This window comes from Rhabdonatronobacter sediminivivens (genome assembly GCF_013415485.1).
In the GTDB taxonomy this organism is placed as follows: Bacteria; Pseudomonadota; Alphaproteobacteria; order Rhodobacterales; family Rhodobacteraceae; genus Rhabdonatronobacter; species Rhabdonatronobacter sediminivivens.
Genome location: NZ_JACBXS010000012.1, coordinates 1 through 57,671, shown reverse-complemented (window position 1 = coordinate 57,671; position 57,671 = coordinate 1). Strand labels below are relative to the sequence as shown.

45 protein-coding genes (1 of these 45 running past the window's edge) are annotated in these 57,671 nt (G+C 67.2%); 17 read left to right on the top strand and 28 right to left on the bottom strand.

Annotated elements, in window-relative coordinates; all coding sequences use genetic code 11:
* The 3 genes from HUK65_RS07700 to HUK65_RS07690 all read left to right on the top strand — a co-directional run.
* Nucleotides 1-1,407, top strand: partial view of a Mur ligase family protein gene (locus tag HUK65_RS07700; protein WP_179905577.1) — the 3' portion only. 150 nt of this gene lie to the left of the window's left edge; the window shows 1,407 of its 1,557 coding nt (coding positions 151-1,557); its start codon lies beyond the left edge, outside the window; it ends in the stop codon at nucleotides 1,405-1,407.
* The gene (locus HUK65_RS19105) at nucleotides 1,404-2,564 is read left to right on the top strand and encodes a D-alanine--D-alanine ligase (protein ID WP_179905576.1); all 1,161 of its coding nucleotides are present in this window, start codon (nucleotides 1,404-1,406) and stop codon (nucleotides 2,562-2,564) included. The genes HUK65_RS07700 and HUK65_RS19105 overlap by 4 nt, the downstream gene beginning before the upstream one ends.
* 329 nt (nucleotides 2,565-2,893) lie before the next feature.
* The gene (locus HUK65_RS07690; protein WP_179905575.1) at nucleotides 2,894-3,553 is read left to right on the top strand and encodes an outer membrane protein; all 660 of its coding nucleotides are present in this window, start codon (nucleotides 2,894-2,896) and stop codon (nucleotides 3,551-3,553) included.
* A 97-nt stretch (nucleotides 3,554-3,650) separates the two neighbouring features.
* On the opposite strand, the gene HUK65_RS07685 is transcribed toward HUK65_RS07690, so the two are convergent.
* From HUK65_RS07685 to HUK65_RS07670, 4 genes are all read right to left on the bottom strand, one after another.
* Nucleotides 3,651-4,253 (bottom strand): outer membrane beta-barrel protein, encoded by a 603-nt coding sequence (locus HUK65_RS07685; protein WP_179905574.1) that lies wholly within the window; start codon nucleotides 4,251-4,253, stop codon nucleotides 3,651-3,653.
* A 348-nt stretch (nucleotides 4,254-4,601) separates the two neighbouring features.
* Entirely contained in the window at nucleotides 4,602-4,835 is a 234-nt protein-coding gene (locus HUK65_RS07680) for a sulfurtransferase TusA family protein (RefSeq protein ID WP_179905573.1), read from the bottom strand.
* 142 nt (nucleotides 4,836-4,977) lie between these two features.
* Nucleotides 4,978-5,961, bottom strand: a complete 984-nt coding sequence (locus tag HUK65_RS07675; RefSeq protein ID WP_179905572.1) for a cytochrome-c peroxidase — start codon at nucleotides 5,959-5,961, stop codon at nucleotides 4,978-4,980.
* Nucleotides 5,962-6,116: 155 nt separating this feature from the next.
* Nucleotides 6,117-6,644 carry an acyl-CoA thioesterase gene (locus HUK65_RS07670; protein WP_179905571.1) on the bottom strand — a complete coding sequence of 176 codons (528 nt, stop codon included), beginning with the start codon at nucleotides 6,642-6,644 and terminating at the stop codon, nucleotides 6,117-6,119.
* 428 nt (nucleotides 6,645-7,072) lie between these two features.
* Between HUK65_RS07670 and HUK65_RS07665 the strand changes: the two genes are divergently transcribed.
* The 6 genes from HUK65_RS07665 to pstB all read left to right on the top strand — a co-directional run bounded on the left by HUK65_RS07665 (nucleotide 7,073) and on the right by pstB (nucleotide 16,612).
* Complete coding sequence (locus HUK65_RS07665; RefSeq protein ID WP_179905570.1) at nucleotides 7,073-8,863, top strand: ABC transporter transmembrane domain-containing protein; 1,791 nt, start codon at nucleotides 7,073-7,075, stop codon at nucleotides 8,861-8,863.
* 272 nt (nucleotides 8,864-9,135) lie between these two features.
* Nucleotides 9,136-9,876 carry a transferrin-binding protein-like solute binding protein gene (locus HUK65_RS07660; protein ID WP_179905569.1) on the top strand — a complete coding sequence of 247 codons (741 nt, stop codon included), beginning with the start codon at nucleotides 9,136-9,138 and terminating at the stop codon, nucleotides 9,874-9,876.
* Nucleotides 9,877-10,308: 432 nt separating this feature from the next.
* Nucleotides 10,309-11,271, top strand: coding sequence for a PstS family phosphate ABC transporter substrate-binding protein (locus HUK65_RS07655; RefSeq protein WP_179905568.1), 963 nt, complete (start codon nucleotides 10,309-10,311; stop codon nucleotides 11,269-11,271).
* Between the two features lie 83 nt (nucleotides 11,272-11,354).
* Nucleotides 11,355-13,988: an ABC transporter permease subunit gene (locus HUK65_RS07650; protein ID WP_179905567.1), complete on the top strand. Its 2,634-nt coding sequence runs from the start codon at nucleotides 11,355-11,357 to the stop codon at nucleotides 13,986-13,988.
* A gap of 18 nt (nucleotides 13,989-14,006) precedes the next feature.
* Nucleotides 14,007-15,770, top strand: coding sequence for a phosphate ABC transporter permease PstA (pstA, locus tag HUK65_RS07645; protein ID WP_179905566.1), 1,764 nt, complete (start codon nucleotides 14,007-14,009; stop codon nucleotides 15,768-15,770).
* A gap of 11 nt (nucleotides 15,771-15,781) precedes the next feature.
* Nucleotides 15,782-16,612, top strand: a complete 831-nt coding sequence (gene pstB / locus HUK65_RS07640) for a phosphate ABC transporter ATP-binding protein PstB (RefSeq protein WP_179905565.1) — start codon at nucleotides 15,782-15,784, stop codon at nucleotides 16,610-16,612.
* A gap of 120 nt (nucleotides 16,613-16,732) precedes the next feature.
* Here pstB and HUK65_RS07635 read toward each other — a convergent pair whose 3' ends face one another.
* The 5 genes from HUK65_RS07635 to HUK65_RS07615 form a co-directional block, all read right to left on the bottom strand.
* Nucleotides 16,733-17,038, bottom strand: a complete 306-nt coding sequence (locus tag HUK65_RS07635) for a thiosulfate oxidation carrier complex protein SoxZ (protein ID WP_179905564.1) — start codon at nucleotides 17,036-17,038, stop codon at nucleotides 16,733-16,735.
* Nucleotides 17,039-17,051: 13 nt separating this feature from the next.
* On the bottom strand, nucleotides 17,052-17,504 hold the full coding sequence (locus HUK65_RS07630) for a thiosulfate oxidation carrier protein SoxY (protein WP_179905563.1): 453 nt from the start codon (nucleotides 17,502-17,504) through the stop codon (nucleotides 17,052-17,054).
* Between the two features lie 22 nt (nucleotides 17,505-17,526).
* The gene (locus tag HUK65_RS07625; RefSeq protein WP_179905562.1) at nucleotides 17,527-18,819 is read right to left on the bottom strand and encodes an NAD(P)/FAD-dependent oxidoreductase; all 1,293 of its coding nucleotides are present in this window, start codon (nucleotides 18,817-18,819) and stop codon (nucleotides 17,527-17,529) included.
* Nucleotides 18,820-18,831: 12 nt separating this feature from the next.
* Nucleotides 18,832-19,128 (bottom strand): c-type cytochrome, encoded by a 297-nt coding sequence (locus HUK65_RS07620; RefSeq protein ID WP_179905561.1) that lies wholly within the window; start codon nucleotides 19,126-19,128, stop codon nucleotides 18,832-18,834.
* 113 nt (nucleotides 19,129-19,241) lie between these two features.
* Nucleotides 19,242-20,417, bottom strand: a complete 1,176-nt coding sequence (locus HUK65_RS07615) for a YeeE/YedE family protein (protein ID WP_179905560.1) — start codon at nucleotides 20,415-20,417, stop codon at nucleotides 19,242-19,244.
* Nucleotides 20,418-20,816: 399 nt separating this feature from the next.
* On the opposite strand from HUK65_RS07615, the gene HUK65_RS19100 reads away from it, so the two are divergent.
* The 3 genes from HUK65_RS19100 (at nucleotide 20,817) to HUK65_RS07600 (ending at nucleotide 23,456) form a co-directional block, all read left to right on the top strand.
* On the top strand, nucleotides 20,817-22,556 hold the full coding sequence (locus HUK65_RS19100; protein WP_179905559.1) for a sensor histidine kinase: 1,740 nt from the start codon (nucleotides 20,817-20,819) through the stop codon (nucleotides 22,554-22,556).
* A 220-nt stretch (nucleotides 22,557-22,776) separates the two neighbouring features.
* On the top strand, nucleotides 22,777-22,959 hold the full coding sequence (locus HUK65_RS07605; protein WP_179905558.1) for a hypothetical protein: 183 nt from the start codon (nucleotides 22,777-22,779) through the stop codon (nucleotides 22,957-22,959).
* Nucleotides 22,960-22,982: 23 nt separating this feature from the next.
* Nucleotides 22,983-23,456, top strand: coding sequence for a hypothetical protein (locus HUK65_RS07600; RefSeq protein WP_179905557.1), 474 nt, complete (start codon nucleotides 22,983-22,985; stop codon nucleotides 23,454-23,456).
* A 9-nt stretch (nucleotides 23,457-23,465) separates the two neighbouring features.
* Here HUK65_RS07600 and HUK65_RS07595 read toward each other — a convergent pair whose 3' ends face one another.
* From HUK65_RS07595 to hemE, 12 genes are all read right to left on the bottom strand, one after another.
* Nucleotides 23,466-24,266, bottom strand: a complete 801-nt coding sequence (locus HUK65_RS07595) for a WecB/TagA/CpsF family glycosyltransferase (RefSeq protein WP_407692419.1) — start codon at nucleotides 24,264-24,266, stop codon at nucleotides 23,466-23,468.
* The gene (locus HUK65_RS07590; protein ID WP_179905556.1) at nucleotides 24,263-24,934 is read right to left on the bottom strand and encodes a 4'-phosphopantetheinyl transferase family protein; all 672 of its coding nucleotides are present in this window, start codon (nucleotides 24,932-24,934) and stop codon (nucleotides 24,263-24,265) included. The genes HUK65_RS07595 and HUK65_RS07590 overlap by 4 nt, the downstream gene beginning before the upstream one ends.
* Entirely contained in the window at nucleotides 24,931-29,607 is a 4,677-nt protein-coding gene (locus HUK65_RS07585; RefSeq protein ID WP_179905555.1) for a MupA/Atu3671 family FMN-dependent luciferase-like monooxygenase, read from the bottom strand. Before HUK65_RS07585 ends, HUK65_RS07590 begins: the two co-directional genes overlap by 4 nt.
* Entirely contained in the window at nucleotides 29,604-30,626 is a 1,023-nt protein-coding gene (locus HUK65_RS07580; RefSeq protein WP_407692418.1) for a glycosyltransferase family 2 protein, read from the bottom strand. Before HUK65_RS07580 ends, HUK65_RS07585 begins: the two co-directional genes overlap by 4 nt.
* Nucleotides 30,626-36,979: a type I polyketide synthase gene (locus HUK65_RS07575; protein ID WP_179905553.1), complete on the bottom strand. Its 6,354-nt coding sequence runs from the start codon at nucleotides 36,977-36,979 to the stop codon at nucleotides 30,626-30,628. The genes HUK65_RS07580 and HUK65_RS07575 overlap by 1 nt, the downstream gene beginning before the upstream one ends.
* The gene (locus tag HUK65_RS07570) at nucleotides 36,976-38,541 is read right to left on the bottom strand and encodes a hypothetical protein (RefSeq protein WP_179905552.1); all 1,566 of its coding nucleotides are present in this window, start codon (nucleotides 38,539-38,541) and stop codon (nucleotides 36,976-36,978) included. Before HUK65_RS07570 ends, HUK65_RS07575 begins: the two co-directional genes overlap by 4 nt.
* Nucleotides 38,542-38,560: 19 nt before the next feature.
* On the bottom strand, nucleotides 38,561-39,844 hold the full coding sequence (locus HUK65_RS07565) for a Wzz/FepE/Etk N-terminal domain-containing protein (RefSeq protein WP_179905551.1): 1,284 nt from the start codon (nucleotides 39,842-39,844) through the stop codon (nucleotides 38,561-38,563).
* A 61-nt stretch (nucleotides 39,845-39,905) separates the two neighbouring features.
* Nucleotides 39,906-40,766, bottom strand: coding sequence for a P-loop NTPase family protein (locus HUK65_RS07560; protein WP_179905550.1), 861 nt, complete (start codon nucleotides 40,764-40,766; stop codon nucleotides 39,906-39,908).
* A gap of 146 nt (nucleotides 40,767-40,912) precedes the next feature.
* A complete protein-coding gene (locus HUK65_RS07555; protein ID WP_235441831.1) occupies nucleotides 40,913-42,220 on the bottom strand; it encodes an oligosaccharide flippase family protein in 1,308 nt (435 codons plus the stop codon).
* A 159-nt stretch (nucleotides 42,221-42,379) separates the two neighbouring features.
* Nucleotides 42,380-43,378, bottom strand: coding sequence for a nickel/cobalt transporter (locus HUK65_RS07550; RefSeq protein WP_179905548.1), 999 nt, complete (start codon nucleotides 43,376-43,378; stop codon nucleotides 42,380-42,382).
* Nucleotides 43,360-43,998, bottom strand: a complete 639-nt coding sequence (locus HUK65_RS07545) for a DUF1007 family protein (RefSeq protein WP_179905547.1) — start codon at nucleotides 43,996-43,998, stop codon at nucleotides 43,360-43,362. Before HUK65_RS07545 ends, HUK65_RS07550 begins: the two co-directional genes overlap by 19 nt.
* Nucleotides 43,999-44,128: 130 nt before the next feature.
* Nucleotides 44,129-45,172 carry a uroporphyrinogen decarboxylase gene (gene hemE, locus HUK65_RS07540; RefSeq protein ID WP_179905618.1) on the bottom strand — a complete coding sequence of 348 codons (1,044 nt, stop codon included), beginning with the start codon at nucleotides 45,170-45,172 and terminating at the stop codon, nucleotides 44,129-44,131.
* A gap of 99 nt (nucleotides 45,173-45,271) precedes the next feature.
* On the opposite strand from hemE, the gene hemC reads away from it, so the two are divergent.
* Nucleotides 45,272-46,231, top strand: coding sequence for a hydroxymethylbilane synthase (gene hemC, locus HUK65_RS07535; protein WP_179905546.1), 960 nt, complete (start codon nucleotides 45,272-45,274; stop codon nucleotides 46,229-46,231).
* A gap of 106 nt (nucleotides 46,232-46,337) precedes the next feature.
* Here hemC and HUK65_RS07530 read toward each other — a convergent pair whose 3' ends face one another.
* From HUK65_RS07530 to HUK65_RS07515, 4 genes are all read right to left on the bottom strand, one after another.
* Nucleotides 46,338-47,093: an endonuclease/exonuclease/phosphatase family protein gene (locus HUK65_RS07530; RefSeq protein WP_235441830.1), complete on the bottom strand. Its 756-nt coding sequence runs from the start codon at nucleotides 47,091-47,093 to the stop codon at nucleotides 46,338-46,340.
* A 144-nt stretch (nucleotides 47,094-47,237) separates the two neighbouring features.
* Nucleotides 47,238-48,332, bottom strand: a complete 1,095-nt coding sequence (locus tag HUK65_RS07525) for an AI-2E family transporter (RefSeq protein ID WP_179905545.1) — start codon at nucleotides 48,330-48,332, stop codon at nucleotides 47,238-47,240.
* Between the two features lie 73 nt (nucleotides 48,333-48,405).
* Nucleotides 48,406-49,611 (bottom strand): glycosyltransferase, encoded by a 1,206-nt coding sequence (locus tag HUK65_RS07520; RefSeq protein ID WP_179905544.1) that lies wholly within the window; start codon nucleotides 49,609-49,611, stop codon nucleotides 48,406-48,408.
* A gap of 88 nt (nucleotides 49,612-49,699) precedes the next feature.
* Nucleotides 49,700-50,185 (bottom strand): PaaI family thioesterase, encoded by a 486-nt coding sequence (locus HUK65_RS07515; RefSeq protein ID WP_179905543.1) that lies wholly within the window; start codon nucleotides 50,183-50,185, stop codon nucleotides 49,700-49,702.
* A 384-nt stretch (nucleotides 50,186-50,569) separates the two neighbouring features.
* On the opposite strand from HUK65_RS07515, the gene HUK65_RS07510 reads away from it, so the two are divergent.
* The 3 genes from HUK65_RS07510 (at nucleotide 50,570) to HUK65_RS07500 (ending at nucleotide 53,236) form a co-directional block, all read left to right on the top strand.
* On the top strand, nucleotides 50,570-51,292 hold the full coding sequence (locus HUK65_RS07510) for a L,D-transpeptidase (RefSeq protein ID WP_179905542.1): 723 nt from the start codon (nucleotides 50,570-50,572) through the stop codon (nucleotides 51,290-51,292).
* Between the two features lie 418 nt (nucleotides 51,293-51,710).
* A complete protein-coding gene (locus tag HUK65_RS07505; protein WP_179905541.1) occupies nucleotides 51,711-51,917 on the top strand; it encodes a cold-shock protein in 207 nt (68 codons plus the stop codon).
* Nucleotides 51,918-52,183: 266 nt separating this feature from the next.
* On the top strand, nucleotides 52,184-53,236 hold the full coding sequence (locus HUK65_RS07500) for a ketopantoate reductase family protein (protein WP_179905540.1): 1,053 nt from the start codon (nucleotides 52,184-52,186) through the stop codon (nucleotides 53,234-53,236).
* Between the two features lie 391 nt (nucleotides 53,237-53,627).
* Here the strand turns inward: HUK65_RS07500 and HUK65_RS07495 are convergent, their stop codons facing one another.
* A complete protein-coding gene (locus tag HUK65_RS07495; protein WP_179905539.1) occupies nucleotides 53,628-54,194 on the bottom strand; it encodes a GNAT family N-acetyltransferase in 567 nt (188 codons plus the stop codon).
* Entirely contained in the window at nucleotides 54,191-55,045 is an 855-nt protein-coding gene (sseA, locus tag HUK65_RS07490; RefSeq protein ID WP_179905538.1) for a 3-mercaptopyruvate sulfurtransferase, read from the bottom strand. The genes HUK65_RS07495 and sseA overlap by 4 nt, the downstream gene beginning before the upstream one ends.
* 155 nt (nucleotides 55,046-55,200) lie before the next feature.
* Here sseA and zapE point away from each other — a divergent pair, with 155 nt between their 5' ends.
* Entirely contained in the window at nucleotides 55,201-56,280 is a 1,080-nt protein-coding gene (gene zapE, locus HUK65_RS07485; RefSeq protein ID WP_179905537.1) for a cell division protein ZapE, read from the top strand.
* Nucleotides 56,281-56,393: 113 nt separating this feature from the next.
* Here the strand turns inward: zapE and queG are convergent, their stop codons facing one another.
* Nucleotides 56,394-57,452 carry a tRNA epoxyqueuosine(34) reductase QueG gene (queG, locus tag HUK65_RS07480; RefSeq protein ID WP_179905616.1) on the bottom strand — a complete coding sequence of 353 codons (1,059 nt, stop codon included), beginning with the start codon at nucleotides 57,450-57,452 and terminating at the stop codon, nucleotides 56,394-56,396.
* Between the last annotated feature and the right edge of the window lie 219 nt (nucleotides 57,453-57,671).

The following is a 57,671-nucleotide window of genomic DNA, read 5'->3' as shown; positions in this document are numbered from 1 at the left end:
ACTGGCGTCGTTGCGGTTGCGCTGGTTCTGGGGCTGGCCACGGGGCTGTGGGCGGTGCTGCTGCTGCTGGCGGCGGCGGCGCTGGCGGGCATTGCGTGGGACGAGGCGCGCTACAAGTGGAAGAAGCCGCTGGTCATGACCGACCGGGCCTGGCGCATCCAGGCGCTGGCCCGGCTGATGTCGCTGCCGGTCCTGGCGCTGGCGCTGGTGCATCCGCTTCTGGCCGTGGTTATGCTGCACCTGCTGCCGCTGCAGTTGATCGCCGCCAACGCCCTGCTGAACCCGTATCAGACGCGGATCAACCGCCGCTATGTCGCCGCGGCGCGTGCGAAGCTGGAACGGCTGGACCCGGTGCGAATCGGCATCACCGGGTCGTTCGGCAAGACCACGGTGAAGCATATCCTGGCCGAGTTGCTGGAGCTTTCGGGCCCGGTCTTCTACAGCCGCGGGTCCATCAACACCGAACTGGGCCTGACCCGCCACATCCGCCAGCGGCTGCAACCCGCCCACCGCTATTTCGTGGCCGAGATGGGGGCCTACGGCATCGGCTCGGTCCGCCGTCTGTGCGATTTCGTGCGCCCGCGCTACGGGATCGTCACTGCCGTGGGCGCGGCGCATATGGAGCGGTTCGGCTCGCTGGAAGCTGTGGCGCAGGCCAAGTCCGAACTGGTCGAGGCTGTTTGCGCATCGGGCGGGCTGGCGGTCATCAACGCCGAGCTGCTGGCCCATGACCCCTTTGCCAAGCTGAAAGCCGCCCACCCGGACCATGTCCTGACCGTAGGCGAAGGCGGCGACGTGGCGGTGGCGGCGGAACTGCAGGGCAGCGACTGGCAGATCACGCTCTCGGGCGGGGGGCTGGACATCGCCTACGCCCTGCCGCTGCTGGGCGAGCACAACATCCTGAATTCCGCGCTGGCGGTGGCGCTGGCCGCGCGGCTTGATCCATCGGTCATCGAACGCCTGCCGCTGGTCACGCGGGTGGTGGAGCAGGTGCCCCACCGGTTGCAGAAGCGCGAAGCCCCGGGCCAGCCGCTGGTGCTGGATGATGCGTTCAACTCCAACGAAACCGGCTTTGCCAATGCGCTGCGGGTGCTGCGGCAGGTGGCCGACCAGCGCGGCGGGCGGGCGATCCTGGTCACGCCGGGGATCGTGGAGCTGGGGCTGGAGCATGAGCGCGTCCACGCGCGTCTGGGCGCGCTGGCGGCGGACTGCTGCGACGAGATTCACGCGGTCAACCCCGGGCGGATCGCCAGTTTCGTGCAGGCGGCCAAGGCGGGGGGCGCAACGGTTCATGGCGCGGATACGCTCGGCAGCGCGCGCGCGGCGCTCAAAGGTGCCGCGCCCGAGGATGTGATCCTCTATGAAAACGATCTGCCCGACATTCTGGAAGAAAGGCGGCTGCTGTGATCGGGGCGGAAGCAGGGCGCGACGGGCGGCGCAACGTTGCGGTGATCTTTGGCGGCGCCAGCCAGGAGCATGACGTCAGCGTGGTCAGTGCGCAGCAGTTGATGGATGCGGCTGACGCGCGGGCGATCAACGTCATCCCCGTCTATATGGATTTCGAAAACCGGCTGTTCACCGGCCCGCGCCTGCGTGACGTCTCGGCGTTCCGCCCGCGCCCCGGTGGTCTGCGCGAAGTGCGGTTCAACTGGGGCGATGAGGGGCCGGAATTGCTGGGCAAGGGGCTGCGCCTGCCCGTGGATTGTGCGCTGCCCGTTTTCCACGGCCCCTTTGGCGAAGACGGGCGCATTCATGGGATGCTGGAACTGATCGGCGTGCCGGTGACGGGGTTTTCGGCCTCGGGCTCGGCCATCGCCATGCGCAAGGATGCCACCAAGACGCTGGTGAAATCCGTCGGTGTGAATGTGCTGGACAGTGTCGCCGTCAACCGCCACCAGCGCGGGAACATGGGCGCGGTTCTGGACGAGGTTGAGGCGAAGCTGGGCCTGCCGGTGGTGGTGAAGCCCGCGAATCTGGGATCGTCCATCGGGGTGGGGCTGGCAAAGACCCGGGCAGATATCCCGGCACTGCTGGAATATGTGCTGCGCCAGGATGACCTTGCGCTGATCGAACCGCAGGTGCCCAATCTGGTGGAATACAACATCGCCATGATGTGGCGCGGCGGCGAGGTGGTGTTTTCCGCCATCGAACAACCCAAATCCGGCGCCGAACTGCTGGATTTCCGTGAGAAATACCTGTCCTCGGGCGGGACCAAGGGGGCGCTGCCCTCCGAGGGGATGCTCTCGCTCACGCGTGAGATCAACCCCGACCTGCCCGCCGATCTGAAGGCGCGGATCCTGGACTATTCCCGCCGCGCCTTTCTGATCCTGGGCGCGCGCGGGGCGCCGCGCATCGATTTCATGTGCAACCGCGCCACCGGAGAGCTGTGGTTCAACGAGATCAACCCCATCCCCGGCTCCTATGGCTTCTTCCTGTGGGAAGCGGCCGAGGTGCCGCTGTTGTACCCCGAACTGATCGCCCATCTGGTGGATGAAGCGATGGGCGCGTCCGTCAAACGATTCGACGATCCGGTGCCGCAGGGCGCCTGGCTGCTGCCACGCTGAGCGGATTGCGCCGCCGATCCCTGCCGGTTCCACGCCCGACGGGGCTTTTCCGCCTTCACCGGCGACATGTCCGGGGTTTCGGCAACGAAACGCCGACGGCCCTGGGGGTGCGCCTCCGGAAATTATGATTTTCTTTCATAAGCTTGCAGCTAGTTCGGCCCGGGGCTGATGCTCTGCCGCGATCCCTGCGCCACCGATCACGGAAATGCGTTTCGCAGGGAGGTCGGTGCGGTGTGATATTGGCAACATCTTGCGCATGGGAACAACGCGTTGGAACCCTGACCGGATGTCCCGTGTTTAGGGTTACGGTTTTGACTAAGGAGACGGTCATGAAACAGAAACACAGAATCCTGACGATTGCACTGGCATCGGGTCTGGCCGCTGCCCCGGCCCTTGCCGAAGGTCCGCTGACCCTTGAGGGCGGGGCGCTTTCCAGCGCGTCCAAGATGGGGACCGTGGCCGACCCGGTGGTCGAAGCTCCGCCGATGGCCCCGGTGCCGACGATGGTTGACTGGACCGGCGGCTACGCCGGGGTGGCGCTTGGCGTGGGCCGCGCGTCCTGGGATGATGGATCCTCGAGCGATGTGCTGGGCAACCTCTTTGCCGGCTACATGTTCGACATGGGCGACTATGTGATCGGCGCGGATCTGAACTACGCGCCGGCGTCGGTGTTCGGCGATTTCAGCACCGCAAGCGAAGAGCTGCGCGCCGCCTGGGGGCTGGTGGGCCGCGCAGGCGTCAAGTTGGGCGCCGAGGGCCGGACCCTCGCCTCGGTCGGTGTTGGTCCGAGCTGGGTGCGCACCCGTGATGCCGGTGGCGATGGCAACACCGCCGTGGGTGTCACCGCGGGCGTCGGGGTCGATTACATGATTGACGACAACTGGATGCTGCGTTCGGGGCTGAGCTATTCGCGCTTTGGCAGCGTGGGCGCCAACGACATCAGCGTGAACTCCGTGGCCGCGCATGTGGGCGCTGCGTTCCGCTTCTGAAGCGGGCCATGTGACAGTGAAAGAAGGGGCCGGGGATTACCCTGGCCCCTTTCTGGTGCGCCGATGAAACGGGTTGCCGGTGACAGGTGGCAAGGGGTCAGAAACGGAAGGCCGCGCCCACATGGGCCGAAACCGAATTTACCCTGTCGCCCCGCGCGCCAACACTGCCAAAGCGCGAATAGGTCACGCCAGACCGCAGCAACCAGCTTTCGTCCAGCAGGTAGTCCAGCCCCAGCCCGGCACTGACCCCGGCCGAGGTGCGGGTGTCGCCGGCATCATCGCGGGTGCGCACCCAACTGGGGCCAAACCCGACCGAAGCCAGGGTGCGGCCCTCGGCATCGACCTTCACGCCAAACCGGCCATAGATCGCCCAGGCGGCGCGCAGCTCTTCGTTCGCGGTGCTGAAACTGCCAAAGACCGCTGCAGGAGCGAAGGTTGCATCGGCCCCGACCACATAATCACCCATATCGGCAAGATAGACCGCAAACAGATTGCCAATGGCCGAGGTGCTGGAGCTTCGCGACCATGACGCCCGGCCAGCACCCAGTGAGGCGCCGCCATAGATGCCGGACCAGTCAGGCATCACGCCGCCGCCGCCCAGCCCGCGCGTGGCAATATCAGCTTGCGTGCTGTTGCCCGCCGTCATGCCGAGGTTGGCAGGGCCGGAAGCATCATCGGCCAGAGCCGGTGGCGCAGCCATACAAGTGACCAGAGCTGCAGTCAGAAATTTCCTGTAGATTGGCATGTCCGCTCCGATTTCCTCATGGCTTCGGGATCTGACAGATGTGCTGCAAGGTGGGTGGTGTCCGGGGTCCAACCCTTCCGGATGGCGCCGGTCCTGCGCAGCACTGTCTTTTTCCGGCCTCACTCATTCCAGTTTCAACATCTGCAGGGCCTTTGCCCGCCGACCTTGATTCGGCTCTATGGGATGTCCCGCCTCAAGATCCTGCGGCAACTCCCTGCGCAGTCTTCGAAACCATGCTGGATTTGATGCTTGCAAGTCAAGCATGGGTCGGAGGCGCAGGAGCGATCCCATGGGGTCTGTGGCTCAAATGCGGCGGATCAGATAGGCGGTGGCGTCATCCTGAAGGGGGGCGCTGCCCAGAAACTCATGCCCGGATTCGGCGCAGAAATGGGGCACATCAACCACCGCGGCCGGGTCTGTGGCCACCAGCCGCAGAACCTCGCCCTGCTCCATGGCGCGCAGACGCTTGCGCGCCTTCAGAACCGGCAGCGGGCAGAGCAGCCCGCGCGCGTCGATTTCCTGATCCCAATCAGACATGATCCTGTTCCCTTCGCCCTGAAGGGTATCTGCGGCGCGTCCGGGTCAGGGTCAAGCCCCGCGGGGCCAGCGCACGGAAAAACCGCCCCTGCGCTGTGGCAGGGGCGGTCAAGGGGTTCAGCCCGGTGTCAGGGCAACGTTGTCAGGGCAGCGCCGGGATCTCGACCCGCGGCATTTCACCGGTCAGGGCGTGCATGAAGGCGACCAGCGCATCCAGCTCATCCTCGGCGAAATCCTGGCCCAGCATCTGCTGGCCCATCAGCTGCACCGCCTCATGCAGCCCCGGGACCGAACCGTTGTTGAAATACGGATAGGTCACGGCCACATTGCGCAGGGTCGGCGTGCGGAAGGCGAACATGTCGGCCTCATCCCCGGTCACTACGAAGCGCCCTTCGTCGGTGGAGCCGGGAAGCTCGAACCGGTGGAAATTGCTGTCGGTCAGGGCAGGCCCGTTGTGGCAGGCAACACAGCCGGCATCCACGAACAGCTTCATCCCTTCAACCTGCTGGTCGGACATGGCCTGCACATCGCCGGCCAGGAAGCGATCCAGCGGCGAATTGGGCGTGTTCAGCGTCCGCTCGAAGCTGGCAATGGCATGGGCCACGTTCTGCGGGTTGATCGGATCCGGATCATCGGGGAAGGCAGCAGCAAAATGCTCCTGATAGATTGCGAATTCGTTCAGCCGGTTGATCGCTTCCTCCAGCGTGAGGTTCATCTCGATCTCGGCCTCGATCGGACCCAGGGCCTGGCCTTCAAGATCGGGTTCGCGCCCATCCCAGAACTGTGCTTCCAGAAAGCCCGAGTTCAGCACTGTGGGGGTATTGCGCTCACCCACCTGGCCGTCATGGCCGGTGGCGCGCGGAATCCGGTCGGCCCAGCCCAGCGCCGGGTTGTGGCAGGTGGCGCAGCTGATCACCCCCGAGGCCGAGATGCGCGGCTCAAAGAACAGCATCTTGCCCAGTTCGATCTTTTCCGGGGTCAGCGAATTATCCGCCGGGATTGGCGGCAGCGCCGGAAGCGGCTCGAAGAAATCCATGTAGTTTTCGATATCGGCAGTGGCGGCGCCCGCAGCGAAGGCCAGGGCCGTCGCCGATGCCAGAAGCCGGTGGACGCGGTGGATAGGCATGCAGTCACTCCTTCTTGTTGATCCGCTGTCGGCCACCGTTGCTGAACCCGCATCTGTGGCGCAGAATTATGCGAATGAAACCAGTGTGGAGCCTCATGCTGTCCACGTCATTGATCTGCGTCAAGTTTTCGTGTTGTCCCCGCGTCAACCTCTGTTCAGCCCGGTGGCCAGGGGCGCTGCGCATCGGCGTCGATCCAGGCCTGCACCCAGTCGGGCAGGGCGGGGCTCTCTGCACCGCGCCCCATGGCCGCTGCCACATCAAGCGGGGGCACAATACCATTCGCCCCGGTCACGGCGCTGCGCAACAGCATGTGGTTAAGGCATTCCTGGCCCCGCCACATGGATTGCTCCAGATAAAAGAACCGCCTGTCCCAGCCGATCACGCGTGAGCGCATCTCGACCCGCTGAAAGGTGCGCACCCTGCGCCGATACCGGACCGAAACGCCGGCGACGGCCATGCCCCAGCCCTTCTGCCGCGCAACCCCGGCCAGCCCCAGCCGCTTCGCCATGGGGATCCGCCCCAGGTCATAAAGCGTGAGCGTGCGCCCGTTGTTCAGCTCCAGCCAGGGGTCGATGTCCCAGGGCCAGCACAGATGATGCGAGACATGGGTTTCCCCGATGTCAAGCGGACCGGCATTGCGCTGCTTGATGGCTTCAAGGGTCATGCGGAAGAAAGGATACATGCGGGCGCTCCTGTGTGTTGCCCTGACCTGCCGTGCGTGGGCGCGCGGGTCAAGCCGGACGCTGCGCCAACCGGGCAGGGGGTGCTCCCGCCCCTTTCCTGCCTGCCCACGCGAAATGCGCGGGCAGGCAGGAAAGCGTTGGGCCCGGCCGCGTGGCCGATGGCCACGCGGCCGGGCCCAACGGCAGGAGGTCGCGCAAGCGGCCGATCTGCGGGCGGGAGCACCCCTTTCACCGGTTGGCGCCAGGCCAGGGGTAGGGGTGCTGAAGATGGCAGCGTCCGGGGGCTTTGGGCTGCGGTGGTGCGGGCGGTGTCTGGCGGCTGCTGCCGACCTGCGTCTTGATGGCACCCCTCTGGTCTGGCCGCTTGCGCTTGCCCGCCGCGCGTGTCTGTCCTAAACCTCGGCCCGATGCAGCAGGACGCGACCCTATGACGGACACGACCGCCAACGCCAGCGAGGAGCGTGCCAAATCCCGCCAGATCGGCGCCCTGCGCGGGTTGTGGCCGTTCATGCGGCCCTATCGGCTGTTGCTGGGTCTGGCGATTGCGGCGCTGGTGACTACGGCCATGGTGTCCCTGGCCCTGCCGCTGGCCGTGCGCCGGGTGGTGGACGGGTTCGAAGCGCGCGAGATGGCGCTGCTGAACCAGTATTTCGCCGGCGCCTTTGCCCTGGCTGCATTGCTGGCCATGGGCACCGGGCTGCGCTATTACCTGGTCACCCGGCTGGGCGAGCGTGTTGTGGCCGATATTCGCAAGGCGCTCTTTTCGCGCGTCATCGACAAGAGCCCGTCGTTCTACGAAAACCTGATGACGGGCGAGGTGCTCTCGCGCCTGACCACGGACACCACGCTGATCCAGTCGGTGATCGGCTCGTCGGTCTCGATCGCGCTGCGCAATATCCTGCTGCTGGCGGGCGGGATGATCCTGCTGGCGCTGACCTCGGCCAAGCTGATGGGCTTTGTGCTGCTGATGGTTCCGGCGGTGATTGTGCCCATCGTCATCCTGGGGCGTCGGCTGCGGCGGCTGAGCCGCGAAAACCAGGACTGGATCGCCGCCAGCTCCGGCAAGGCCTCGGAGGCGCTGCTGTCGGTGCAGACCGTGCAGGCCTATACCCATGAGGCTGCCAGCCGCGCCGAATTCGACGGTGTGACCGAGACCAGCTTCGACATTGCCCGCCGCCGGGTGCTGACCCGCGCGGTAATGACCGTGATTGTCATCTTCATGGCGTTCAGTGGTATTGTCGGCACGCTCTGGGTCGGCGCGAATGACGTGGCCACCGGCCAGATGACCCCGGGTGAACTGGTGCAATTCGTCATCTACGCGGTGATCGTTGCCGGGTCCGTTGGCGCCCTGTCCGAGATCTGGTCCGAATTGCAGCGCGCCGCCGGGGCGACCGAACGGCTGGTGGAACTGCTGGAGGCCACGGACACGGTGCAGGACCCGGCGCAACCGCTGGCGCTGCCGCGCCCCGTCCGCGGCGAGGTCGCGTTCGATGCGGTCAACTTCCACTACCCCTCGCGCCCTGGACAGCAGGCGCTCAACGGGATCAGCCTGCATGTCCGGCCCGGTGAAACCGTGGCGCTGGTGGGACCCTCCGGTGCGGGCAAGAGCACGATCTTCCAGTTGCTTCTGCGCTTCTATGACCCGGTCAGCGGCGCCCTGCGGATCGACGGGATCGACCTGCGCGACATGGCGCGGTCTGACTTCCGCCATGCCATCGCGCTGGTCCCGCAGGATCCGGTGATCTTTGCATCCTCGGCGCGCGAGAACATCCGCTTCGGGCGCCTTGACGCCAGCGATGCCGAGGTCGAGGGCGCTGCCCGCGCCGCTGCTGCCCATGACTTCCTGACCGCGCTGCCGCAGGGCTATGACACGCAACTGGGCGAACGGGGGGTGATGCTTTCGGGCGGGCAGCGCCAGCGGGTGGCCATTGCCCGCGCCATCCTGCGCGACGCGCCCATCCTGTTGCTGGACGAGGCCACCAGCGCGCTGGATGCCGAATCCGAACGCGCGGTGCAGGCGGCGGTGGACAAGCTGGCCCAGGGGCGCACCACGCTGGTGGTGGCGCACCGTCTGGCCACGGTGAAGCGCGCTGACCGGATCGTGGTGTTTGACCAGGGGCGCATCCTGGCCGAGGGCACCCATGACCAGCTTGTGGCCCAGGGCGGGCTCTATGCCCGGCTGGCGCGGTTGCAGTTCACCGAAGGCCGCGCTGCCTGAGCCTGCGCCTCGGGCAGGTCTGTTGCCCGCTCGGCACCCGGCGCGGCAAACCTTGCGCCTTGACACATCAGGCAATTGACAAGCCCCGCGCCCATGCGCTTTCATTTTTGTCAAAACAAATGACAAACACACATGAGGCGAGCATGAACGGGCAGTTTGCGGCCCCCTTGGCGGGGGCATTACTGGTATTGGCAGCATGCGGTGGCGGCAGCAGCGGTGGCGGTGGCGGGGGAGGTTCCAGCGCGCCGGAACCGGCACGGTCCCTGTCACAGTTGCACCCGGCCGATCCGGCAAATGACAGCGGCACCACCGAGGTTCAGCCCTCGGTCGCGCGGATCTATGCCAACGGGCCGGGGCAGATCCGCATGGAGATGGTCGAAGGCCCCATGGAGGGGATGGTGGTTCTGTGCGAGGATCGCACCGGCGCCAGCTGCCAGGTGAACGCGGCGCGCGGCGGCGCCACCGGCAGCGGGTCACTGGTGGCCCGGCAGAAGGGCAATTTTGCCTATGTGGGCATGTTCGCCGTCGATCATCTGAACAACGGGGTCGAATATTCCAACACCCATGTGGTGCATGACGCCGAACCCGGCATGGGCGAAACCCGTGTGACGCTGCCTTCGGGCGTGGCCCGCTATGACGGGCAATTCGTGGCCGGGGCCGGTGTGGGTGCTGACAGCGGCATGGCGCATGGCTCGGCCACGATCCTGGCCAATTTCGACAGCGGCGCCATCTCCGGCGAGATGTCCGGCAGCCTGAACGACGGTGCGGGGCCTTCGGTGCAGGTGGTCTTCAACGGTCTGGAACTGGACCGCAGGGCGCGGACCTTTGCCTCCATCGGGGAATCGCGCATCCGCTTCCAGGACATGCGCGCCACGGGTGAAATCGAGGGCGGCTTCTACGGCCCCAACGCTCAGGAGGCGGCGGGCGTCTTCAGCTTTGGCAACAGCGCCGGTGGCATGACGGGCATGTTCCTGAGTTGCAAGGACGGGGTCGCCTGCATCCGCCCCGAGTAAGCCGACGCGCCGTGTCATGAGGCATCCGCACCCCGCTTTACGCCCCTGATCACCCCTGTTCGGGGCCTGTCACTTTCACCGCCTGCGGTGGTGACAGCGCCAGAGGGGTCTGGACCGCGCCCGCGCCTATTGGCTGCGGGCGCCTGTCTGCGTGGCGTCACGGCACTGCCGGGTTTCAACAAACCTGAACCTTTGCGCGCCCTGCGAACGGCGGTCGGCGCAGCATGATCCATGGCATGCGTCCGGGACGTGATGGTTGCCGAAGCGCGGGCGGCGGCCCGGCCCGGCCCCCCGCGAAACTTCGCCGCCCGGATTTCCGGGCCGACTGTCATGCAACTGTCATGAAAGTTTTGCATAGACGTCATCGAGGGCAATTAAACGCAGCCTTACCGTCCGGCGCGGATGCCGGGCTCTGAAAACCAAGGAGTTTCCATGAAACGCTCTGCCGCCCTGATGTCCGTCGCTGCCATTGCGCTGGCAACCGCCGCGAACGCCCAGTCCGTCGACCCCAACCTGCCGACCTACGAAGCGGTGGACGGCGTTTCGGGCAACCTCGTGTCGATCGGTTCGGACACGCTCAACAACCAGATGACCCTCTGGTCCGAAGGTTTCCGCCAGCTCTACCCCAACGTGGCTGTCCAGATCCAGGGCGCCGGTTCGGGCACCGCCCCCCCGGCACTGGTCGAGGGCACCGCCCAGTTCGGCCCCATGTCGCGTCCGATGCGCGACTCCGAGATCGAGGAGTTCGAGGCCCGGTTCGGCTATGAGCCACTGGCAATGCGCGGTGCGATCGATGCCATCGGCGTGTTCGTGCACCGTGACAATCCGGTCACCTGCGTGTCCATGCAGGACATCGACGCCATCTTCTCCTCCACCCGCGCTGGCGGTGCGGACGAAGCCATCACCACCTGGGGCCAGGTCGGTGCAACCGGCGAATGGGCAGACCGGCCCGTTGCGATGTACGGCCGCAACTCGGCCTCGGGCACCTATGGCTACTTCCGCTCGGTCGCGCTGTTCGGCGGCGACTACAGCCCCGAAGTGCGCGAGCAGCCCGGTTCCTCGACCGTGATCCAGGGCGTGGCCTCGGACATCAACGGGATCGGCTATTCGGGTGTGGGCTATGCCACCGCCGATGTGCGCGCCCTGGAAATTCGTGGCGATGACGGCGAGTGCTACTCCACCGATGCTGCGCCGGATGGTCTCTATCCGATTGCGCGCTTCCTCTACATCTACATGAATGTCGACCCGAACGCCGAACTGGAACCGCTGCGGGCCGAATTCGTGCGCTATGTCTACAGCCAGCAGGGCCAGCAGGATGTGGTGCGCGCCGGCTTCTTCCCCGTCAACCAGCGGGTCGCCGAGATGGACCTGCAGGCCTTCGGTCTGATGGACTGATCTGACACCTGCCCGGGGCCGGTGCGCCGCCAGCGCGCCGGCCCTTGGCCTTTTTCGGCCCTTGCTGGACAAATGGATATCCCATGACCGATTCCGTATCGCCACCGGGTGACAGCGACGCAGCCCGCACCGAACGCCGCCGCAGGCGCAGCATGGACACCCGCCGCTCCGTGATCTGGGGCGAACGGATCGCCGGAGGGGTGATCACTGTCGGTGGCCTGATGGTGATCGTGGCCGTGTTCGGGATCATGGTGTTCCTGATCCGGGTGGTCCTGCCGCTGATGGCGGGCGGAGAGTTGCAGGGCAACGTGCGCTACCAGCTGGACACCCAGCAAGATGTCATCTGGGTGAATGGCGATGAATTTCAGACACTTGGCCTGGCCGTCGCGGCCGAGGGCCGGGTGATCACCTATCATGTGCCCACCGGCACCGAGATCTCCCGCGCGCAATTCGACTTCGGCGGCGCCGAGGTCACGGCGGTCGCCGGCACGCTGGGGCGCGACCGGGTGGCCTTTGGCTTTGACGATGGCACCGTGCGTTTTGCCGAACTGGGCTTTGACACCGAAACCACCGCGCGGCGCAACCTGCCTTCGGGGCTGCAACAGCTTGATGCGCGCGACCGTGTGCTGGACGGGCGCGTGTTCACCGAAGTCGGCACCGGCGATTTCCGCACCCTCTCCAGCGTTGTCGAACTGGGCGAGGCCGAGCAGATCTCGGATCTTCCGATCATTGCTGTTGATTACCGCGTGGGCGGAACCCGCGAACGGCCGACCATCGCCTTTGCAACGGTCGATGCGCTCAACATCGTGCGGGTCAGCCGCTCGCGCATTCAGGTCAACATGATGACCGGCGCCGAGACGGTGACCACAACCACCACCGAACTGCCGCCGCTGGCGCTGGGCGCGGGCGTGAACGTGACGTCGATCCTGCTGTCGGGGAATGCGGACCGGGCCATTGTCGGAACCGATGACGGCTTTGTGCACCGCTATGACCTGCGCAACATGGACGCACCGCAACTGGCCGAAACCCGGCGCGTGGCCGATGATGGCATCGCCGTGACCGCCATGACCTTCCTGTCGGGCGAGGAATCGCTGGTCGTCGGCGGTGAAGACGGCTCGCTGAGTGTGTTCTTCCGCCTGCAGACCGGCACCCCGGATACCACCGACGGGCGTGAGCTGATCCGGTCACGCGAACATGCCCCGATGCCTTCGGCGGTGGTCGATCTGTCCGAGGCGCAGCGGCAGAAGGAATTTGTCGCCGTCGATGCCGAAGGCAATGTGCATGTGCATCATTCGACCTCGGATCAGGTGCTGTTCGAGTTGGCCCGTTCGGGCGATGTGACCACCAGTTCGCGCGCCATGATCTTCCCGCGCTCCAACGGGGTGATGCTGGTCAGTCAGGGCGGCGAGGTCGAGGCCTGGCAATACACCCAGCGCCACCCCGAGGTCACGCTGCGCGTCCTCTTTGGCCGCATCTGGTATGAAGGCTATGCCGAGCCCACCTTCGTGTGGCAATCCACCGCCGGCACCGATCTTGCCGAACCCAAGTATTCGCTGATCCCGCTCATCTTCGGCACCATCAAGGCCGCGTCCTATGCCATGCTGTTCGCCGCGCCGATCGCGCTGATGGCGGCGGTCTATACCTCGGAATTCGTGGACCGAAGGGTGCGCGCCACCGTCAAGCCGATGATGGAGATGATGGAATCGCTGCCCACGGTGGTTCTGGGTTTTGTCGCCGCGCTGGTGCTGGCGCCCCTGGTCGAGGAATGGATCGGCGCGGTTCTGCTGGGCTTCTTTGCGCTGCCCACGGGGCTGATGCTGGGGGCGTTCCTGTGGCAGATGCTGCCGGTGCCGGTGGCGCTGAAATACGATGGCTTTCCGAAATTCGTGCTGATGGCGGCGATGATCTTCGTGTCCGCCTTCGTGGCCTACAACATGGGCACCACGCTGGAGAATTTCCTGTTCCAGGGCGATTTCAAGCGCTGGACAACGGGACAGTTCGGCACCGGCACGCCCTTCATGTTCCTGATATTGCTCCCGCTCAGCTATCTGACGGTTTCCTGGAGCTTCAAGCGCACGCTGGGCCATCACTGGCGGGCGCTGATCGGGGACAGGGACCGCGCGCAGGCCGGGCGGCTGGACATCCTGCGCTGGCTGGCGCTGCTGACAACGGCAATCGGGCTGAGCTACGCGGTGGCGTCGCTGCTGACCCTGCTGGGGTATGATCCGCGCGGCGGGTTCGTGGACAGCTATCAGCAACGCAACGCGCTGGTGGTGGGGTTTGTCATGGCCTTTGCGGTCATTCCCAACATCTACACCCTGGCCGAGGATGCACTTAACGCGGTCCCCGGGCATCTGCGCGCCGCGTCGCTCGCCTGTGGTGCAACGCCCTGGCAGACCGGGATGTGGGTGGTGCTGCCCACGGCGGCTTCGGGCGTGTTTTCTGCGATCATGATGGGCATGGGCCGCGCCGTTGGTGAAACCATGATCGTGGTCATGGCCGCAGGCAACACACCGATCATGGAATGGAACATCTTTTCCGGGTTGCGCACGCTGTCGGCCAATATCGCCATCGAACTGCCCGAGGCGGTGAAGGACGGCACCAACTATCGCGTGCTGTTCCTGGCCGCGCTGACGCTGTTCATCATGACCTTCGTGATCAACACCCTTGCCGAACTGATCCGCCAGCGCTTTCGCAAGCGCGCCTTTCAGCTGTAACGCCCGAGGATCTTCATCATGACCGTTTCCACCGAACAGGATATACCGGCCTCGGGTGCGGCCGGGCTTGCCGCGGTCGCCGCGCGTGAGGCCACGGCCGGCCGCCGCGTCCGGCGGTTTTCCTCGGACCTTTCGGCGGTGGGTGAACCGGCGCTCTGGGCCTTTGGCGGGGCGCTGGCGCTGGGGATCATCCTGGTCGCCGGGTTTCTGGCGATGATCGCCTGGAACGGGTTCACCACCTTCTGGCCGAAACCGGTTGAACAGGTAGAGCTGCGTGACGGCACCGTGCTGGCCGGGGTTGCCACCCGCGGCGGACCCTACCGTGTGGGCGAGGATGTGCTGCAGCGCCTGGACGACACCCAGCGCGCCGAGATCGAAGACAACAACGGGATCGCCAACCGCACACTTTACCAGACGGCGAATTTTGACCTCTACGGCGACGATTTCCGCTGGATTTCGGATTTCGAGGTCGCACAAAGCACCACCCCCCCGGATTACTGGTATTTCGAGCGTCAGGTCTGGGGCGTGTTCATCGGCCGGATCGCCGGGCTGACCATAGACGGGGAGTCGCGCACGCTGGACCGCGCGCTGCTGGCCCGCGAACAATCCGCCGCCCGGGACCGCTTCAACCAGATCCGGCGGCTGGAGCAGCGCGACATCGGGCGGATCAACTTTCAGATCGAACGTGAACGCCTGGCCCAGCGCCGCGCCGTCCTGCGCCATGGCGAGGACAGCCCCGAGGCGCAGGCCGCCGTGGCCGAAGGTCAGGCCCGCATCGCCGAGTGGCAGGATGAATTCCGGGTGTTGCAGGCACAGGTCAATGAGTTGCGCGAACTGGACCGCCGGTATCGCATCCAGATGCAGGAGGTCGGCGGGCGTGAGGTCGATGTCGAACTCAGCCAGATCGTCCGGCTGTTTCCCGCCAATGACCTTGGCATCTTCGACAAGATCGGCATCTACCTCAGCCGCTGGTGGGAATTCGTCTCGGCCGAACCGCGCGAGGCGAACACCCAGGGCGGCGTGCTGCCCGCGATCTTCGGCACCGTTGCGATGACCCTGCTGATGGTGGTCTTTGTCGCCCCCTTCGGCGTCATCACCGCGCTTTATCTGCGGGAATACGCCAAGCAGGGGCGCGTCACCTCTTTGGTGCGGATTTCGGTGAACAACCTCGCCGGTGTGCCCTCCATCGTCTATGGCGTGTTCGGGCTGGGCTTCTTTGCCTATACCATGGGCGGGACCATCGACCAGCTGTTCTACCCCGAGAACCTGCCGAACCCGACTTTCGGCAAGGGGGGCATCCTCTGGGCCTCGCTGACGCTGGCGCTGCTGACCGTGCCGGTGGTGATCGTGGCCACCGAAGAGGCGCTGGCAGCCGTCCCGCGTTCGATGCGCGAGGGGTCACTGGCCTGCGGGGCGTCGAAATGGCAGACCATCCGCTATGTGGTGCTGCCAAAGGCGCTTCCCGGCATCATGACCGGGCTGATCCTGGCCATGGCCCGCGGCGCGGGCGAGGTGGCGCCCCTGATGCTGGTCGGCGTGGTCAAACTGGCGCCTGCCCTGCCCATCGATGGCTTCTACCCCTTCATCCACCTGGACCGCAGCTTCATGCATCTGGGCTTTCACATCTTTGACGTGGGCTTCCAGTCGCGCAACTCCGAAGCCGGCAAGCCGATGGTGTTCGTCACCACGCTGCTGCTACTGGCCCTGATCGTGACCATGAACGCCACCGCCATCACCATCCGCAACCGGCTGAAACGCAAATACGCCGACGGCCAGTTCTGAGGACGCACCCCATGAGCGATACAACCACCCTTGCACAATCGCCCGACGATACCGCAAAGACCTCCTATCACTACAAGACCGGCAACCAGGGCGTGGCGCTGGATATCAAGGATTTCAACCTGTGGTATGGTGAAACCCAGGCGCTGTTCGACACCACATTTCCCATCCAGAAAGGGCTGGTGACAGCGCTGATCGGTCCTTCGGGCTGCGGCAAGTCCACGCTGCTGCGCAGCCTGAACCGGATGAATGACCTGGTGGACGGGCTGCGCATCAGCGGCAAGATCGAGGTTGACGGGTTTGACATCTACGGCAAGGGGGTCGATGTGATCGCCCTGCGCAAGCGCATGGGGATGGTGTTCCAGAAGCCCAACCCCTTTGCCATGTCGATCTATGACAATGTCACCTATCCGCTGCGCGTGGACGGGGTGACGAAGAAGTCGATCCTGGATGACACGGTGGAACGCTGCCTGCGTTCGGCTGCACTGTGGGATGAGGCCAAGGACCGTCTGCACGACTCCGCCCTTGGCATGTCCGGCGGGCAGCAGCAGCGCCTGTGCATCGCCCGCGGCATCGCCTCGGACCCCGAGGTTCTGCTGATGGATGAGCCCTGCTCGGCGCTGGACCCCATTGCCACGGCCAAGATCGAAAATCTGATCAGCCAGCTTGCAGGCACCTATACCATCGTCATCGTCACCCATTCGATGACCCAGGCCGCGCGCGTCTCGCACAACACGGGCTTCATGTATCTGGGGCGGCTGATCGAATATGGCGCGACCGAGACGATCTTTACCAACCCCAAGGTGCCGCGGACCAATGACTACGTGACCGGCCGCTTCGGCTGACGCATGCGCCCGGCCGGGGCAGGGCGCCAAACGGCCCGTCCCGCGGGCGCGCCGAAGTCCCACAGCCGGGGGGCCGCGCGCCACGGCAGGCCCTTGGCGCGGGCGGGCCGTGGGCCGGGGTCAGCTGACCGAGACGCTGCCATCCGCGCGGAACTCGGTGCCGTCCTCATGGGTCCAGATGAACTCGAAATCTCCGGGCGCGGCAGCGCGGACGTAGAAGGTGAATGTGGGGTTGGCCGCGCTGCCATTGCCGAAGTCATAGCGAAAGACGGTGTCGCCGTTGAGCCGGGCCTCGAACCGCTCCAGCATGTTGCGGCTGTCGGATGACGACACCCCGGTGATCATCGGGTGATCGATCAGGGTGCGGATTTCGATTTCCTCGCCCGCGCTGGCAGAGCGGGGCAGGCGAACACGGGGTGTGGACATGGAAAGCCTCCTCTCAGGTTGCGCAACCGCCGACGGAGACGGTGATCCGGGCCGCCTGGGCCAGAACCCGCCCGTCCGACAGTTCGGCCAGGACAAGGATCTCCTGCTCCTCGGCCAGACGGATGCGGGTGAACGCCTCTGCCCGGGCCAGATGCGGGGTCAGGTGGAAACTGCCGATATCCGGCGCCGGGTTGCGGGTGGCGATGACATGGATCGCGCGCACATGGTCGTCTTCGGTCATGGGGTTGTCGATGCGCACGCCCAGCGGCACCTGCGCGCCGTTTTCGGCGATATTGGGCAGGTCCAGGTCGATCCCGCCCTCGGTTGCCTCGCGCCCGTCCAGAATCCCGTCGCGCCAGTCCTCCCATTCCGTGCCCTGCGCCGCGCGCAAGGCCGAGGGGCTGACAAGGACAAGGGCGACGGATACCGCCGCCCCGCGCAGAAAATGCCGCCGATCAAGTGTCATGCAGGCTCCTTTCGCTTGCCTCTTACGAGAACATGTCCCGCGTGATGCTGTCATACCAGGCGTCCGCGTAGCGCGCCTCCAGCCGCCGGTTCTCGGCCAGTTCGGACAGCGGGCCCCGGGGCGACAGGCCGCCCGAATCCGGCGTGGCTTCGAACCCGTCATCGGTCGCGCGGAACACGGCCACCACCGAGATCCCGTAATCCTCGCCACCATGGCTGTAGCAGGTGTTGAAATAGACCGGATCGCTGGGCGCGCTACCCCCGGTCAGATCCGCCAGCGCCGCCGAGACAGCAGTTTTCGACGTCGAATTGGCGATATAGCCGGATTTCGGCATCGGCCCCGCGATGGTGGCATCGCCGATCACATGGATGTCGCGCGCGGCATCAGCCTCGAATGTGCGGGAATTGACCGGCACCCAACCCGTGTCATTGGCCAGCCCCGTGTCGCGTACGATCGCGGCCGAGGTCTGCGGCGGGATCACATTGCCGACATCGACCCGGTGCTCTTCGCCGAATTCGCTGATGAACAGCTTGTTCTGGACATCCACCGCCACGATGCGCCCATCCTGGTTGGCCGGGATCCATTCGATCATGTCGCCGTAAAGTTCGGCCCAGACGTCCTCGAACAACCCTTGCTTGGAGAAACCTTCCTTGCTGTCAAAGGCCAGGATCTTGGCCGTCGGGTTGGTCTGCTTGAGGTAATGCGCGATCATCGAAATCCGCTCATACGGCCCCGGTGGGCAGCGGAACGGGTTCTCGGGGATGGCCAGCCCGACAACGCCGCCTTCGGGCAGGGCCTCCAGTTGGGCGCGCAGGTTGGTGATCTGCGAGCCGTCCCCGCCCATCCAGGCATGGGGAAAGACCTCGGTCGCGGCCTGGTCATAGCCGTCGATGGCGCCCCAGCGCAGCCCGATCCCGGGTGAGACGATCAGCTTGTCATACTGCAGCGATGCGCCGCTCTCCAGCGCCACGGTCCTGGCATCCGGGTCAATATCGGCGGCGCGGTCCTGCACCACGTTGACGCCGCGCGCACGCAGACCGTCATAGGAATGGGTGATCTGCGGCAGCGTCCGCTTGCCGCCCAGAATCAGGTTGCCATAGGGGCAGGTGACGAATGTCGGATAGGGTTCGACCAGCGTGACATCGACATCGGGGTAGTTGATCCGCGCGAAGCGGGCGGCCGAGGCACCGCCGAAACCGCCTCCGATGATCACAAGCCGACCGGTGCTGTTTGCGCGCAACAGCCCCGGCGTTGCCAGGGTTGTGGCGGATGCGCCGATCAGGGCGCCAAAGCTGCGGCGGGTAAGGGTGGTCATGGCCATGGCTCCTTATTCGATCGACGAGAAATAATCGGCCAGGATGGCGACTTCGTCATCCGTGTAGCCGCGCGCGATGCGGTTCATGATCGTTGCCGGGCGTTCGTCATTGCGGAACTCCTCCCAGATGGCGATGAAGGCCGTGCGATCATATCCGGCGATGCGGGCAATCTCGCCCATGCCTTCGCCGGACTGGCCGTGGCAGCCCGCGCAGGACTGCGCCAGCAACGGCGTGCGATCATCTGCCTTGGCGCCAGTGGCGGCGATTCCGGCCAGCAAGCTGACCGCGAGAAGCTGTTTCCGTGTCATGTGCGTCCTCTCCTCAATCGGGACGTGTTTACAGGAAATATAGGCATTTTGGAACGGATTTCCGGTTTTGATGACTGCCATGATTGCAAGAAGAACGCCGTTCCGCCATACTGTCACTTCGAAAGATGAAATACCGGTCTGAGCTTCATTCCCAGAATATTCCCCGGCACCGCGGCCGCAATCCAGACCCAGCCATGCACACTGCCCGAGGCCACGCCCGAGAAGAAGGCGCTGATATTGCAGCCGAATGCCATGCGCGCGCCATAGCCCAGCAGCAGCCCGCCCAGCACCGCCGCCAGCAGCGGGCGCCAGCCGATCCGCCAGTCCGGGGCAAAGCGCCCCGCCCATGCCGCGGCCAGGAAGGCCCCCAGGATCAGGCCGAGGTTCATCAGATGCGTGGCATCCATCACCAGCGGGCGATGCAGCAGGTCGATGCGGGTGGGGTCCTCCCAATAGGGCCAGAAGACCGGATCGGCCAGGCCCAGCGATTCGGCGGCCCGCGCGCCCCAGGTGGCAAAGGCCTGGGTGATCCCCCAGGGCCGCCCGGCAATCACCAGCGTGGCAAAGTTCAGCCCCGCCAGCGCGAAGGCCGCCCAGGCCAGCGGCCAGGGTCCGGACAGGAAATGCGCACCGGGGCGGCGAAACAGCGGCTCCACCTGCCCGGTGCGGCGCCGTTCGCGCGCCGCCAGCGCCCAGGCGATCAGCGCAAAGGCGCCCAGGTTCAGCGCCAGCGCGGGCCACAGCCCCAGCGTCTGCGGCAGCGAGATCGGCGGCAAGGCGGGCAGCGCCGCCCAGCGGTCTATATCCCAGGCGCCCAGCGTCATCCCGGCAACAAAACAGACCAGCGTGATCCCCGTGCGCGTGTCCCCGCCCCCGGTGGTGTAGAGCGTCCCCGAGGCACAGCCCCCGCCCAGTTGCATGCCGATCCCGAAAAGGAACGCGCCCAGCGCGACCTCCCACCCGGCGGGAAAGACGAAGCCCCGCACCGGTTGGCCGAACACTGTCCCCGCCGCAAGCGCCGGAAAGAACAGCAGCACCGCCAGCCCCAGCATCAGCATCTGCGCGCGCACCGCCCCGCTGCGCCCGGTGGCGATGCAGGTCCGATACGCCCCGGTGAACCCGAACGCCGCATGATAGAGCGCAAAGCCCAGTCCGGCCCCCACCAGCCACAGCGCCGCCAGCCGCCCGGAGGCCTCCACCATCACATAGGCGAGCCCCGCGGCCAGCGCGGCAGCAGCCAGGATCACGATCAGCTTCTGTGGCTGGCTTTGGGTGGCTTGGCCGGTCATGGGCGGTATCCTGCAATGTGAAGGCATCTTTTCGCATTTCGCTGCCCCTGCATCAAGCGCATGGGGCGGCGCTGCGGCCGGCAGGTGCCGGGCCGCACTGCGGCCTGATGTGACCGAGAAGCCACAGTTCGGAGCGATCCGCGCTTTATCCATACGCAGCGGGAACCAAATCTGCCTCGGTCACGTTTCAAGGCAACGAATTGCGCCCGCGAAGGGCGCGACACCGCAGCGGATAGCGAAACACCACGTATCAACAGGGGCCTGAAGCACCCATGCGCAGTCTGAAAGACAAGGATCACCAGGGTCCTGCGGTGCGCCAGCGCGCTGGTTCCGGCATTTTTCTCGGGGCAGCAGAGGCAGCGCGCCTCCACGCGGCCCCGAACGGGCGCTGAGACGTCCGTGCCGGGGTTCCGCAACCGCCTTGCCATCCGTCTGGCCACCTTGCTGACGCTGGCGCTCGCGCCGCTTGGCTTGATCGGTATCTATTCCGAATACGAAAGCTGGCGCGCCGAACAGGAGGCCACCGAGGCCGCCCTGGTTGCCCGCACGGTCGATTCTGTCTCAGGCTCCTATGCGCTGCTGGAAAGCGCCATGGCCTCGGCCCGGCGTCTGGCTGCGGACATGGCAGCGCGCGAAGACCTGGATGACCCCGAATGCAGCGCATACCTGGCCGATCGCATCGATGCCTCGGGGCTGTTCGGCTTTGCCGGGTTTGTCGAAGCCTCGGGCGTGATACGGTGCAGCACCGTGGATGAGATCATCGATGTCTCGGACCACCCGGGGTTCATCGATGCGCTGAGCGATCCAGGCGCCCATTTCACCTATCAGTCCAGTGGGACCATCGGGCGGCGCGCGGTGGTACTGGCAAACTGGCCGGTGTTCGATGAAGACGTGCTGCTGGGGTTCATGTCGGTATCGGTCTCGCGCGATCAGCTGGACATGATCTCGGTCTCGCAAAATGGCGGCAGCCAGGAAACGGCCACCGTGCTGCTGAACCACCGTGGCGCGCCGCTGAGCCGCGCTGAACTGCCCGATGGCCCGGCCCTGCTGCCCCCGCCCGAGGTTCTGGAGATGCTGATGCAGGCCCCCCAGGCCCGGCTGCATGGTGAGAACAAGGAGGGGGAAGAGCGCGTCTTTACCATGGCCGAGCTGACACCGGGGCGGCTGTTCGTGCTGGGCAGCCGGGACCCGGGGCAACTTCCGGTGGATGATGGGTTGCCCTTCTGGCGTCTGGGCTTTCCGGTGCTGATGTGGGTGGCCTCGATCGCCGTGGTCTTGCTGGCGGTGCATTATCTGGTGGTGCGGCATCTGCGCCAGATCAACAGCCAGCTGCGCAGCTTTGCCCTGGGCCACCGCGATACCTTTCGCCGCCTGCCCGAAGAGGCCCCCCGCGAATTGCGCGAGATCGATTCCACCTTCAACAAGATGGCACTCCTGATCCGGCGTGATGAGGTCGAGCGTGAAGACGCGTTGCAAGAGAAATCCACCCTGCTGAAGGAAGTCCATCACCGGGTGAAGAACAATCTGCAGCTGATCGCCTCGATCCTCAATCTGCAGGGCCGCCGGGTCAGCGACCCTGCGGCCCGGGCCATCCTGCAGGGTGTGCAGGGCCGGGTCCGCTCCCTGGCGACGATCCACCGGTCCTTTTATGAACAGAAGCTGACCCCGGAAACCGACGCCACGGCGTTCTTTGAAACCATCCTGACCGAGACGCTTTCGATCGCCAGGTCCGGCGCAGGGGATCTGACGGTTGAAACGCACTTCGATCCGGTGGTGATCTCGCCCGACAAGATCATCCCCGCGGCCCTGCTGTTCGCCGAGGCCCTGACCAATGCGCTCAAGCATGCCGCCCCGTCGGCCCGGGGCGAACCGGCGCTGTTGCAGGTCACATGCCGCAACCATGGCGGAGAAATCGAACTGCGCGTGCGCAATTCCGTCGCCCCGCAGGAAGGCGACAGCGCCGCCGAGGGGCTGGGCCAGGAACTGATGACCGCCTTTGCCCTGCAGATCCATGCCGATCTGGAGATGGGGCGCGTGCACGATGATCAGGGTCATGGGTGGGAGACGCGGCTGCGACTGGCACAGCCGCAGGGTGCCCGGCCTGATGCTTCGGCGGGCAAGCCGGGCCGCGCGCTGTAGCGCCCATGATCCGCGCTTGACGGGCACCGGGTGCGCGGCTGGGATGCCGATGGTGCCAAGGGCGCTTTCACGCGGTTTTTCGCAGGTATCAGGCGCTTCGCAGTGCGGGGGTCTTGCGGTTCCTCATCGGCGTGCCCGATCCGCGGCAGGGCATCCGGGCGGAACCCCGGCCGCGGTTGGCGCATTGTCATGACAACCGAAGCCCGATGGAGGACTCCTCATGGATGTCTTGAACCTGATTGTTCTGCTCGCACTGTTCACGCTGCTCAGCGTCACCGTCTTTGCCCTGGTCGGCAAGAAGAGGGTCGAACAGCGGATGGACGACCCCAATGCGCCGAAATCTTCGCTGGCCAAGGACAGCCCGGGTGCGGGCGCAGTCGAACGTCTGGACCGCGTGGACTGACCCGCTTGCAAGAGGACCTGACCATGAAAACCCAAATGACCCCGATGATGACGGCGATCAGCGCAGGCCTGCTCTGGGCCGGGGGCGCCATGGCCGATACCCCTGACAGCGCCGAGATGGACTGGTTTGCAGAGCCGATGCAGGCCTGTATCGCCGCCCCTGAGGGCGATGCCTGCGAACAGGTCCGCAGCCTGGTGGAAATCTGTGCCGAGGACCCGATGTTCGAGCAATGCGGCGAGATCTTTAAGGATGCGCGCGCCATGTTCGACAGTCCAGATGATCTGGAGCGTGCCCAGGAAATCCTGGCCAGCACTGCCGAGCGCATGCCGGAGTTCGAGGCGCCTGCAACGGACGACCTGCCCGAGGATGCGCTGGAAGAGGCCCGCGACGATGCCGAACGCCAGTTGTTGCGCACCGATGAGAATCTGATGACTCATTCGACCCCACCGGTCGCTACGGGTGATGATTCGGATGCGAATGCCGACGCGGCGGATTGAGCGGCGGCTTCAGTTCCGTGCGGCGCGGCGCAGGCGCCATGCGTCCAGCATGGCAGGCGGCAGAACCATGGCGCAGCGCAGATAGCGCAGCGCCAGCCTGCGCGGGCTCAGCAGCATCCGCCACAGCCATTCCAGCGCCAGCATCCGCATCAGCCGCGGTGCGCGGCGTTGGGTCCCTGCGATGAAATCCAGCCCCGCCCCGATAGAGGCAAAGCCGCAGGCGGGTGCGATGTCGCGGCCCAGTTGGGCAAAGGCCTCCTGCTTGGGCGCGCCCATGGCCACCAGACACAGGCGCGCATCGGCGGCGTCGATCTGGCGCAGGATGTCACGCGCCTGCGCGCCTTGCGGGTCAAATCCCATGGGCGGGGCCGCGCCTAGGGCAATCTTCAGCCCCGGAAACTGCGCCTCCAGCGCTTGTGCGACCTTGTCCAGAACCGCCTCCGTGCTGCCGACCAGGGCAATGGATACGCCGGCTGCATGGGCAGCGCGGCAGAGCGGCAGCACAATATCCGATCCGGGCACCAGCGACACCGGGCGCGCGGCCAGCCGCGAGAGCCACACCACCGGATTGCCATCCGCCACCACCAGATCCTGCGCGGCATAGACCTTGCGGAATGCAGGATCGGCGCGCAGTTTCACCAGATGGTCCAGGTTGATCGTGGCCAGCGCAAAGCCCTGTCCGCTGCGGAAGCGGCGGGCAACCTCGGCCAGAAGGGCGGCGCTGTCGGGGATGTTGACGTCGATGCGGGTGGCACCAAAGCGGAACGCCATGGGGGTGGGGTCCAATTGCAGCGGGGTTTGCACCGTCACAGCGTCACCCCTGCAACAATGGCGCCGCCTGCCAGACCCAGCCGCCCGGTCAATTCGCTGCCAGTGGCAAAGCCGGGCAGAGGCTGGCACAGCCGGGCGGTGAAGCGGCTGGGGGACAGCGTGACCTCCAGCGCGTGGAAATCGGTCATGGTCCGGGTCAGGGGGTAATGCGCCTTGTAGGTAGCCTCTTTTGCGCAGAACAGCATCCGTGCCCACAGCCCGCGGTTTTCGGGGGGCTGGCGGTGCAGGTAGTCCAGCTCGGCCGGGCGGCAGATTTCGGGCCAGAGGTCCGCCGCCAGCGGGTCCATGGGTTCGATATCCAGCCCAAGCCCGCGCAGCCCCGAGGTCGCGCGCGCCACCACCGCCAGACAGGTCTGCCGGTCATGGCTGATGGAGCCCAGCACCCCGGCGGGCCAGACCGGCGCGCGGTCCGGGGCCATGGGTATGGCGACCGGGGGCAGCGAAAGCTGCGCCATGGCCATCCGTGCGGCCGTGCGCCCGGCGGCGAACTCGCGCCGCCGCTTGCGGGTGGCCCCAGCCATGGCGCGCAGCTCATCCGGGAACAGCGGCGGCGCCGGGGCGCAAGGGTCCGCCTGGCCCAGGGCCACATGGGTGTCGAACAATGTGGCCACGCTGCTCATGCGGCCCGGCCCGGTGCGTGTGGTCATGTCCGCTCCATCCGCCGCGCGCGCATGGCCCGGCGCCGTGCCATGGCATCGTGGCGCGTATCGGGCTGCGCGGGTGCGGCGGGCTGCGGCACTGCGGGTTCGGGGGCCGCCGACCGGGCGGGCGGTTGTGGGGCAGGCGGTAGCGGGGCTGCGGCTTGCGGCGGGGGCGCGGGTTGCGCGGCGGGGGTGCTGCGGCGCAGTTTGCCATCCACATGCGCCACCAGATCGCGCAGGACCGGGAAGCGGAAGATATCGGTGATCGACAGCCCCGGCAGGTCCAGCCGCGCGCGCAATGTGCGATGCGCCTGAACCGCCAGCAGCGAATGCCCCCCAAGGTTGAAGAAATTGTCCCCCCCGCCGATCCGGTCCACGCCCAACACATCCGCCCAGACCTGTGCAATCTGCGCCTGGGTGTCGGTGGCGGGCGCCGCGCTGTCCGGCGCCGGTGCGGTCGGAGCCGTTGCCGCGCGCGGGGCAGGAAGCGCCTTGCGGTCGATCTTGCGGTTGGGTGTCAGCGGAAATTCCGCCAGCGGCACAAAATGCGCGGGCACCATATGCGCGGGCAGGGCCCCGGCCAGCGCGGCGCGCAGCTCAACCCCCGGGGTGCCGGTGTAATAGGCCACCAGCCGCAGATCGCCGGGGGTATCCTCGCGCGCGGTGACGGCGGCGCGGGTGATGCCGGGAAGCGCCTCCAGCGTGGCCTCGATCTCGCCGGGTTCGACGCGGTGCCCACGGATCTTGATCTGGTGATCGGCGCGGCCCAGATAGGCGAGTCGGCCGTCAGCCTCGCGCCGGACCAGATCGCCGGTGCGATAGATGCGCCCGGGGCCGAAGGGGTTGGGGCGGAACCGCTCGGCGGTCAGGTCATCGCGCTGCCAGTAGCCGCGGGCCACGCCATCGCCGCCGATCCACAATTCGCCCGCCACGCCCGCGGGCACCGGCTGCAACGCGTCATCCAGAACGTAAAGCTGGGTGTTGGCGATGGGGGTGCCGATGGCCTCGGTTCCCGGCCCGCCCGAAGTCAGCGCGGTCGAGGACCAGATGGTGGTTTCGGTCGGTCCATACATGTTCTGCACCGGCTGGCCGGTGAGGCCCGCAACCTCGGCCGCCAATGGCCCCGGCAGGGGTTCACCACCGATCAGCACGTTGGGCACGCGGGCCAATGCGGCGCGGGCCACATCATCGGCCATGAGCATCCGCATCATCGACGGCGTGGCCTGGAAATGGGTGACCTTGTGGCGCGCGATCTGGGCGGCCAGCGAGTGGTCGGTTTCCGCCAGTTCCGCGCCAGCATTGGCGCGGCGCACCACCTCGGCCAGCGGATAGAGCGCCTCCAGCACCGTGTCGGGCGCGATGCCATAGTCGATCAGGCAGGCGACTTCGGAGACACCGATGGCTTTCAACTGCTCCACGCGGGCGAGGCAATCCTCGACCGTGCCAAAGAGACCCGAATCCTCGAAGTAGCGGTTGAAGGCGTAATCCAGGATGCCCGCGACCTCATCCTCGGAGAGCGACGAGAGGTCGATATCCATGGGGTTGCGCGCGCCCTGCGGACGCTTGAATGCCGGAAAGGCCCAGGCATATTGCTTCACCAGCCCCGCCGCCGACAGCAGATAATCCTGCATCGGCTTGCGCGCGACCTCGCGCGCGTGTTCACGGTCGCGCGCCACAAAGGTGTGCAGCATCAGCGTGACCTTGTAATCCGCCGGGTCACGCCCCGCATCGCGCAGGGCCTGGTGGTAGATGCCGATCTTCTCGGCCACCTCGTCGATGCTCTGGCCCAGCAGGTGGGTCAGGACATTGGCGCCGATCTCGCCGGCTTCGCGCCAGGTCTGGGGGTTGCCGGCGATGGTCAGCCACAGGGGCAGCTCCGGCTGGACCGGGCGCGGCAGGGTGCTGACCGGCACCGGGCCGTCGCCCTTGTCGAACTCCACGGCCTCGCCGCGCCACAGGCGGCGCAGGGCGTCGATGGTGTCGAACATGGCCTGCTTGTTATGGGGGTGGCGGTTTTCCGGGCGCAGGACGAAATCCACCGGGTGCCAGCCGCTGGCGATCCCCAGCCCCGTGCGCCCGCCGGTCAGGTTGTCGATCACGGCCCATTCCTCGGCGATCCGCACCGGATGGTGCAGGGGCGCCACGCAAGAGCCCGCGCGCACGGCGATGTTCTGCGTGACCGCTGCCACGGCAGCACCTGTCACCGCCGGGTTGGGATAGGGGCCGCCAAAGGCGTGGAAGTGACGTTCCGGCGTCCAGACGGCGCAGAAGCCGTTCGTATCGGCAAAGCGCGCGCCGTCCAGCAGCAGGCGGTACTTCTGCGGCCCCGGCCCATCGTCATTGCCCCAGTAGAAGAGCGAGAACTCCATCCCCTGATCGGACACAGGCACCGGCGCGTTCGAGGTGACCATGCGATCCTCATCGCCCATCACCACCACCTTGAACCCGCGCGCCAGCGTCCAGAACAGCTCCAGCACCGAGATGTCGAAATTCAGCGAGGTGACGGCCAGCCAGACGCCGGGCGGGTCATGGGCGATCCGGTCGTCCATGCCGACAAAGAAATTCGCCACATTGCCGTGTTCGATCATCACCCCCTTTGGCAGGCCGGTGGAGCCCGAGGTGTAGATCAGATACGCCAGATTGTCGGGGGTGACCGGCGCCTCGGGGTTTGTGTCCGGGGCGCTTGCGATCCGCGTGTCGGTGTCCAGTTGCAGCAGATCGGCGGAATGGCCGGGCAGCGCGTCCAATGCGGCATGTTCGGTGACGATCACCCGCGCCCCGCTGTCGGCCAGGTAATGCGCCAGCCGGTCGGCGGGATAGGCCGGGTCCATGGGCACATAGGCGCCACCGGCCTTGAGGATCGCCAGGGCGCCCACCATCATCGCCAGCCCGCGCCGGGTGCACAGCGCCACCGGCTGATCCGGGCCTACGCCCATGGCGCGCAGCACATGTGCCGCACGGTTGGCGCGGGCGTTCAACTCGGCGTAGCTGAGGGATTGCCCTTCGAACGCCAGCGCGGTCGCATCCGGCGTGCGGGCGGTCTGCGCCTCGAATGCCTGATGGATGCAGATGCGGTCATAGGCGCGCGCGGTGGCGTCGGCGGGGGCCATCAGTGCGTCAAGCTCCGCATCCGGCGCGAAATCCTGTGCGTTGAGCGGGCGCGACGGGTCGGCCACCTGCGCCAGATGCGACAGACCTTCCGCAAACCCGGCGGCCAGCTTTGGTGAGACCCGCGTGGCATCGAAGATCAGCCGCGGCGCCGGACCGGGCACCAGGGTCAGCGCGGCCCCGGGCAAGGCGATCTCGTCGTCGGCGGCGGTCGCGGCGGTGGTGGCGGCTTCGGCGGCGGCAATCGCCAGATGCGGAATGGCGGGCGGGGCCAGCGCCGGGTCGCGGGCGATCAGGTCGCAGGGATAGCCCGGGGTGCGCCCCAGCCGCTCCAGCAGGGTCGCGATGCGGGCTTCGACCTGGCCCAGGCTGTCTTGCGCATCGGCGCCCAGGGGAACCCAATCGGCGATATAGCCGGGGGCGGTGGTTTCGGTGGCGCAGGCCATATCCACCCGCGCGGCCCCGGACAGGCGGGCGGCCAATGCCAGCCCCAGCGCGGCCAGCCCTTCGGCGGAAACCGCCGCAGGCAGGTCCAGCGCCACGGCGTGCAGGTCCGGCGCGCCTGCGGGGGCGGTGACACCGGGCAGGGTCGCGGGGTGAAAGTCCGACAGCGCCGCGCGCCAGAAGGGCTCGTCGCGCAGAACAGCGGCGAGCGCTTCGGTCAGGCCCGGATCCGCGGGGGGAAGCCTGTCGCCCACCGCCACCAGCGCGCCGGGATCCAGGGGCTGCCCATGGGGGCAGGTCAGTGCGGAAAACCGCACCGCCCCGTCGGCGCAGGCCAGCGTGATACTGTCATGCGCCACCGCCAGAACCTGACCCGGGATGCCGCTGCCCTCGGCCGGTTCGGCCCGGCCGGTGCAGGCGACACGGCCGCCAAGCTCCAGCTTGGGCAGGGTCAGCGGGTTCCAGTAATGGCCATGATCCAGCGCGCGCACCATGCGCAGAACCTCGGCCCGCGGGGCGTTCAGGTCGATGCGCCCGGCATTGGCGGGGCGGTCCGCGGCGCGAAACATCGGGTCCGCCCGGCCCGGCTGGGGGCGGGGCGTCAGGCTGTCCGCTTCGATCCCGTCCAGCAGATCGCCGAAACTGTCGATCCCGGCGCTCATGCAGCGGGTATTCAGGCTGAGCGCGGTTTCATCGGCACTGATGACAAACTGGCGCTGCACCAGGATATCCCCGGCATCGACCTGCGGGATGATCCGGTGCCATGTCACGCCATACTCGCTTTCGCCGCGCAGGAGTGCCCAGATCGGCGCATTCAGCCCGCCATAGCGCGGCAGCGGGCCGTCATGAAAATTCACCGCCCCCCGGCGCGCCTGCGCCACCACATCGGCGCCCAGCAGCGACAGACCGGCAATGTTGAACAGCCAGTCAAACGCCACCCCGTCCAGCCGCCGCCCCAGATCCGGCCCCGGCGCAAAGACGGGCAACTCATGCGCGCGCGCCCAGTCCGACACCCCGCGGTCGGTGCTTACCACCCCGGCCAGCTCATGCCCGCGATGGATCAGCACCTCGGCGCAATGCACCAGAAGCGGGGCATCGCCGATCAGAAGGGCACGAAAACGGGTCATGTGGAATACTCCTGGCTTGCGGATTGTGGCCGCTGCTTCAGCGCGCCACCCTTCGGCCCCCGGGACAGAAGCCTGCGCCCGGCGTGTCGCACAAGATCGCGGAAGAAATATGGCGGGGTCTTTGCGCCGCGCCGCTGCAGCACCCGGCGCAGGCCCCAGATCACGCCCCCGGCCAGATGCGCCAGCGTGGCCAGCATCACGCCGCTCCGGCCATGGTGCTTGCGGAAATAGTGCCAGCGGCTGTCGAACCAGTAGCGCGGCACCCGTGACCATTCGCGCATGCCCGTGCTGACCGAGCCGATATGCTCCACCTGCGAGTCCGGCACATAGACGCAGGGCCAGCCCGCGCCCGCCGCCCGCCGGCACAGGTCGGTTTCCTCGAAATACAGAAAGAAGCGCTCATCGAACAGGCCGACCCGGTCCAGCACGTCCGAGCGGATCATCAGGCTGGCCCCCGAAAGCCAGTCCACCCGCGCCGGGGCGTCCGGCGGGGTGATCGGCACCTGGAAGCGCCCCAGCAGCCGTGAGATCACCCCGGTATGCGCAGCGCCTTCGAGTTCGGACCAGGCCGTAGGAAAGCGGAAACAGGTCACATGCGGTTCGCCATCGCTGCCGTGGACATGGCTGCCCGCCATGCCGGTATCGGGATGTGCGGTCAGATAATCGCGCAGGATCCGAATGGCGTCAGGTGCCGGAAAGGCGTCCGAGTTCAGCAGGAACACCAGGTCCGGACGCTGCCCGCCGGGAAGGCCCGCGCGAATGCCCACATTGTTTCCGGCCCCGTAGCCGCCATTATGCCCCGATTGCAGCACCTGCACCCGCGGATGGCCCGCAAAGGCCGCGCGCAGATGTTCGAAAGACCCATCGCCGCTGTCATTGTCGACGATGGTGATGGCGCCATCGACGCCCTCCATGGCGCGCAGGGCGGCGCGGGTGGCGCGCTCGGTCATCTCGGCGGTGCGCCAGTTGAGGATGACGGTCAGAACGGTCTGAAGGGGGTTGTTCCGGGGCATGGGCATCACTCCGCTGCCTGCGCGGGCGCGCGCGCAGTGTGTTCGGCATCCAGGATCAGGCGGCGCAGTTTTGCCGCCAGGACCCGCACATTGGGTTCCAGCACCATGCTGTCATGGGTGCCCGGCACCTCGAAGACCTGCAGCGCGGGGGCAAAGCGGGTCCAGTCATTGTCCGGCAGCACGAATTCCTTCTCGCGGCTGACCCAGCGCCCGCCGGTGACCTGCCAGTGCCGGTCCAGCGGCGGGCGGAACAGCACCGCGTTGCCGTCCCAGGGCGTGACAAGGTATTGCGCCACGGCCCTGCGGAAGGCCGCTTCGATGGCGGCATTGTGGAAGGCATCGGCGCTGTCGGCGGCAGGGCCACGGGCCTGCAGCGCCTGCCAGTCGCGCCGGGCGCGCCACCATTCGGCGGCATAGCCCGGCCCCTTGCGGCGGAATTCGGCCAGCTTGATCAGCGCCTTGTCGGCGCGCGACAGGCCGGGGCGCAGGGGCAGCGGTGTATCCAGCAGCGTCAGAAGCGTGACCTCATGCCCGGCCTCGCGCAGTTGGCGGCCGATCTCCCACGCGGTGATGCCGCCACCCGAGAAGCCGCCCAGCATATAGGGGCCATGGGGCTGGACCTGCTGCATTTCGGCGATGATGTCGCGGGCGGCGGCTTCGATACTGTCATGCGGATCGGCCCCGCCCATCAGCCCGCGCGCCTGCAACCCGTAGAAGGGGCGTTCGCGCCCGATCAGCTGCGCCAGATGGCGCAGGTTCAGGACATTGCCGAACATGCCCGCCACCAGGAAGAAGGGCGTGGCGGCGCGCGGCTCGCCTTCGTGCATGGGCACCAGATGGGTGAAGCGGCGCTGCGGCGGGGCGGCGGGGGTGGCGGTGCTGTCGGCATCGGGGGCGGCGCCCGTGTCCGTGCCCGTGGCTTCGGCGATCATGCCGGCGCAGGCGGCCACGGTGGGTGCCTCGAACAGGACCGAGATCGGGAACTCCACGGCAAACGCCTTCTTGACCTGCGCAAACAGCCGCACGGCGATCAGCGAATGGCCGCCAAGGTCAAAGAAACTGTCCTCCACCCCGATCTGATCGACCCCCAGCAGATCCTCCCAGAAGCCCACCAGGGTGCGTTCGATCTCGTTGCGGGGCGCCACATAGTCGCTGTCCAGTTGGGGGCGGTCGAATTTCTGCCCGTCGCCGGTCTGGGCGGTGGCGGCGGCATCGGCCTCGGCCCGGAGCGCGGTCGGCGGAACCGATGAAACCACCAATTCGCCCCCCCCATGCGCCAGCGCGCGCAGGAAGGCGCCCGCGCCCTCATCCGGGGTGATGCCCAGGGCGATGGCGGCGCGGAGGCGTTCCTCGGCGGGGGACAGCGTGGCCTCGGCGGTCCGGTCGAACTCCATCTCCGAAGCGCGGATGGGGCTGGGGGTGAAGCCCGCCTCCAGCCGTTTCATGGCGAAGCGCGCCACCTCCAGCACCACGGCGCCATCAGGGGTGGCAAGGGTCACGTCGAATTCGGCAAAGCCGGGGTCAGCGCCGGGGCGCAGCCGCGCATGGCTGATGATCCGCGCGGGCAGCGGGCCATGCACGCGGACGCTGCCATAGGAGAGCGGCACCCACAGATGCCGCGCGCCATAGCCCGGGATCAGCGCCATGGCCCAGCCGGTGGCGATGTCCAGCAGCGCCGGGTGCAGAACGAAACCGGCGTGCAGGTCGGCGGTGAAGGCCTCGGGCAGGGCCAGATGCGCCAGCCCTTCGCCATCGCCCAGCGCCATGCGTTCCAGCACCTGCCAGCGGGGGCCAAAGCGCATATGGGCGGCCTGCGGGCTGTCCAGGCCCGGGCCTTCGTGCCGGTCCGGGCAGCGCGCGGCAATGTCCGCCGGGTCCAGGCGGCCCGGCGGGGGCAACCCCTCGCCCAGCGCCACGCGGGCCTGGGCGTTGAGCACATAGCCCTGCCGCCCCGCGGCCACGGCATCGCTGCGCAGCGCCAGATCATACCCTTCGGCGCTGCGCTCCAGCGTGGCGCGCAGGCTGCGGGTGCCGCTCTCGGGCACCTCGGTGGCGCGGAAGAAGGTCAGGTCGCGCAGTTCGAACGGCAGGCCCTCGCCCACCGCCGCCAGTGCCTGCGCGGCCAGGTCCAGAACGCCGGTTCCGGGCAGGATCGCCGCGCCATCGGCGGTGCGGTGTTCATCCACCAGCCAGTCATGCGCGCTCAGCCGCCCCTCCAGCCGCTGCGCGCCGCCGGGGCTGCGGCCAAGGCTGCGGAACACCGGGCCGTCCAGCGGCGTGTCGGGCAGCTTCGGGGCCTGGCCCAGACGGGCCGCCAGTGCCTCGGCCCCCATGCCGATTTCGGCCCAGACGCCCCAGCCCAGCGCCAGCACCTTTGTGCGGCCCCCGGCCCGGGCGCGGGCAAAGGCGTTCAGGAAGGCATTGGCGGCCACGTAATCCACCTGCCCCACCGGCGCCACATGGGCCGAGGTTGACGAAAACAGCACCAGCCAGTCCAGCGCGCCGTCTGGCAGCAATGCGTCGATCACCCGCAACCCGTGGACCTTGGGGGCCAGCACCTCCTCGACCGCGCCGGGGGTCTTGGCCAGCATGGGCGCGTCATCCAGCGCGCCTGCGGCGTGGATCAGCCCCTGCGGCGGGCCGAACCGGGTGCGGGCGTCATCGAGGGCGGCGCGCATCTCGTCGATGTTGCAGACATCGGCGGTGGCCACATGCACCTCGCCCAGGGCTTCCAGCCGCCGCAGGGCCATCAGGCGGCGGGCCACCGGGTCGGCAGGGTCATCGGGCCAGTCGGCGCGGTCCTCGGGCGCGGGCAGGGGGGTGCGGGCGATCAGGGTGATGCGGGCGGCGAAGCGGCGCATCAGTTCCTCGGCCAGGCGCAGGCCGATGCCGCCGAAACCGCCGGTGATGACCCAATGCGCGCCCTGTGGCAGGTCCGGCAGGGTTTCGGGCAGCGGCGCGGGGCGCAGGATCTGCGCATAACGGCGGTCCCCGCGCAGCAGCGCGGTGCCATTGACAGGGGTGGCCAGCAGGTCTTCGAGCAGCCGGTCAGTCAGGGCGGGGCCGGCATCGGCCAGCGCCACGTCCAGCGTGGTGCAGGTCAGGCCCGGCACCTCACGCGGGAGCACGCGGGCCGGGCCGGCGACGGTGGCTTTTTCCGGGTAGGGGAGCGGCTCATCCCCGCGCGCGGCGGCGCCCGAGGTCACGACCGTCAGATGCACCGGCATCGGCAGCGATTCGGCCACCAACGCCTGGCCCAGGAACAGCAGCGCATGGAACCCCTGTTCGATATTGCGATGCACGAAGCTGGAGCCGGGGCGGAAGCTTTCGCGCTTCGTCACCAGCCAGAAATGGGCGATGCGGGTGGGGGCGGCGCCCTCGGCGATGAGCGCCTGCACCAGCGCGTCGAAGCCCTCGCGCCCGTGTTCAGGGGCCAGCAGATAGTCATCCGCCCCGCGGCGCACAAAGGCATCGCCCGCGCGCACCACCACCACCCGGTGCCCGGCGGCGCGCAGCCGGTCGATCACGGGGGCGGCCATGCCAGCCTCGTCGGCGAAAATTGCCCAGGTTTCGCGCGGGGCGCGGTCCAGTTCTGTCGCCGGGTCAATGGCGCAATCGGCGGCCATGGGTTTCCAATGGGGCGCGTGGCCCCAGTCGGTCACGTCATCGACCCGCGCCAGCGCGGTTTCGGGCGTGGCTTGCGGCTGGCCCGGTTCGATGAAATAGCGGCTGCGCTGAAACGCATAGGTGGGCAGTTCGACCCGCGCGCGCCGCGCCTCACCCCAGATCTGCGACCAGTCGAAACGGCCGCCCAGCGCCCAGATGCGGGCAAGAACCTCCAGATGGTGGCGGTCGTCGGCGATGGGGTCTTCCGGGTGGCGCAGCACGGACAGCACCTGCTGCCCCGGCACGCCCCCGTGCATCCGGGTGAGCGAGGCCAGCGCCCGCCCCGGCCCCATTTCCAGATAGATGCGGTTGGGTTCCGCCGCCAGCGTGCCGATGCAATCGGCGAAATGCACGGTGTTGCGCAGATGGGCGACCCAGTAGTCCGGGTCGGTGGCCTGTTCCGCGCTCAGCGGCTGGCCGGTGCGGTTGGAGATCACCGGCAGTTGCGGCGCCTGCAGCGGGATGGAGCGCAGAAAGGCGCCGAAACGTTCGAGGATTGGCTCCAGCATCCGGCTATGGGCGGCGATGTCGATGGCGATGCGCTGGGTCTCGATGCCCTCGGACTCCAACCGGGCGGCCAGATCCGCCAGCGCGGCATCGGGGCCCGAAACCACCGTCAGTTCCGGCGCATTGACCGAGGCGATGTCCAGATCATCCCCCATATGCGGGGCGAGGGCCGCGACCGACAGCGGAACCGACAGCATCCCCCCCGCGGGCACCGTGTCAAAGAGCGTACCGCGCAGATGGACCAGGCGGATGCAATCCTCGAACCCCATCACCCCCGCCAGCGCGGCGGCGGTGTTTTCGCCCATCGAATGCCCCACAAGTGCTTTGGGCTGCACGCCCCAGCCCATGAACATCTGCGCCAGCGCGTATTCGGTGACCATGATCAGCGGCAGTTGCAGCGAGGGGCGGCGCAGGGCTTCGTTCGCCGCACCCTCGGCGCCCGGTTCGGGCAGCCAGAGGGCGCGGATATCACGGTCTTCGAGGCTGTCCAGCACCGCCAGCCCCTTGTCCATCCATTCCGCGAACACCGGTTCGGTCTCATAGAGATCGCGCGCCATGCCCGCATATTGCGCGCCGCCGCCGGGGAACATGAACACCACGTCGGGGGTGTCCAGCGCGGTATGGGTGTGGACGCGCCGGGGGTCGGCGGCATCAAGCAGGGTGGCGGCATCTTCATGGGTTTCGGCCACCACCACGCGGCGGCGGTCAAAGGCGGTGCGGCCCTCCTTCAGCGTGAAGGCCACATCGGCCAGCGGCTGGTCCGGGCGGGCGCGCAGATGGGCGGCAAGGCGGGCGCTGCCGTCCTCCAGTGCGCCTTTGGATTTCGCGGACAGGGTCAGGATCTGGAAGGGCCAGTCCGAAGGCTCCGACGCCGCTGCCTCGGGCGCTTCCTCCAGCACCGCATGGGCATTGGTGCCGCCCACGCCCAATGAGTTCACCCCCGCCCGGCGCGGGCCGTCGCTGTCCCAGCGCGTCAGGCGGTCGTTGACCAGAAACGGGCTGCTGTCGAAATCAATTGCGGGGTTGGGCGCCTCATAGCCCAACGAGGGCGGCAGCTCCCGCGCCTCCAACGCCTTAGCGACCTTGATCAGGCTGGCGACCCCGGCGGCGGTGTCCAGATGGCCGATATTGGTCTTGACCGAGCCGATGCGGCAGAAGCCCGTGCGCTCGGTGCCGCGCCGGAAAGCATCCGTCAGGGCCGCAACTTCGATCGGATCGCCCAGATAGGTGCCGGTGCCGTGGCATTCGATATAGCTGACACTGTCGGGCGTGACGCCCGCCACCGCCTGCGCCTCGGCCACCGCAGCGGCCTGGCCTTCGACGCTGGGGGCCAGGTATCCGGCCTTGGCGGCGCCGTCATTATTGATGGCGGTGCCCTTGATCACGGCGATGATCCGGTCGCCATCGGCCAGCGCATCCGACAGGCGCCGCAGCACCACGGCGCCTGCGCCAGAGCCGAACACCGTGCCCTGCGCACGGTGATCGAAGGCGTGGCATTCGCCGTCCGGCGAGAGGATCTCATTTTCCTTGAACAGGTAGCCGCGCCCCTGCGGCAGCTCGATCGTCACCCCGCCCGCCAGCGCCATGTCGCATTCGCCGGTCAGCAGCGCATTGACCGCGTAATGCACCGCCACCAGCGAGGTCGAACACGCCGTCTGCACATTCACCGACGGGCCGCGCAGGTCAAAGACATGGCTGGCGCGGGTGGACAGGAAATCCTTGTCATTGCCGGTATGGCGCAGCAGGAACATGCCCACGTCATCCACCAGCGCCGGGTTGGAGCAGATGTTGAAATAGAAATAGCTGCCCATGCCGCAGCCCGCGAAGGCGCCGACCGGGCCGCCAAAGCGGGCGGGCGGGTGGCCTGCATCCTCGAACGCCTCCCAGGCGGTTTCCAGGAACTGGCGGTGCTGAGGGTCCAGGATCGCGGCATCCTTGGGCGAAAAGCCAAAGAACTCGGCGTCGAAATCGGCAAAGCCGTCCAGCGGGGCGGCGACGGGGACGTAGTTGGTGGCGCGCAGCCGGGCGGGGGATTCGCCATTGGCCAGCAGCGTGTCCTCATCCAGCCGCTGCAGGGCCGAGCGGCCCGCGCGCAGGTTGTCCCAGAAGGCCGCAACCGACCCCGCACCCGGCAGATGCGCGGCCATGCCGATGATGGCGATGTCGTTTTCGCGGTCCGTGGTCATCGCAATACCTGCCTTCGGGTCCCTGCGTGGCTATGATTCGGGCCTGATTGCGGCGCCCCGTCGCGCGCCGCCGGTTCGGCCTGTGGTCGCGGCCGGGGTCTGGCCGCCGTCAGCAACCCCGCACGGGTAGAACGTGTGTCCCAGGCCAGCGTTTCTGCCCGCAATTCCAGCACGCGTCGGTGCAACAGTTCGGCATGGCCCAGCAACGCCCCGGCAAGCAGCCAGGTGAAGGGCACCAGTGTGGCATTGGGCAAAAGATCGATCATGTTTGCAGCCAGTATCAGGGTAAGTGGGCCAATCCATGGCGACAATTCGGCATCGGGCAATTTGCGTGACCACCACCACAGCAAAAGGAATGGCAGGCACAGCAGCCCGAATGTGGCAATATACCCCAACCAGCCATGGCTTCCGATCACGATTATCCAATGTCCATCGACAATGGTTTCCACCTGTCCGGTCATGGGATCATGGAGCAGGTTGCGCCCCCAGGAGCCCCATCCGAACAGGGCTTTTTCCGCAGCGCGGTCCAGCAAAAGCTCTTCGTTTGTCAGGCGGAATTCGAAGGATTGGGCGCGTTCCGGGTTGCGCGCGGCAACGATGTCATGGAACTGCCAGACCGGCACCAGCCCGGCGCCGCGCATCAGCGGGTAAAGCATGGCTGCCGCACCCACCATGGCGCCGATCCGCAGTTGCATCCGGGTGCCCAGCAGCGCCACCATCGGCGCCAGCGCCAGCGCCATCATAATCACGCCCAGCGTCTTGCACAGCAGCAGCACCACGCCCAGATAGGCCGCGATCAGTGTCCGGCGGGGCCGGTCTTCGGCTGGGGCATGGCGGGCCAGCGCAACGGCGGCAACAAAGGTCATCAGCGCAAAGAACGCTACCCAAAGCCCATGCGGCATGAAGACAAAGGGCCGGAACCCCAACCCGCGCATGGCCTGGCTGAAATCATGCTGGAAGAACCCATAGACCATGGTGTGCAACTGCGGGCTGAAGCGGACCTCATAGAGCATGGGGATGGAATAGATCAGCCCGGCAATCACCAGCGCCTTGAGCAGTTCCTGCAGGGCTGCGGCGGAGGCCAGGAACTGGCGGGCCATGAACAGCGGCAGCATCAGGAAAAGCTGGTTGCCGACAAAGGCGATGGCGTCATACGGGCGCAGCCCGGGGATATCGCTGAGAGCGTCGATCCCCGGGTCATGGATGGACAGGCTGCCGACCCAGATGGTGCCGAAGGGGATCGGCTCGGGGTTGTTCAGAACGGTCACGATGGGGCTGAGGATGAAAAGCCCGATCAGCCCGCGCCCCAGGGTGGATTCGGGCAGCAGCGCAATCCGTTTGCCCAGCAACAGCATGATCATCACGAAGGCGGTGACATTGGGCAATGTCACCTTGCTGAGCGCGGGGATCATGGGCAGGTTGATCGCCGTGGCCTCGGGCAGCAGCATGTAGCCGCCCAGGATGGACCAGATCAGCGCGCGCTCCACGCTCATCAGCCGGAACATGGCATAGATGGCCAGCGGCCAGGCCAGAAGGACGACATGTGCGATCAGATTGGGCATGAAGCGCGCTGCATCCCCGCTAATCTTGTCGAAGTTGCAGAAGGATTGCCAGCGCCGACAGCAGCGCCAGCCCAATCCCCGCGACCCAGCCTGCCACGGTGCGCCAGCGGTCCCCGGGGCGTTCGATCCGCGGGACGGTCAACACCGGTTGCAGCCCCATGGCACGTTCAAGCTGCGAGGGCGTGCGCAACACCGGGTTGAGGATTTCCATGATGAATGCGACCACAAAGGCCAGCCCCGCCGCCGCCACAAGCCCCATCATCGCCGTCATCCGCTTGCTGCGCGAGATCGGATACTCGGGGACAATCGCCGATTCGATCAGCTCGAACCGTTCCGCCTGCTGGTCCTCTTCCAGCCGCGCCCCCAGTTCGGACTGCGCGCGGCGTTCGGATGTGGCGACCAGTTGCGCGCTCAGCTGTTCTTCGCGCCGTTCAAGCGCGGCCAGTTCACGTTCGATCTGCGGCAGGCGGCGCAGCATCGGCTGCATCTCGGCGATGGTCTGGGACAGTTGGCGCTCTTCCAGCTCGCGCAATTCCAGTTGATCGCGCAGGGAAATCAGCCTGCGCTGGGTGGTGATCCGGGCGTCGCCGTCGGTCATCTCGGAGATCTCGGCACGGAGTGCGCTGATCTCGCGGCGGACCGTGCGCAGCTGCTCCTCGAACTGCAGAAGCTCCTGCCCGCGCATGGCGGCATTCGCAGGCAAAAGGTCGAAATTCTCGACCTTGAAGGCCTCGATCTCATCCTCCAGAGCGTTCATCTCGGCCGACAGCCGCTCTTCCTCGGCGCGAAGAAAGGCCAGCGAATCGCGCACGCGGCCGGCCCGGGTGTCGGTGCTCAGGCGCATCACGGTATCGGCCATCTCATTGGCCAGAGCCGCCGCCCCCGCACCGGACCCCGCACGCGCATGGATCAGCAGCGATGCAATCTGTCCGTCGGCATTGAACCCGGTGTCCACCGCAGCAACGCTGTGCAGCGAAACCGAGTGGCGCATGGCGGTCAGCCGCTCCTGTTCGCTCAGCGCGGGGAACAGGCCATGGCGGTCGGCCATCTCCAGCATGTTGTCGCGCGCCGTGATGCGCTGTTCGATCTGTTGCAACCGCCGCGCGGCCGAGAGCTGGTTGCCGTCGGCAGAGGTCAGGACCGGGCTCTGGACCTGGATCACGGCCTGCGCCTGATACAGCGGTTCCGAACTCAGCGCGACTGCCAGCGACACCAGCGCACCCAGCGCGGTGATCAGCGCCATCAGGCCCGCGCGCGCGCGCAGCATGGCCAGCAGCTCGGTCAGGTTCTGTATCGGTCCCATCGGTCATTCCCGCTTGGCATGTCTCCCGGGCGGGGGCGCGCTGCCCCTGCCGCGACCCGGGTCATCGGAGCCGCCGTCGCCCGGCGTCGGTGTCAGAGCCCTTGTTCAGGACCACGCCCAGCAACTGGGTGCGGTCCTGCAACAGGCGTTCGCATTCCTGCAGATCGCTTGCCTGCGTCCGGGTGCCATCGGCGACAATCAGCACCCCGGCCAGATGCGGCAGCAGGGCCAGCGCCGTGTCGCTGGTCAGCAGCGGTGGCAGGTCGCACAGGATCAGGTCCGGGTGATAGTCCTGTTCCAGTTCGACAAGGGTCTCGGCGATGGCGTTGCTCTGGGACATCGTGCCGCCGCCTTCGGGGCAGGGCAGGGTCAGCCCCAGGGCCAGATTCTCGCCCAGGCGGCGCAGATGGCCTTCGACCGGGACATGCCCGTCGAACATGTCGGTGATCACCCCGGGTGCCGCCGTGGAAAAGGCCTGCGCCAGCGTGGGGCGGGTCAGGTCCATGTCCAGAACGATCGTGCGCACGTTGTCCAGCCGCGCCAGACTGCTGGACAGGCACGCGGTGACAAAGGAGGCCCCGCAGCCGGGCGATGGCGCCGTCACCCCCATCACATGCCATCCGCGTGTGCGCGAAGCCTGCAACAGTTGCACCCGCAGCAGGTCGAAACTGGCGGAAACCTCGGGCGGGGGCAGGATCAGGGCATCGCGGCGCCGACGCGGTGCATCGGCGGGCGGCAGCGGCGCGGCCGGGGACAGAAGCGACCAGGCGTGGTGCACCTCCTCGGCGCGGGCATTGCTGCGGGCGCCATGGGCCGGGGCGCGGATGATCGCGCCGGCCGCCGGCCGCGGCGCACGCCGAAGCGCGCGCCCCTCGCCCTGTGAGGCGCGCATCAATTGTTCCAGCCGACGCGTATCAACCATTCGGAAACACCCACATGCAACAGCACCCGAAGACGGCTTCCCGGTGCGAGAAGCGATCTTCAGTGCGACTGTTTCAGCTATCAACCTAAACTCGGTCAACAATATGGCATCTCAAGGGATTTGGCGACAATCCGACGCCGCACCGTCTAAGCCGAGATCAGTGCCGCCAGCAGATCCCGGTTCAGGGTCAGCGCAAGCGCGGCGATGGCAAGCGTCAGCACCCAGGCCAGTGCGTCATGCAGCGGGTCCCAGACGCCATAGCGCCGGATCAGCACCACCACCACCAGATAGGACAGCGCCAGGCCCACCGCCTGCCCGGCAAGCGCCCCGGCAAGGCCAAACAGTTCGACTCCAATGACAAAAGCCGCGATCTGGATGATCGCGCGCAGGGCCACCATGGCAAAGAAGCGCCCCGAATCGCCTGCCGCCAGCGCGGCCTGGTCATAGGTCAGCGGGATCAGTTGCACCATCAGCACGATCGCCACCACCACCACGATGCTGCCCGAAAGCGCGTAGCGGTCATCATAGAGCAGATCCACCAGCACCCCGCCCCAGAGCGCCAGCGCCAGCGACAGGGCCAGCGCCGCCCCGGTCAGCCCCAGCCGCATCCGCCGCAACTCCATGTAGCTTTCGCGCGATTCGGCGGGCGGGCGCTCGCGGTAGATGGGAATCATCATCCGGTGCGCAAGCTGGGTGGCCAGCAGGAGCGGCAGGCTCGCCAGTGCGTGGCCGATATTGTAGATACCCAGCAACTCGGTGCTTAGATACCGGCCCAGCACGGCCTTGTCGGCGTGCAGATACAGGAACCCGGCAATGGTGCTCAGGAAGATCCATTTGCCGAAGCTGAACAGTTCGCCCACCGCCGCGCGCTCCCAGCGGAAGCGGTTGGGCGGGCCGGGCAGAAAGGCCCAGCACAGCCCCAGCTTGCTGGCCGCCAGCACCAGATTTCCGAAGACCAGCGCCCAGATCGACCCGGTGATCCAGGCCAGCACCACCATGGCGCCCAGGCCGATGGTCTGCGCGACCAGGTCCAGCGCCGTCACCCGCCCCAGCAGCAGATGCCGCCCGGCGGTATCAATCCGCGTGGGGTTGAAGCCGGAAATGATCAGCGCCAGCGACATCACCGGCGCCATCTGAACCAGTTCGGGGGCGTTGTAGAATTGCGCCATGGGCCAGGCCAGGGCGCAGGCCGCCAGCCACAGCACACCCCCGCGCAGCACCTGCACCGTCCAGGCGGTGTTCAGGAAATCGGGGTCATCGCCGCGCGGGCTGCGCAGGATCGAGGGCGTGATCCCCACATCCGAGAACATCTGCAGCCCCACCATCAGCAGGCTGAGCAGCAGTGCCAGGCCAAAGGCCTCGGGGAACAGCAGCCGCGCCAGGATCAGGTTCGAGCCCAGCCGCAGCGCCATCGAGACGCCATAGCCCATGATGGTAAAGGCCGATCCGCGCATCACGCGCGCCCACAATCCCGTGCCGGTCAAGTTCCACCAAAGCGCCTGCATACCCCGCGCATACGCGGTTTCCGGTGTCGAAGAAAGGCGGGATTATGGCGTCTTTCCGGCGGGGGCGGTTGGGGTGGCGGCCCGGCCGGGCTGGCCACGGCGCCGGGGTCAGCCAGGGGTGCCGCCGCTGGCCAGCAGCATCAGCGCCACAGTGGCCACCAGGGCCCCGGCAAGCAGCTCTGCCAGCGGGACCAGCCCGGCTATGCGTCCGATCCGCCCGGACCAGACCAGCGCACCGTCGCGGGCCATGACCGACAGTGCCCCCACCGCCACGGTCACACTGGCGGTGCCCAGCCCCATGGCCAGCGCAGCGGTGATCCCCTGCCATTCCAGCCCCATCCGCCATGTCAGGATCAGCAGGAACAAGGCGCCGGTGCAGGGGCGCAGAGCGATGGCGCCGATGACCAGCGCAGCCTCGCGCAGGGACCCGATGCGCGCCACCTGCCCTGCATCCGGCAGATGGCGGTGCCCGCAGTCAGCGCAGGGCGCATCATCCGCATGGTGGTGGTGGTGGTGGTGGTGATGGCCATGCTCCTGCGCAGACACCTCCCCGTGCCCGCCCGGCGGGCCTGCCGCACCCGCCCCGGCCAGGGCCAGCGCCGGGGCGCCCTGCTGCATCCGCAGCAATGCCCGCGCGCCGCGCCAGACCAGCCAGAGCCCCAGCGCGGCAATGGCGATCAGGCTGAGCGGTGCCATCCAGGCGTCCGAGACGGCCTCGATCTGCGCGCGGCTGAGCGCGAACAGCGCCACACCCCCATAGACCAGCGCAATCGCCGTGGCCGCCTGCGCCAGGCTTGCCGCCAGGCCGATCCCCATCATCCGCCCCAGCGGCACCTGTGTGCCCGCCCCATAGGCACCCAGCAGGAACTTGCCATGCCCCGGGCCAACCGAATGCAGGAAGCCATAGGCAAAGGCCACCCCCCAGAGCGTGGCCAGCGCGCCCGGTTCGCCCCCGTGAAGCGCGCGCAGGGCACGGGCCAGACTGTTCTGGAAACGGCGCTGGCCCTCGGCGGCCCAATGCGTCACCGCGTCCAGCGCGCCCGCGGCCCAAAGCGCTGCCAGCCCTGCGGCCAGCAGAAGGGCCAGGGTCAGGAGGGTGCGGCGCATTCGATCCGTGCCTCATCTGCGAACAGCCTCCCCACCGCGGGGAAATCGGCCTCTATGTCCATGTCATCCATGCCTGCGCCCAGCATTTCGTCCAGTGCGGCCTGCAACTGTGCGTCGGCGGCTTCCCAATCCGGTTCGAATATCCGCACCCGGCAATCACTGCGCCCCCGCAGATCCGGCGTGCCGACGATCCGGTAGCTTGTGTAATAGGTCGGATCATAAACCTCGATCCTGACGGTGGTGCCCGTTGGGTCCGCCCGGTCCTCCAGGGCGCGCAGATGGGTGGAAACCAGCTGCCCCTCGATCAGGTCCGAGGTCCATTCCAGCGGCCCGGTCAGCGCCTGGGCCGCGCCATCCTTCGTGACAAAGACATCGCCATGATAGCCTTCGATCCAGTTCATGTCGAAGCCTTGCAGCGCTTCGTGATCTTCGGGGGTCAGCGCGCCGGAAAAACCCGAATCCAGCTCCAGATCGCTGAGCATGAGCATGGAGAAGAACTCATCATAGACCCAGGTGATGCGCAGCGCGGCCAGTTGGCCGTCATCATCGAAATAGACCTGCAGCCCGGCATCGACAAAGATATGCGGATGCGCCAGCGCCGGGGCAGGGGCCGCAGACATGAGCACGCCACCCAACAGTGCTGCCCGCATGTGCCTGGTCCTGCCCTGCTGCATGTTCATGCCGCCCCCCCGCCGATGATGCGCGAGGCTACAGCCGACACGCGCGGGCCTCAACCCCGGGGGGCGGTGATCACGCGCGCTTGAAGTTGCGCACCGTGTCGATCATCAGCGCCACGTTTTCAGGGTCGGCATCCGGGGTGATGCCATGGCCCAGGTTGAAGATATGCGGACCATTGGAAAACGCCTGGCAGATGCGCAGCGTGTCATCCACCAGCGCCTGCCCGCCGGTGACCATGTGGCGTGATGCCAGGTTGCCCTGCACGCAGCCATCCACCTGGACCTTTTCGGCGGCCCATTCGGGCGCCACGGAATTGTCCAGCGCCACGCAATCGGCGCCGGTGGCGGCGTGAAAGCCGATATACTTGTCCCCGGCCTCACGCGGGAAGGCGATGACGGGGATGCCGGGGTGGCGGGCCTTTAGCGCCTCGGTGATGCGGCGGGCGGGTTCGGTGGCGTAGCGGTCAAAGGCCGCGCCCTTGAGCGACCCGGCCCAGCTGTCGAAGATCTTGACGACCTCGGCGCCCGCGTCGATCTGGGCCGAGAGATATTCGATGGTGGCAAGCGTGATGCGGTCTATCAGCGCATCGAAGGCGGCGGGCGCGCCTTCGCGCATGGCATGGGCCGGGGCCTGGTCCGGGGTGCCGCGCCCGGCGATCATGTAGGTTGCCACCGTCCACGGCGCGCCGGCAAAGCCGATCAGAGTGGTCTCGGCAGGCAGTTCGCGGCGCAGGATGCGGATGGTTTCATAGACCGGGTTGAGGGTGTCATGCACGGCATCGACGGGTTTGAGCGCGGCCACCCCGGCCTTGTCGGTGAGGGTGGACAGGCGCGGCCCCTCGCCGGTGACGAACCACAGATCGGCGCCCAGCGCCTGCGGCACCAGCAGGATGTCGGCAAACAGGATTGCCGCATCGAACCCGTAGCGGCGGATGGGTTGCAGCGTGACCTCGGCCGCCAGGTCCGGATTATAGCACAGCGACAGGAAATCGCCCGCCTGCGCGCGGGTGGCCTTGTATTCCGGCAGGTAGCGCCCGGCCTGGCGCATCATCCAGATGGGGGGTGTGGGCAGGGTCTCACCGGCAAGGGCGCGCAGGATGGTCTTGGTGGTCATCATCGTCTCCGTCTGTGCTGGCAACTTGGTCACCGCCCGGGGCTGCAATGTCAAGCGGACAGGGTGTTGTCAGCTTCGAATTACACCGCTAATCAGAAGCGCATGAGCACAAAGACCCCCACCCCCGAACACACCCTGAAGATCGGCACCCGCGGATCGCCCCTGGCTTTGGCGCAGGCGCATGAGACGCGCCAGCGGCTGATGGAGGCCCATGACCTGCCCGAGGCCGCGATCGAGATCGTGGTGATCAAGACCACCGGCGACGACCGCTTCCTGATCGAGGCTGACAAGCCGCTGAAGGATCTGGGCGGCAAGGGGCTGTTCACGCGTGAAATCGAGGCCGCGCTGCTGGAGGGCGGGATCGATATTGCGGTGCATTCCATGAAGGACATGCCCGTGGCCCAGCCCGAGGGGCTGCTGCTGGACTGCTACCTGCCGCGCGAGGATGTGCGCGATGCCTTCGTGTCGGACAAGGCCACGGGGATTGCCGATCTGGCGCCGGGGATGGTGGTGGGAAGCTCCAGCCTGCGGCGGCGCGCGCAGATGCTGCATCGCCGCCCGGACCTGAAGGTGGTGGAGTTTCGGGGCAATGTGCAGACGCGTCTGCGCAAGCTGGGTGACGGGGTGGCGGATTGCACCTTTCTGGCCATGGCGGGGCTGAACCGGCTGGGCATGGCGCGGGTGGCGCAGGGCCCTGTGGACCCCGAGGACATGCTGCCGGCGGTGGCGCAAGGTGCGATCGGGATCGAACGGCGCGAGGGGGACACGGGCGTGGCCGCGCTGCTGGAGCCTTTGCACGACAGGGATACGGGGCTGCGGCTGGCGGCCGAGCGGGCGTTCCTGGCCGAGCTGGATGGCTCTTGCGAGACGCCGATTGCCGGGCTGGCGGTGATCGAAGGGGGCACGCTGTGGCTGCGCGGCGAGATCCTGCGCCCCGATGGATCGGAGGCATTGGCCGAGGAGGCGCGTGCGCCGCTGGAGGATGGGGCCGTGTTGGGGGCGGAGTTGGCCCGGCGGCTGCTGGAGCGCGGGGGCCCGGGGTTCTTCGACTGGCGCAGCTGATCCCGTTGCCAAGCGGAGCGCGCGTTCCGCGCGCACGCCTTCTGGCGCTTCGCGCGGTTGGCTCTGCCTGGCAGGCGGTGCGGCGTTTGCCCCGTGGTGGTGCGGCTTAGCTGGCCGAGAGCCGCAGCCGCGCGCGCAGCGGCATGTGGTCCGAGGCGATGCGCGCAAGTGGCGTATCATGGCGGGTCAGTTCGACCACATTGCTGCGTTTGCAGCCCATGATCCGGTCCAGAGGCAGAACCGGCAGTTGCGAAGGGAAACTGGGCACCGTCAGTGCGGTGCTTTTCACCGCCCAAAGCCGTTTGCGCAGCGGCATGAGCGAGCAATTCGCCCCCAGCCGCCATTCGTTGAGGTCGCCCATGACGATGGTGGGGCGGCCATCCTCGGCGCCGATTTCCTGCGCCAGGCGCTGGGCCTGCAACAGGCGGGACTGTTTGAGCAGCCCCAGATGCGCGCCGATCACCCGCAGTTTGTGCCCGCCCACATCCAGATCGGCCAGCAGCGCGCCGCGCGGCTCCAGCCCCGGCAGGGTGATGGGCAGGACGCGCTCGACCTCGGCGTTGCGGAACAGCACCAGGTTGCCGTGCCAGCCATGGGCGAGGCGGCCCAGCTTGTCGGCGAAGGGAACCGGCTGCAGGCCGGTGCTTTCCCGCAGCGCATCCAGGTCCAGCACGCCCTTGCGGTCGCCGAAGCGGCGATCGACCTCTTGCAGGGCAACGATATCGGCGCCGATCTCGCGGATCACCTCGATGGTGCGGGTGGGGTCGCGCCGCATGTCGCGACCAACGGCCTTGTGCAGGTTGTAGGAGGCCAGCGTTACATCCAGCGCCGCCACCGAAGGCGCGAGGGCGCCGTTGTCCATGGGGGTCAGGAGGTGGGCTACCTGGTCTGCATGCTGCATGGTGCCATCGGGTCCTTTCCTGGTGTCATCCGGCCTCGCGGGCCGTATTCCGTTTCAGATATGGGCGCTGCTGGCCAGTCATGCAAGAAAGCGCTCGCATCCTCGTCAGGCCGGGGTGTGCCCGGCGTGATCCTTTTCGAAGACCGAGACATCATGCGCAAGCAGCACCGCCATCGGGCGCGTCTGGTCGAAGGCGGCGAGGATGATCGCCAGCATCGAGGTCAGCGGCACGGCCAGGATCGCCCCCGGCACACCCCAGAAGGTGGTCCAGAAGGCAAGCGCTGCCACCACCACGAAGGGCGACATGTTCACCGTGCGCCCGATCAGCCTTGGCTCCAGGTAGTTGCCCACCCACATCTGCGCGGATGTCAGCAGCGCCAGCACCGCCAGCGTGATCGGCACCGAGGCGAATTGCACCATGGTCAGGAAGACCGGGAACATCACCCCCAGCAGCGACCCGAAATACGGGATGTAGTTCAGAAGCGCGATGATCAGCGCCCAGAACAGCGCATGGTCCACCCCGAACAGCAGCAGGATCACGTAGCAGATGGCCCCGAGGATGACGTTGATCAGGGTCTTGATGGTCAGGTATTCGCCGATCCGTGCGTTGATGTGCTGGATCACGTCCAGGGTCTTGCTGGCGTGATCCTCGTCCGGCAGGGCCACCGACAGCTTGTGCCGGAAACCGCTGGCTTCGGCGGTCAGGAACAGCGCATATACGGCGGCCATGACGAACATGCCGACCACGGCCCCCACCGAACCGGCCATGCCACCGATCATGGTCTGCATGTCCAGCCGCCCCACGGTTGCTTCCTCGATCGCGCGCCAGTCGGGGTTGCCTTCGATCCCCACCAGCGCCATGACGTTGGTGATCAGCTTTTCCAGGTTTTCCTGATAGTCCGGCGCCTGGGCCATCAGATCGCGCGCGGTGACGATAAGCACCCCGTTCAGTGCCGCCAGCACCGCCAGGAACCCCAGCACCATCAGCACCGTACGCAGGAACCGCGGCAGTCGCCCGGTCATCGGCCAGTTCCCCAGCGCGGTCGAGGCCGAGGAGATGACATAGACCGACAGCACCGCCACCACGATGGGCATCAGCAGCGCCTTGCCGATCAGAAGAAGCCAGCCGACCATGATGGCCAGCGCCAGCGACAGCGTCAGTGCTGTCAGGCGGCGGACCGGATCAGGGTTGGTGGGCATGGGCACAGGACTCCAGAGCGTGTTCATATCTGTTCCACAAAGCTGGACACAGGGCAAATGCTGAACGCGCCTGTCAGCGTTCCGTTGCCACGAACAGACGTTCCAGCAGCTCCGCCTGACGGTCGATGTCATGGCGGGCGCGGCTGCGGGCCTGCCCGGCGCGGCCCATCTGCGCCAGGGTCTCGGGCGGGGTGGCAGCGGCGCGGGCGATGGTTTCGGCCAGGGCTTCGGCATCACCTGCAGGCACCAGCCAGCCGCAATCGGGCGTCACCAGTTCGGGGATCCCGGCGATATAGGTTGAGATGACCGGCCTGCCGGCGCCGAGGGCCTCCATGATCACCACGGGCAGGCCCTCGGCGAAACTGGGCAGCAGCAGGGCATGGGCGCGGGCCAGTTCACGCGCGACACCGTCCTGATCCAGCCAGCCGGTCAGGGTCACCGCCCCGGCCAGATCCGGCGCGGCGATGCGGGTTTCGATGGCGTGGCGCAGGGGGCCATCGCCCACCAGGGTCAGATGCAGGCCGGGCGCATGCGTTCGGGCCCGCGCCAGCGCCTCCAGCGCCAGCAACTGTCCCTTCTGTTCGGCAAACCGTCCGATGCTGACCAGGCGCAGCGGCCCCTGCGGCAGCGAGGGCATCTCGGACGTGGCGGGGAACTCGATCCCGCAATGCAGCACATGCAGCCGCGGCCAGTCCGCGGGCGCGGCCCAGCGGCACAACTGGCTGCGCCCGAACTGACTGACCGCCAGGGCGAAGCGCGCCCGCGCGATCTTCTCGCCCATGGATAGCGCCCTTGGGTGGTCGAATTCCTCGGGGCCGTGGACGGTAAAGCTGTAGCCCGGCCCGCCCAGCGCATGGGCCAGCATGGCCACAGTGGCCGAGTTGGTGCCGAAATGGGCATGGGCATGGGCCACCCCCAGCTCCGCGCAGCGGCGGGCGACGAAGGCGGCTTCCAGCAGATAGACCATGTGGCGCAGCCGCGCGCCGCCTTCGGCCCGTGATCCGCAGCCCCAGGCCAGCGCCAAGGCACGGCCAAAACCCGCCGGGTTGCCAAGTGCCGCGCCTAGCCCCGCGCGCAGCAGCGCCAGCGCGCCCCGCTCCAGCACATGTTCGGTGCGGGCGTCTTCGGCCCGGTCGCGGGGGTCCGCCAGCCGGTCGCGGTCGGCGCGCATGGCGATGCGGTGGACCGTCATGCCACGCCGCTCCAGCGCCGCGATTTCCCGCCGGATGAAGGTATGCGAGGGCGAGGGGTAGGTGTTGATGATATAGGCGACCTTCACCTTTGTCCCCCTGTTGGACCCTGCGCGCCGAAGGTGACGCCGCACGCGCCCGGAAGCAAGGCCGAAGATCAGGGACCGCCCGCTGCGCTCAGCCCGGCAGAATGATGCAGGTGGTGGAGCCGGTGGCAAAAAGGCGCGCCTGATCCAGGCAGCGCAACTCGGCCGTGGCCACGGCGGTGCTGCGCCCGGCGTGAAGGACCTCGCCCACCACTTCGATCATCGTGCCGATGGGCAGGGCACGGGTGATATTCACCTTGTATTCCAGGGTTGTATACCAGGACCCCTGCGGCACGACGGTCATCACCGCACAGCCCAGCGCCGTGTCCAGTAGCGACCCGTACCACCCGCCATGCACCCCGCCCAGCGGGTTGGTGTGACGAAACTCGGGCGCGCCGCGAAAGGCCACGCGCCCATGCTCTACCGCATGGATGGTGTAGTTCATGGTTCCCGCAACAGGTGGCAGGGATTTGCGCCCCGCCAGCATGTCCTGCATGAAGTCCAGCCCGCTGATGGCCAGGTTCTCGGCCTGCGAGGGCAGCTCTTCGGGGGTTTGGGCGATGAACGGTCGGGGCATGGGGTTCCTGCAGGGGGCTGGCGGTGGGGGTGACTTTACCCAAGGGCGCCACCTTGGCAAGTTGCAAGGGGCGAAGCCGGGGGGCGTGGGCAGAGGGCAAGGGCGGTCAGCGGTATGTCGCCCACCCGCGCAACTGCGCCCGGGGACATGGGGCACAGCAATGCACCCGGTTTCGAAGCGCGCCGGGCAACTGCAGGAACCGGCGCGACCGGAAGATATCTGCCAGGCTGACGGTTCGGACCTCGGCGGACGGCAGGATGGAGGATCAGCTCCCGGCGGGCGGTCGGCGCGGCGGGAAACGAATCGCTGCAAACAGGGGCGGGCGGCATTAAGCTGTCCGGGTTTGATCCGTTTTGCATATCGCAAGCCCTTTCGGAGAGTTCCATGACCGACACATCGCGCCGGGTCTTTCTGACAGGTGGCCTTGCCGCGGCCGGGGCGGCACTCAGCGGCTGTACGGTTGAAACGGCACCCGCGTCGACACCGGAGCCGCCGCCAGTCACCCCCGATGGCAGGATCCGCGCCACCACCCGCGCGGTCCCGCTTTCACCCGTGGCCGAGCGCTACGGTATCGAACCCATCGACTATGGCCCGCTCCCCGATGGCCGGTTCGTCATCCCGCCCCAACCCATGAGCCTGGTGCCCGAAACCCATCACCGGCAGGTGGTGCCCCATACCGGAAGCCACCGCCCGGGGGTGATCATCGTCAACAACCGTGACCGCTATCTGTTCCTGATCCTGCCCCAGGGGCATGCCCTGCGCTACGGTGTCGGCGTGGGGCGCGAGGGGCTGGCCTTTCGCGGCACCGGAACCATCTACCGCAAGGCGCAGTGGCCCACCTGGACCCCGACCGCAAACATGATCCGGCGGGATCCGTCGCTGGCCCGCTTTGCCGGCGGCTATCCGGGCAGCCTGACCAATCCCCTGGGCGCACGGGCGCTGTATCTGATGTCCGGGGGGCAGGACCGGGGGTTTCGCATTCACGGCACGCCCGAATGGCATTCGATCGGGCGCTATGCATCCTCGGGGTGCATCCGGATGCTGCAGCACGATGCAATCGATCTCTACAACCGTGTCCCGGTGGGAACGCAGGTGATCGTCGTCTGACCCGAAGTCCCGGGCACAGGCTGCCTGACACCTGCCCTGACCGTGCAGCGGGGCTCCCGCACCCGTTCAGATCGGCACGTTTCCCGTGCCGACACCCGGGTTTGGGCCCGGCCGCGCGCTGCGCGCGCGGCCGCCACGCCCAACGGGAGGGGTGCATCCCCGATGCAGCCCCGACGGGCGGGAGCCCCCCGTTGGCCGGTTTCGCTGCCCTTCGGATGGGCGTGCAGGGGGGGGCGGGAGTGGCGCGCCGACGCCCGACGTCAAGAATCTTGATTTTCCGTTGGGCTGTGGCACTCTTTTGGCGTGCCCAATGACTTTCTGCGACCGCCTACGCCTCTGGCAGCCGGCACGAAAAGGAAGGCCTGGCTGCACGGCCTCGGCGCAATTCCGCCCCGGGGGAACCGAACGGAGGAAAGCAATGCCTAGCGGCACCGTGAAATGGTTCAATACGACCAAAGGCTACGGATTCATCGCCCCGGATTCAGGGGGCAAGGACGTGTTCGTCCATATCTCGGCGGTTGAGCGCGCCGGGCTGACCGGGCTCGCGGACAATCAGAAAGTCTCCTACGAGTTGACGGAAGGACGTGACGGCCGGGCTTCGGCGGGGGATCTCAAGCTTCTCTGACGGACCGATCTGGCCCTTGCCTTGCCCGGCACAGACCCATGTGCCGGGCGTTTTCTCATCCATGGCAGCCGCATGCGCGCGTCTGGCGCGGGCGGTGCCCGGCCCTGCGCCACCAGCCCAGCATTGGGGGTGTTTACAACATTACAAATCCGGAACCTGTAAACACGCCCCTTTACGCGACGACGTCTTTTTCCGTGCAGCTTTCCAAGAATGTGCCTATATGAAGGGCACGCGCAATAATCTTTCGTCAACGATCGGGTGAAAAAGTGGCATACAAGATACTGATTCTCGGAGCTTCCTACGGATCGCTTCTTGGCACGAAACTGCTGATGGCAGGACATGACGTCACCCTGGTCTGCCGCCAGAAAACCGCCGATGTCATCAACGCCGAAGGCACCGATGTGCGCATCAAGCTGCGTGGCGAGGATGATCACCGCTCGTTCCTCTCCGGGGATCTGCCGGGCACGCTGGATGCGGCGGCACCCTCCTCGGTGAAGCTGGAGCAGTATGACTTGGTCGCTCTGGCCATGTCTGAACCGCAGTACGGCTCGGACGATATTCGTGAGCTGTTGCGCCGCATTGCAGCGGCCCGCCTGCCCTGCCTGTCGATCATGAACATGCCCCCCCTGCCGTTCCTGAAGCGGATTCCGGGCCTGGATGCGGGGCTGCTGGAAAAGAGCTTCAATGCGCCAGAAGTCTGGGCCGGGTTCGAGCCGGGGCTGGTCACGCTGTGCAGCCCGGACCCGCAGGCGTTCCGTCCGCCGGGTGAAAAGCCGAATGTGCTGCATGTCGGCCTGCCGACCAACTTCAAGTCCGCGCCGTTCGAAGCCGCGGAACACAACGCAATGCTGCGTGAGATCGAGGCCGATATCGAAGCGCTGCGCGTCGATGGCAAGGATGTCCCGGTGAAGCTGCGGATGCACGAATCGCTGTTCGTTCCCTTTGCGAAATGGGCGATGCTGCTGACCGGCAACTATCGCTGTGTCCTGGCCAGCGGTTCGCAACCGATCCGCGATGCGGTCCATGGCGACCCTGAGCTTGCGGCCAGGACCTATGCGCTGGTCAATGACATCGTGGTGCGCCTGGGCGCCAGCGAGAGCGACCTGGTGCCGTTCGAGAAATACGCCAACGCGGCAACGGGGCTGCTGAAACCGTCCTCGGCGGCGCGGGCGATCGATGCAGGCACGGTCGAGATCGAGCGGGTTGACCGCCTGGTAAAGCTGATCGCGGATCAGTTGGGCATGGGCTCTGCGCTGCTGGACGAAACGGTGGCGCGGATCGACAAGCGCCTGAAGGAGAACAGCCTCGTCGCCGCATGAGGCGATGGTGCGCCGGGGGAGTGTAACCCTGCGAAACCGGAAATCAGGAACCGTGCTGGGCAAGGTCTGGCACGGTTTTTCCGTATGTGCCATAGGACATGCCGCGCTGTGCAGCGTATCTGGCCTGTGTTTCTATCGACACCCCGCGCGTCCCGCCCGACAACGGGCCTTCGGCGGCGCCGCGCAATGTGCGGCATGCGCTGGACAGCCGATGCAGATATGTGCGGAGGCCTGTCACAGAGGGCGGAACAGAGGCGGCCCGGGTTGCCTGGAAGCGGCACGCCCGGGCTGTGCCTGCACCGCGCGGGCTTGCCCGCGCGCCCGGCCCAACGGGATGACTGCGCGCTTGCGCAGGAAGACGGGCGGGAGCGCCCCCGTCACCGGTGGCGGCTCAGTCGGGGATCCTTGAGGGATCGCGGTCGCGGGCCAGGGTGCGGCTGCGGGTCTCGCGCCCGATGACGACAAATCCGTGTTTCTGGTAATTCGCCAGGGCCCTGGGGTGGTCCAGGGTGTTGGTGTTCACGGTCATGCGTGTCACCCCTTCGTGTGACCAGCCTGTCAGGATGGCCGTGCGCAGCAGCCACTGGCCAAGTCCGCGGCCGATGACCTGTGGCACCAGTCCGAAATAGGCCAGTTCGCATACATCCTTCGTGCGCCAGTCCAGAACGAAGAACCCATGCGGCCATCCATGACCCATCAGCGTGTACATGGCCACGTCGGGGTCATGCAGCCATGTGCGCAACTCTTCCTCGGGGGTGGCGTGCAGGTCGGTCCAGTCATAATCCTGCCCGACAGCGTCATACATGGCCCTGAAATACCACACTGGCGGGTCATCGGCGCGCAGCAGGGCGCCCTCCATGCCTGCGGGCGGCGCGGGCCAGGGCCAGCCGGGGCGTTCGGTCATCTCCAGCCAGGTGACCACATATTCCACAGTGCTGCCCGCGCGCAGGATGGTCATGCGCCCGTTTCCACCTTCAGGTCCGGATACATGCCCCATTCCGCCCAGGACCCGTCATAGAGCGCATGATTGCGATGGCCCAGCCGCTCCAGCGCCAGGGACAGCACCGCCGCCGTCACGCCGGACCCGCAACTGGTGATCACCGGGCGGTTGAGATCAACGCCCGCCCCTTCGAAGGCCGCGCGCAGCCCGTCCAGGTCCTTCATGGTGGCATCGGGGTTCAGAAGCTGCATAAAGGGCAGGTTGCAGGCGCCGGGAATATGCCCCGCGCGCAGGCCGGGGCGGGGTTCCGGCGCATCGCCGCGAAACCGCTCGGGCGCGCGTGCGTCGACGATCTGCGCCTCGCCCAGCTTCGAGGCTGCGGCCACCTGCGCCACATCGCGCACCAGATGCGCCTGGCGTTGCACGGTGATATGGCGGTCGCGCAGCACGGGCGGCAGGTCCTCGACCGGGTGACCCTCGGCCTGCCATTTGGGAAAGCCGCCATCCAGCACGGCCACATCCTGCTTGCCCATCAGCCGGAACAGCCACCACACCCGCGGCGCCGAAAACATCCCCATGCCGTCATAGACCACCACCTGATGCCCGTCGCCCACGCCCATGGCGCGCATCCGGCTGATGAATTTTTCAACCGGCGGCGCCATATGCGGCAGGTCCGAGCGATGGTCGCTGATCTCGTCGATATCGAAGAACCGCGCGGCGGGGATATGGGCGGCGTCATATTCGGCGCGGGCGTCGCGTTCCATCGCCGGCAGATACCACGAGGCATCGATCACGCGCAGGTCAGGGTCATTCAGATGCGCTGCCAGCCAAGCGGTGGATACCAGCGTTTTCGGATCGTCCGCGCTCATGTTGTCCTGTCTCCGTTCGCAACTGGCCGGGGTCCTGGCCCTGCGTATGGGGTGAAACTGGCACAGAGGGCGGGCAAGCGCAACGCGTCTTGGCGTCCGGAGCGGATGCTTCGGGGGCTTTCCGCGCCCCGGGCTGCAGGGTATGCAGAAACGCCATGGACCTGATCGCCGCATATGACGCCCGTATCGAGGCGGGCACCCTGCGCCCTGATGCCGCCCAGCGCGGGGCGCTGCCGCTGTTTGTGCCGCTGATGGAGCATCTGCGCCAGCCGCCGCCAAAGCCTGCGGGCCGATTGCGCAGCCTGTTCGCCCGCCCGCCAGACCCGCCGCCGGGGCTGTATCTGTGGGGGGGCGTGGGCCGGGGCAAATCCATGTTGATGGATCTGTTCCATGAGCATGCCCCCACCCCCGCCAAGCGCCGTGTGCATTTCCATGCCTTCATGCAGGAGGTCCATGCCGGCATGCATGCCGCCCGCCAGAAGGGGACCGAGGACGCCCTTGCCCCCGTGGCCGCGGCGGTGGTGCGGGATCTGCGCCTGTTGTGCTTCGATGAAATGCAGATCACCGACATCACCGATGCGATGATCGTGGGGCGGCTCTTCCAGAAGCTGATGGCGGGGGGCGTGGTGATCGTGACCACCTCGAACCGCCCGCCCGAGGATCTGTACAAGGACGGGTTGAACCGCGCGCTGTTCCTGCCCTTCATCGCGCTGCTGAACGAGCGTATGGTCGTCCATCAGTTGCAATCGGAAACCGATTACCGGCAGCAGCGCCTGCAGGGTGAGCAGGTCTATTTCACCCCGGCCAACGCCGAGTCTGACGCGGCCATGACCCGCATGTGGGATGATCTGACCGGCCATGACCCGGGCACTCCGCTGGAACTGGTGGTCAAGGGGCGCAAGCTGGTGTTGCCGCGCCATCACAACGGGGTTGCCCGGGCCAGCTTCTGGGATCTGTGCGGCCAGCCGCTGGGTCCGGCGGATTACCTGGCGCTGGCGCAGGCGGTGCGGGTGCTGATGATCTCGCGCATACCGCTGCTCTCGGCGTCGAACTACAATCAGGCCAAGCGTTTCGTCACCCTGATCGATGCGCTTTATGAAGCGCAGGTGCGCGTGATCGCCAGCGCGGCCGATGAACCGGAGCGGCTCTATGTCGAAGGTGAGGGCACCTTCGAGTTCGAGCGCACGGCCAGCCGCCTGCGCGAGATGCAGGCCGCGGATTGGGGGCAGGCCTGAGTGCTGTGGGGGTTTGCCGAAGCAGGCGCCCGTCCGTCGCGCCCCGCCCACCCACCCGCGCGCCGGACGGGCGCGCCCGGCGCGGGCGCCGGGCAAGCCTGTGGCGGCGCGGGTCATTCCGGTTGCGGGGGTGCGGCCCTGTGCAGCCGGGCCACCGCCCAGCGGGCGGCATCGGCCACGGTCGGGTCCGGGTCCTCGCACAGCGCCTGGGCGGGTGGGCGCAGTTCGGCCATGCCGGAATTGCCGATCGCATAGAGCACATTGCGCACGAAACGGTCGCGCCCGATCCGCTTGACGGGAGAGCCTGAAAACAGCGCCCGGAACCCCGCGTCATCCAGCGCTGCCAGATCTGCCAGCCGCGGCGCGGTCAGCTCGGGCCGGGCGCGCAGGCGCATTTCGGTCGCGGTCTGCGCGAACTTGTTCCACGGGCACACGGCCAGGCAATCATCGCAGCCATAGATGCGGTTGCCCAGGGCCGGGCGCAGGCTTTCGTCCACCGGGCCGTGGTGTTCGATGGTCAGGTATGAGATGCACCGCCGCGCATCCAGCTGGAACGGCGCCGGAAACGCCCGCGTGGGGCAGATGTCCAGGCAGGCGGTGCAACTGCCGCAATGCTCGGCCTCGGGGCTGTCCGGGGGCAGGGGCAGGGTGGTGAACAGCGCGCCCAGAAAGAACCAGTTGCCCAGGTCCCGCGACAGCAGGTTGGTGTGCTTGCCCTGCCATCCCAGCCCCGCCGCCGCTGCCAGCGGCTTTTCCATCACCGGCGCGGTATCGACAAAGACCTTGATCTCGCCCCCCGCCTGCGCCAGCAGCCAGCGGCCGAGCCGTTTCAGCCGTTTCTTCACAGTGTCATGGTAATCACGGTTCTGCGCATAGACCGAGATCGCGGCGCGGTCGGGGCGCTTCAGCACCGCCAGCGGGTCATGTTCGGGGGTATAGACCTCGGCCAGCATCACCACCGCGCGCGCCTGCGGCCAGAGCGCGCCGGGATCGCTGCGCCAGTGCGTCCGCTCGGCCAGCCAGCCCATCTGCCCGTGATGGCCCAGTTCCAGAAACCGGGCCAGGCGGGCGGGGGCGTCGGGGATCGCATCGGGGCGGCAGACGCCCATGGCGGCGAAGCCCTCGGCCAGGGCCTGTGCGTGCAGGGCGGATTTCAGCGCGGCGGGGTCCATGCCCTCCATGTAACCTTCGCGCGGGCCGGGGGAAACCGCGCCCGTGCTGGCGCTGGCGGGAACCATCGGTTAACCTGTTTGCGGCAGAGTGGCGCCAACCGGGGGACGCATGGGCAATCATCTGTTTTATGGCGACAATCTGGGCTCCAGACTCATTGATATTCAAAGCCAGAAGAGGACGGTTGCGGCGAGCGCGACGGCGGAGAGGAACACTTTCGG

Coding starts and splice junctions, on each gene's coding strand:
- HUK65_RS07575 (WP_179905553.1), bottom strand. CDS start 36,979: ATGACCACGGACCGCGAAAACGACATCGCCATCATCGGCATGGCCGCG.
- HUK65_RS07560 (WP_179905550.1), bottom strand. CDS start 40,766: ATGGTTGATACGCGTCGGCTGGAACAATTGATGCGCGCCTCACAGGGC.
- pstA (WP_179905566.1), top strand. CDS start 14,007: ATGACCGTTTCCACCGAACAGGATATACCGGCCTCGGGTGCGGCCGGG.
- zapE (WP_179905537.1), top strand. CDS start 55,201: ATGGACCTGATCGCCGCATATGACGCCCGTATCGAGGCGGGCACCCTG.
- HUK65_RS07615 (WP_179905560.1), bottom strand. CDS start 20,417: ATGACCGGCCAAGCCACCCAAAGCCAGCCACAGAAGCTGATCGTGATC.
- HUK65_RS07525 (WP_179905545.1), bottom strand. CDS start 48,332: ATGCCCACCAACCCTGATCCGGTCCGCCGCCTGACAGCACTGACGCTG.
- HUK65_RS07550 (WP_179905548.1), bottom strand. CDS start 43,378: ATGCGCCGCACCCTCCTGACCCTGGCCCTTCTGCTGGCCGCAGGGCTG.
- HUK65_RS07655 (WP_179905568.1), top strand. CDS start 10,309: ATGAAACGCTCTGCCGCCCTGATGTCCGTCGCTGCCATTGCGCTGGCA.
- HUK65_RS07585 (WP_179905555.1), bottom strand. CDS start 29,607: ATGACCCGTTTTCGTGCCCTTCTGATCGGCGATGCCCCGCTTCTGGTG.
- HUK65_RS07690 (WP_179905575.1), top strand. CDS start 2,894: ATGAAACAGAAACACAGAATCCTGACGATTGCACTGGCATCGGGTCTG.
- hemE (WP_179905618.1), bottom strand. CDS start 45,172: ATGATGACCACCAAGACCATCCTGCGCGCCCTTGCCGGTGAGACCCTG.
- HUK65_RS07555 (WP_235441831.1), bottom strand. CDS start 42,220: ATGCGCGGATCGGCCTTTACCATCATGGGCTATGGCGTCTCGATGGCG.
- queG (WP_179905616.1), bottom strand. CDS start 57,452: ATGGACCCCGCCGCGCTGAAATCCGCCCTGCACGCACAGGCCCTGGCC.
- HUK65_RS07620 (WP_179905561.1), bottom strand. CDS start 19,128: ATGACACGGAAACAGCTTCTCGCGGTCAGCTTGCTGGCCGGAATCGCC.
- sseA (WP_179905538.1), bottom strand. CDS start 55,045: ATGAGCGCGGACGATCCGAAAACGCTGGTATCCACCGCTTGGCTGGCA.
- HUK65_RS07675 (WP_179905572.1), bottom strand. CDS start 5,961: ATGCCTATCCACCGCGTCCACCGGCTTCTGGCATCGGCGACGGCCCTG.
- HUK65_RS07565 (WP_179905551.1), bottom strand. CDS start 39,844: ATGGGACCGATACAGAACCTGACCGAGCTGCTGGCCATGCTGCGCGCG.
- HUK65_RS07505 (WP_179905541.1), top strand. CDS start 51,711: ATGCCTAGCGGCACCGTGAAATGGTTCAATACGACCAAAGGCTACGGA.
- HUK65_RS07600 (WP_179905557.1), top strand. CDS start 22,983: ATGAAAACCCAAATGACCCCGATGATGACGGCGATCAGCGCAGGCCTG.
- HUK65_RS07665 (WP_179905570.1), top strand. CDS start 7,073: ATGACGGACACGACCGCCAACGCCAGCGAGGAGCGTGCCAAATCCCGC.
- HUK65_RS07530 (WP_235441830.1), bottom strand. CDS start 47,093: ATGGACAACGGCGCCCTCGCGCCTTCGGTGGCGGCGCTGGATGTAACG.
- HUK65_RS07625 (WP_179905562.1), bottom strand. CDS start 18,819: ATGACCACCCTTACCCGCCGCAGCTTTGGCGCCCTGATCGGCGCATCC.
- HUK65_RS07630 (WP_179905563.1), bottom strand. CDS start 17,504: ATGACACTTGATCGGCGGCATTTTCTGCGCGGGGCGGCGGTATCCGTC.
- HUK65_RS07590 (WP_179905556.1), bottom strand. CDS start 24,934: ATGACCACACGCACCGGGCCGGGCCGCATGAGCAGCGTGGCCACATTG.
- HUK65_RS07515 (WP_179905543.1), bottom strand. CDS start 50,185: ATGCCCCGACCGTTCATCGCCCAAACCCCCGAAGAGCTGCCCTCGCAG.
- HUK65_RS07635 (WP_179905564.1), bottom strand. CDS start 17,038: ATGTCCACACCCCGTGTTCGCCTGCCCCGCTCTGCCAGCGCGGGCGAG.
- pstB (WP_179905565.1), top strand. CDS start 15,782: ATGAGCGATACAACCACCCTTGCACAATCGCCCGACGATACCGCAAAG.
- HUK65_RS07680 (WP_179905573.1), bottom strand. CDS start 4,835: ATGTCTGATTGGGATCAGGAAATCGACGCGCGCGGGCTGCTCTGCCCG.
- HUK65_RS07495 (WP_179905539.1), bottom strand. CDS start 54,194: ATGACCATCCTGCGCGCGGGCAGCACTGTGGAATATGTGGTCACCTGG.
- HUK65_RS07670 (WP_179905571.1), bottom strand. CDS start 6,644: ATGTATCCTTTCTTCCGCATGACCCTTGAAGCCATCAAGCAGCGCAAT.
- HUK65_RS07545 (WP_179905547.1), bottom strand. CDS start 43,998: ATGTCTGCGGCCCCTGCCCCGGCGCTGGCGCATCCGCATATCTTTGTC.
- HUK65_RS07605 (WP_179905558.1), top strand. CDS start 22,777: ATGGATGTCTTGAACCTGATTGTTCTGCTCGCACTGTTCACGCTGCTC.
- HUK65_RS07570 (WP_179905552.1), bottom strand. CDS start 38,541: ATGCCCAATCTGATCGCACATGTCGTCCTTCTGGCCTGGCCGCTGGCC.
- HUK65_RS07510 (WP_179905542.1), top strand. CDS start 50,570: ATGACCGACACATCGCGCCGGGTCTTTCTGACAGGTGGCCTTGCCGCG.
- HUK65_RS07685 (WP_179905574.1), bottom strand. CDS start 4,253: ATGGCTGCGCCACCGGCTCTGGCCGATGATGCTTCCGGCCCTGCCAAC.
- hemC (WP_179905546.1), top strand. CDS start 45,272: ATGAGCACAAAGACCCCCACCCCCGAACACACCCTGAAGATCGGCACC.
- HUK65_RS07580 (WP_407692418.1), bottom strand. CDS start 30,626: ATGCCCATGCCCCGGAACAACCCCCTTCAGACCGTTCTGACCGTCATC.
- HUK65_RS07650 (WP_179905567.1), top strand. CDS start 11,355: ATGACCGATTCCGTATCGCCACCGGGTGACAGCGACGCAGCCCGCACC.